At 43.4% G+C, this 57,671-nt stretch carries 57 protein-coding genes and 5 tRNA genes (2 of these 62 running past the window's edge); 48 read left to right on the top strand and 14 right to left on the bottom strand.

Annotation, left to right across the window (positions count from 1 at the left end; translation table 11 throughout):
* From U2P91_RS09110 to dusB, 12 genes are all read left to right on the top strand, one after another.
* A protein-coding gene (locus tag U2P91_RS09110; RefSeq protein WP_242988461.1) for a Ppx/GppA phosphatase family protein crosses the window boundary here: on the top strand, positions 1–181 show its 3' portion. Its footprint begins 818 nt before the window's first position; 181 of the gene's 999 nt are visible here — the last part of the coding sequence; the start codon falls outside the window, past its left edge; the stop codon is at positions 179–181.
* Positions 182–270: 89 nt separating this feature from the next.
* Positions 271–358, top strand: a tRNA-Leu gene (locus U2P91_RS09115).
* A gap of 57 nt (positions 359–415) precedes the next feature.
* A tRNA-Met gene (locus tag U2P91_RS09120) sits at positions 416–492 on the top strand.
* Positions 493–513: 21 nt separating this feature from the next.
* Positions 514–590 (top strand) — tRNA-Met (locus U2P91_RS09125).
* Positions 591–611: 21 nt separating this feature from the next.
* Positions 612–686: transfer RNA gene (locus tag U2P91_RS09130), tRNA-Glu, on the top strand.
* Between the two features lie 34 nt (positions 687–720).
* Positions 721–796: transfer RNA gene (locus U2P91_RS09135), tRNA-Val, on the top strand.
* A 50-nt stretch (positions 797–846) separates the two neighbouring features.
* A complete protein-coding gene (gene tilS, locus U2P91_RS09140; RefSeq protein ID WP_322519483.1) occupies positions 847–2,292 on the top strand; it encodes a tRNA lysidine(34) synthetase TilS in 1,446 nt (481 codons plus the stop codon).
* Positions 2,261–2,797: a hypoxanthine phosphoribosyltransferase gene (hpt, locus tag U2P91_RS09145; protein ID WP_204355384.1), complete on the top strand. Its 537-nt coding sequence runs from the start codon at positions 2,261–2,263 to the stop codon at positions 2,795–2,797. Before tilS ends, hpt begins: the two co-directional genes overlap by 32 nt.
* A gap of 65 nt (positions 2,798–2,862) precedes the next feature.
* Entirely contained in the window at positions 2,863–4,704 is a 1,842-nt protein-coding gene (gene ftsH / locus U2P91_RS09150; RefSeq protein ID WP_322519501.1) for an ATP-dependent zinc metalloprotease FtsH, read from the top strand.
* A gap of 95 nt (positions 4,705–4,799) precedes the next feature.
* Positions 4,800–5,195 carry a thioesterase family protein gene (locus U2P91_RS09155; RefSeq protein ID WP_322519484.1) on the top strand — a complete coding sequence of 132 codons (396 nt, stop codon included), beginning with the start codon at positions 4,800–4,802 and terminating at the stop codon, positions 5,193–5,195.
* An 8-nt stretch (positions 5,196–5,203) separates the two neighbouring features.
* A complete protein-coding gene (locus U2P91_RS09160) occupies positions 5,204–5,974 on the top strand; it encodes a type III pantothenate kinase (RefSeq protein WP_111888034.1) in 771 nt (256 codons plus the stop codon).
* Between the two features lie 5 nt (positions 5,975–5,979).
* Complete coding sequence (gene dusB / locus U2P91_RS09165) at positions 5,980–6,981, top strand: tRNA dihydrouridine synthase DusB (RefSeq protein WP_322519485.1); 1,002 nt, start codon at positions 5,980–5,982, stop codon at positions 6,979–6,981.
* Positions 6,982–7,050: 69 nt separating this feature from the next.
* Here the strand turns inward: dusB and U2P91_RS09170 are convergent, their stop codons facing one another.
* Together U2P91_RS09170 and U2P91_RS09175 are read right to left on the bottom strand one after the other, a co-directional pair.
* Positions 7,051–8,349: a bifunctional folylpolyglutamate synthase/dihydrofolate synthase gene (locus U2P91_RS09170; protein WP_111888032.1), complete on the bottom strand. Its 1,299-nt coding sequence runs from the start codon at positions 8,347–8,349 to the stop codon at positions 7,051–7,053.
* A gap of 6 nt (positions 8,350–8,355) precedes the next feature.
* Positions 8,356–8,931 (bottom strand): 5-formyltetrahydrofolate cyclo-ligase, encoded by a 576-nt coding sequence (locus tag U2P91_RS09175; protein ID WP_111888031.1) that lies wholly within the window; start codon positions 8,929–8,931, stop codon positions 8,356–8,358.
* 201 nt (positions 8,932–9,132) lie between these two features.
* Between U2P91_RS09175 and U2P91_RS09180 the strand changes: the two genes are divergently transcribed.
* The 4 genes from U2P91_RS09180 to U2P91_RS09195 all read left to right on the top strand — a co-directional run bounded on the left by U2P91_RS09180 (position 9,133) and on the right by U2P91_RS09195 (position 14,716).
* A complete protein-coding gene (locus U2P91_RS09180) occupies positions 9,133–9,804 on the top strand; it encodes a DUF1638 domain-containing protein (RefSeq protein ID WP_111888030.1) in 672 nt (223 codons plus the stop codon).
* Between the two features lie 159 nt (positions 9,805–9,963).
* Positions 9,964–10,608, top strand: a complete 645-nt coding sequence (trhA, locus tag U2P91_RS09185; protein WP_111888029.1) for a PAQR family membrane homeostasis protein TrhA — start codon at positions 9,964–9,966, stop codon at positions 10,606–10,608.
* Positions 10,609–10,793: 185 nt separating this feature from the next.
* On the top strand, positions 10,794–12,398 hold the full coding sequence (locus U2P91_RS09190; protein ID WP_111888028.1) for a CTP synthase: 1,605 nt from the start codon (positions 10,794–10,796) through the stop codon (positions 12,396–12,398).
* 344 nt (positions 12,399–12,742) lie between these two features.
* Positions 12,743–14,716, top strand: coding sequence for an NAD(+) synthase (locus tag U2P91_RS09195; protein WP_322519486.1), 1,974 nt, complete (start codon positions 12,743–12,745; stop codon positions 14,714–14,716).
* A gap of 140 nt (positions 14,717–14,856) precedes the next feature.
* On the opposite strand, the gene U2P91_RS09200 is transcribed toward U2P91_RS09195, so the two are convergent.
* On the bottom strand, positions 14,857–15,261 hold the full coding sequence (locus tag U2P91_RS09200) for a helix-turn-helix domain-containing protein (RefSeq protein WP_111888026.1): 405 nt from the start codon (positions 15,259–15,261) through the stop codon (positions 14,857–14,859).
* A gap of 249 nt (positions 15,262–15,510) precedes the next feature.
* Between U2P91_RS09200 and U2P91_RS09205 the strand changes: the two genes are divergently transcribed.
* Together U2P91_RS09205 and U2P91_RS09210 are read left to right on the top strand one after the other, a co-directional pair.
* Positions 15,511–17,166, top strand: coding sequence for a DEAD/DEAH box helicase (locus U2P91_RS09205; protein ID WP_111888025.1), 1,656 nt, complete (start codon positions 15,511–15,513; stop codon positions 17,164–17,166).
* Between the two features lie 106 nt (positions 17,167–17,272).
* Positions 17,273–18,664, top strand: a complete 1,392-nt coding sequence (locus U2P91_RS09210) for an MATE family efflux transporter (RefSeq protein ID WP_111888024.1) — start codon at positions 17,273–17,275, stop codon at positions 18,662–18,664.
* Positions 18,665–18,728: 64 nt separating this feature from the next.
* Here the strand turns inward: U2P91_RS09210 and U2P91_RS09215 are convergent, their stop codons facing one another.
* Together U2P91_RS09215 and cysS are read right to left on the bottom strand one after the other, a co-directional pair.
* On the bottom strand, positions 18,729–19,193 hold the full coding sequence (locus U2P91_RS09215) for a Mini-ribonuclease 3 (protein ID WP_322519487.1): 465 nt from the start codon (positions 19,191–19,193) through the stop codon (positions 18,729–18,731).
* Positions 19,178–20,575 carry a cysteine--tRNA ligase gene (cysS, locus tag U2P91_RS09220; RefSeq protein WP_322519488.1) on the bottom strand — a complete coding sequence of 466 codons (1,398 nt, stop codon included), beginning with the start codon at positions 20,573–20,575 and terminating at the stop codon, positions 19,178–19,180. Before cysS ends, U2P91_RS09215 begins: the two co-directional genes overlap by 16 nt.
* A gap of 155 nt (positions 20,576–20,730) precedes the next feature.
* Here cysS and U2P91_RS09225 point away from each other — a divergent pair, with 155 nt between their 5' ends.
* From U2P91_RS09225 to U2P91_RS09330, 22 genes are all read left to right on the top strand, one after another.
* Complete coding sequence (locus U2P91_RS09225) at positions 20,731–21,021, top strand: YerC/YecD family TrpR-related protein (protein WP_111888021.1); 291 nt, start codon at positions 20,731–20,733, stop codon at positions 21,019–21,021.
* Positions 21,022–21,209: 188 nt separating this feature from the next.
* Positions 21,210–22,448: a pyridoxal phosphate-dependent aminotransferase gene (locus U2P91_RS09230; RefSeq protein WP_111888020.1), complete on the top strand. Its 1,239-nt coding sequence runs from the start codon at positions 21,210–21,212 to the stop codon at positions 22,446–22,448.
* Entirely contained in the window at positions 22,448–22,753 is a 306-nt protein-coding gene (locus tag U2P91_RS09235) for a PspC domain-containing protein (protein ID WP_111888019.1), read from the top strand. The genes U2P91_RS09230 and U2P91_RS09235 overlap by 1 nt, the downstream gene beginning before the upstream one ends.
* Complete coding sequence (gene tsaE / locus U2P91_RS09240) at positions 22,754–23,215, top strand: tRNA (adenosine(37)-N6)-threonylcarbamoyltransferase complex ATPase subunit type 1 TsaE (RefSeq protein WP_111888018.1); 462 nt, start codon at positions 22,754–22,756, stop codon at positions 23,213–23,215.
* 102 nt (positions 23,216–23,317) lie between these two features.
* Complete coding sequence (gene ispD / locus U2P91_RS09245; RefSeq protein ID WP_242988655.1) at positions 23,318–24,040, top strand: 2-C-methyl-D-erythritol 4-phosphate cytidylyltransferase; 723 nt, start codon at positions 23,318–23,320, stop codon at positions 24,038–24,040.
* 171 nt (positions 24,041–24,211) lie between these two features.
* Positions 24,212–25,174, top strand: a complete 963-nt coding sequence (locus U2P91_RS09250) for a thiamine pyrophosphate-dependent dehydrogenase E1 component subunit alpha (RefSeq protein WP_111888017.1) — start codon at positions 24,212–24,214, stop codon at positions 25,172–25,174.
* Positions 25,175–25,202: 28 nt separating this feature from the next.
* Positions 25,203–26,189 carry an alpha-ketoacid dehydrogenase subunit beta gene (locus U2P91_RS09255; protein ID WP_414733992.1) on the top strand — a complete coding sequence of 329 codons (987 nt, stop codon included), beginning with the start codon at positions 25,203–25,205 and terminating at the stop codon, positions 26,187–26,189.
* 12 nt (positions 26,190–26,201) lie between these two features.
* Positions 26,202–28,109: a 2-oxo acid dehydrogenase subunit E2 gene (locus tag U2P91_RS09260; RefSeq protein WP_322519490.1), complete on the top strand. Its 1,908-nt coding sequence runs from the start codon at positions 26,202–26,204 to the stop codon at positions 28,107–28,109.
* Between the two features lie 192 nt (positions 28,110–28,301).
* A complete protein-coding gene (gene guaB, locus U2P91_RS09265) occupies positions 28,302–29,759 on the top strand; it encodes an IMP dehydrogenase (protein WP_111888014.1) in 1,458 nt (485 codons plus the stop codon).
* Positions 29,760–29,767: 8 nt separating this feature from the next.
* Complete coding sequence (guaA, locus tag U2P91_RS09270) at positions 29,768–31,315, top strand: glutamine-hydrolyzing GMP synthase (RefSeq protein ID WP_111888013.1); 1,548 nt, start codon at positions 29,768–29,770, stop codon at positions 31,313–31,315.
* A 482-nt stretch (positions 31,316–31,797) separates the two neighbouring features.
* Complete coding sequence (locus tag U2P91_RS09275; protein ID WP_322519491.1) at positions 31,798–32,766, top strand: sugar-binding transcriptional regulator; 969 nt, start codon at positions 31,798–31,800, stop codon at positions 32,764–32,766.
* Complete coding sequence (locus tag U2P91_RS09280) at positions 32,763–33,251, top strand: transcriptional regulator GutM (RefSeq protein WP_111887997.1); 489 nt, start codon at positions 32,763–32,765, stop codon at positions 33,249–33,251. Before U2P91_RS09275 ends, U2P91_RS09280 begins: the two co-directional genes overlap by 4 nt.
* A gap of 178 nt (positions 33,252–33,429) precedes the next feature.
* The gene (locus U2P91_RS09285) at positions 33,430–33,963 is read left to right on the top strand and encodes a PTS glucitol/sorbitol transporter subunit IIC (protein ID WP_111887996.1); all 534 of its coding nucleotides are present in this window, start codon (positions 33,430–33,432) and stop codon (positions 33,961–33,963) included.
* Positions 33,963–34,949, top strand: a complete 987-nt coding sequence (locus U2P91_RS09290; protein WP_111887995.1) for a PTS glucitol/sorbitol transporter subunit IIB — start codon at positions 33,963–33,965, stop codon at positions 34,947–34,949. The genes U2P91_RS09285 and U2P91_RS09290 overlap by 1 nt, the downstream gene beginning before the upstream one ends.
* A 32-nt stretch (positions 34,950–34,981) precedes the next feature.
* Entirely contained in the window at positions 34,982–35,341 is a 360-nt protein-coding gene (locus U2P91_RS09295) for a PTS glucitol/sorbitol transporter subunit IIA (RefSeq protein ID WP_111887994.1), read from the top strand.
* Between the two features lie 24 nt (positions 35,342–35,365).
* Complete coding sequence (locus U2P91_RS09300; RefSeq protein ID WP_111887993.1) at positions 35,366–36,658, top strand: NAD(P)H-dependent oxidoreductase; 1,293 nt, start codon at positions 35,366–35,368, stop codon at positions 36,656–36,658.
* A 305-nt stretch (positions 36,659–36,963) separates the two neighbouring features.
* Positions 36,964–37,926 (top strand): thiamine pyrophosphate-dependent dehydrogenase E1 component subunit alpha, encoded by a 963-nt coding sequence (locus tag U2P91_RS09305; protein ID WP_111887992.1) that lies wholly within the window; start codon positions 36,964–36,966, stop codon positions 37,924–37,926.
* 15 nt (positions 37,927–37,941) lie between these two features.
* Positions 37,942–38,925 (top strand): alpha-ketoacid dehydrogenase subunit beta, encoded by a 984-nt coding sequence (locus tag U2P91_RS09310; protein ID WP_111887991.1) that lies wholly within the window; start codon positions 37,942–37,944, stop codon positions 38,923–38,925.
* Between the two features lie 30 nt (positions 38,926–38,955).
* Positions 38,956–40,251 (top strand): dihydrolipoamide acetyltransferase family protein, encoded by a 1,296-nt coding sequence (locus U2P91_RS09315; protein WP_111887990.1) that lies wholly within the window; start codon positions 38,956–38,958, stop codon positions 40,249–40,251.
* A gap of 13 nt (positions 40,252–40,264) precedes the next feature.
* Positions 40,265–41,647 carry a dihydrolipoyl dehydrogenase gene (gene lpdA / locus U2P91_RS09320; protein WP_111887989.1) on the top strand — a complete coding sequence of 461 codons (1,383 nt, stop codon included), beginning with the start codon at positions 40,265–40,267 and terminating at the stop codon, positions 41,645–41,647.
* A 219-nt stretch (positions 41,648–41,866) separates the two neighbouring features.
* Positions 41,867–43,600: a phosphoenolpyruvate--protein phosphotransferase gene (ptsP, locus tag U2P91_RS09325; RefSeq protein WP_322519492.1), complete on the top strand. Its 1,734-nt coding sequence runs from the start codon at positions 41,867–41,869 to the stop codon at positions 43,598–43,600.
* Between the two features lie 29 nt (positions 43,601–43,629).
* Positions 43,630–43,893: an HPr family phosphocarrier protein gene (locus U2P91_RS09330; RefSeq protein ID WP_322519493.1), complete on the top strand. Its 264-nt coding sequence runs from the start codon at positions 43,630–43,632 to the stop codon at positions 43,891–43,893.
* A gap of 143 nt (positions 43,894–44,036) precedes the next feature.
* On the opposite strand, the gene U2P91_RS09335 is transcribed toward U2P91_RS09330, so the two are convergent.
* The 3 genes from U2P91_RS09335 to U2P91_RS09345 form a co-directional block, all read right to left on the bottom strand.
* A complete protein-coding gene (locus U2P91_RS09335; protein WP_111887987.1) occupies positions 44,037–44,342 on the bottom strand; it encodes a bh protein in 306 nt (101 codons plus the stop codon).
* 73 nt (positions 44,343–44,415) lie between these two features.
* Positions 44,416–45,069 (bottom strand): hypothetical protein, encoded by a 654-nt coding sequence (locus U2P91_RS09340; protein ID WP_322519494.1) that lies wholly within the window; start codon positions 45,067–45,069, stop codon positions 44,416–44,418.
* A gap of 178 nt (positions 45,070–45,247) precedes the next feature.
* A complete protein-coding gene (locus U2P91_RS09345; RefSeq protein ID WP_322519495.1) occupies positions 45,248–46,822 on the bottom strand; it encodes a flotillin family protein in 1,575 nt (524 codons plus the stop codon).
* Between the two features lie 373 nt (positions 46,823–47,195).
* On the opposite strand from U2P91_RS09345, the gene U2P91_RS09350 reads away from it, so the two are divergent.
* Together U2P91_RS09350 and U2P91_RS09355 are read left to right on the top strand one after the other, a co-directional pair.
* Positions 47,196–48,371 (top strand): NAD(P)-dependent malic enzyme, encoded by a 1,176-nt coding sequence (locus U2P91_RS09350; protein WP_322519496.1) that lies wholly within the window; start codon positions 47,196–47,198, stop codon positions 48,369–48,371.
* A gap of 94 nt (positions 48,372–48,465) precedes the next feature.
* On the top strand, positions 48,466–48,615 hold the full coding sequence (locus tag U2P91_RS09355; RefSeq protein ID WP_162624486.1) for a hypothetical protein: 150 nt from the start codon (positions 48,466–48,468) through the stop codon (positions 48,613–48,615).
* A gap of 56 nt (positions 48,616–48,671) precedes the next feature.
* Here the strand turns inward: U2P91_RS09355 and U2P91_RS09360 are convergent, their stop codons facing one another.
* A complete protein-coding gene (locus U2P91_RS09360; protein WP_111889722.1) occupies positions 48,672–49,547 on the bottom strand; it encodes a LysR family transcriptional regulator in 876 nt (291 codons plus the stop codon).
* Positions 49,548–49,710: 163 nt separating this feature from the next.
* Here U2P91_RS09360 and U2P91_RS09365 point away from each other — a divergent pair, with 163 nt between their 5' ends.
* Positions 49,711–50,580 carry a DMT family transporter gene (locus tag U2P91_RS09365; protein WP_111889721.1) on the top strand — a complete coding sequence of 290 codons (870 nt, stop codon included), beginning with the start codon at positions 49,711–49,713 and terminating at the stop codon, positions 50,578–50,580.
* Between the two features lie 193 nt (positions 50,581–50,773).
* Here U2P91_RS09365 and U2P91_RS09370 read toward each other — a convergent pair whose 3' ends face one another.
* Positions 50,774–51,721, bottom strand: coding sequence for a GIY-YIG nuclease family protein (locus U2P91_RS09370; protein ID WP_322519497.1), 948 nt, complete (start codon positions 51,719–51,721; stop codon positions 50,774–50,776).
* A gap of 206 nt (positions 51,722–51,927) precedes the next feature.
* Between U2P91_RS09370 and U2P91_RS09375 the strand changes: the two genes are divergently transcribed.
* Genes U2P91_RS09375 through U2P91_RS09385 form a run of 3 tightly spaced genes read left to right on the top strand, consistent with a single transcriptional unit; the run spans position 51,928 to position 53,155 of the window.
* Entirely contained in the window at positions 51,928–52,506 is a 579-nt protein-coding gene (locus U2P91_RS09375; RefSeq protein ID WP_322519498.1) for a TetR/AcrR family transcriptional regulator, read from the top strand.
* 14 nt (positions 52,507–52,520) lie between these two features.
* Positions 52,521–52,868 carry a VOC family protein gene (locus U2P91_RS09380; RefSeq protein ID WP_322519499.1) on the top strand — a complete coding sequence of 116 codons (348 nt, stop codon included), beginning with the start codon at positions 52,521–52,523 and terminating at the stop codon, positions 52,866–52,868.
* Positions 52,869–52,912: 44 nt separating this feature from the next.
* Entirely contained in the window at positions 52,913–53,155 is a 243-nt protein-coding gene (locus U2P91_RS09385; RefSeq protein WP_322519500.1) for a zinc ribbon domain-containing protein, read from the top strand.
* An 82-nt stretch (positions 53,156–53,237) separates the two neighbouring features.
* Here U2P91_RS09385 and U2P91_RS09390 read toward each other — a convergent pair whose 3' ends face one another.
* Genes U2P91_RS09390 through U2P91_RS09400 form a run of 3 tightly spaced genes read right to left on the bottom strand, consistent with a single transcriptional unit; the run spans position 53,238 to position 55,226 of the window.
* Positions 53,238–54,002 (bottom strand): hypothetical protein, encoded by a 765-nt coding sequence (locus U2P91_RS09390; protein ID WP_111887981.1) that lies wholly within the window; start codon positions 54,000–54,002, stop codon positions 53,238–53,240.
* On the bottom strand, positions 53,980–54,861 hold the full coding sequence (locus tag U2P91_RS09395) for an ATP-binding cassette domain-containing protein (protein WP_111887980.1): 882 nt from the start codon (positions 54,859–54,861) through the stop codon (positions 53,980–53,982). Before U2P91_RS09395 ends, U2P91_RS09390 begins: the two co-directional genes overlap by 23 nt.
* The gene (locus U2P91_RS09400; protein ID WP_111887979.1) at positions 54,858–55,226 is read right to left on the bottom strand and encodes a GntR family transcriptional regulator; all 369 of its coding nucleotides are present in this window, start codon (positions 55,224–55,226) and stop codon (positions 54,858–54,860) included. The genes U2P91_RS09395 and U2P91_RS09400 overlap by 4 nt, the downstream gene beginning before the upstream one ends.
* A gap of 270 nt (positions 55,227–55,496) precedes the next feature.
* Here U2P91_RS09400 and U2P91_RS09405 point away from each other — a divergent pair, with 270 nt between their 5' ends.
* On the top strand, positions 55,497–55,997 hold the full coding sequence (locus U2P91_RS09405) for a leucine-rich repeat domain-containing protein (protein ID WP_111887978.1): 501 nt from the start codon (positions 55,497–55,499) through the stop codon (positions 55,995–55,997).
* A gap of 277 nt (positions 55,998–56,274) precedes the next feature.
* Positions 56,275–56,685: a GlcG/HbpS family heme-binding protein gene (locus U2P91_RS09410; protein WP_111887977.1), complete on the top strand. Its 411-nt coding sequence runs from the start codon at positions 56,275–56,277 to the stop codon at positions 56,683–56,685.
* A gap of 193 nt (positions 56,686–56,878) precedes the next feature.
* Here the strand turns inward: U2P91_RS09410 and U2P91_RS09415 are convergent, their stop codons facing one another.
* A protein-coding gene (locus tag U2P91_RS09415; protein ID WP_111887976.1) for a permease prefix domain 1-containing protein crosses the window boundary here: on the bottom strand, positions 56,879–57,671 show its 3' portion. It continues 563 nt past the right edge of the window; the window shows 793 of its 1,356 coding nt (coding positions 564–1,356); the start codon falls outside the window, past its right edge; the stop codon is at positions 56,879–56,881.

The raw sequence follows: 57,671 nt of genomic DNA on the forward strand, positions 1-57,671 counted from the left end.
AACCATCAAAGAACGGCAAAATATGGTAGGTCTGGAAGCGAAACGGGCCGACATAATTCTGGCCGGGGCCTTTTTACTGTTAAATATTTTTAAAATTACCGGTGAAACTATTTTTACCGTCTGTGATTATGATAACCTCGAAGGCGCAGCCTATCGCCGTTTTATTATGGAAAATAAATAAAAACATTCTTTTTTAAAAAAGCTTGACATTAGGTTTGAATGGGCGTATAATAACACTTGTCCCTTGAGCAAGGGGACGGACGAAAAAGTGCCGGGGTGGCGGAACTGGCAGACGCACAGGACTTAAAATCCTGCGGTCCTTTCGACCGTACCGGTTCGATTCCGGTCCTCGGCACCACTTTTTAAAATGATTGCATTTTAAAATCGCCACTTTTACTTGCTCAATTAATTACATCGCGGGATGGAGCAGCTTGGTAGCTCGTCGGGCTCATAACCCGGAGGTCGTAGGTTCAAATCCTGCTCCCGCAACCAAATTTAAAAATTCTTTTTCATGGCGGCGTAGCTCAGTTGGCTAGAGCATACGGTTCATACCCGTAGTGTCAGCGGTTCGACTCCGTTCGCCGCTACCATAAAAATTTGTACTTATCTATGGCCCCTTGGTCAAGCGGTTAAGACACCGCCCTTTCACGGCGGTAACAGGGGTTCAAGTCCCCTAGGGGTCACCACTTAATTTGTATCAATCATAAACCAGTTTTTTGTGGTCGCATAGCTCAGCTGGGAGAGCACCTGCCTTACAAGCAGGGGGTCACAGGTTCGAGCCCTGTTGCGACCACCATTTTTTTTACTTAAAAAGTTAGCAAGAGAATTTATTGAAGTGGTGAAACCATGGAGAAAAAAGTAATTCAGTATATTGAAGAACAGGGAATTTTAGAGGCTGGCGATCATGTTCTCATCGGCGTATCCGGGGGAGCAGATTCGCTGGCTTTATTGTATTTTTTGGATAAATTTGCCAATTGGTTTCATATCTTTATTGGTGTCGCCCATCTTCACCATGGACTCCGGGGACCCGACGCCGATGAGGATGAAGCTTTTGTAAAGAAATTCTGTCAGGATCGAAAGATCCCTTTTTTTTCACGCCAGCGTAATATTGGAGTAATTTCTCAGGACGAGCAGATTTCTGTTGAAGAGGCGGGTCGTAAAGAGCGTTACGCTTTTTTTATGGCCATTGCCGCGACACATGGATATAATCGGATTGCCATGGGCCATCATATCAACGATCAGGCCGAAACGATGCTGATGCGTCTGATCCGGGGTACCGGTGTTAAGGGTGTGTCCGGCATTAAGGCCAGCCGCGATAATTTATATATTCGTCCCTTTCTCTGTCTGCAAAAAAAGGAAATTCTGAATTATTGTGAAATCAACAAACTGGCATTTCGTACCGATGCCACTAACTTGCAAAGAGATTATACCCGCAATAAAATTCGCCTGGATATTATGCCGATGATTTTAGAGATTAATCCCAGGGCTGAAGTTCATTTTAATGAATTTTGCAAAATTGCCAATGAATATGAGGCGTTTTTTGAGAAATATGTGGATCAGATTGAAGATCATATTCTGACCAAGAAAGAAAACCAGGTGTTACTTAACCGCGAGCGTTGGTTAAATGAAGAACCGGTGGTTCAGAAAGAAATCCTGCGGCGGTCGATTTTTAAATTTAAGGGTAGTTTAAAGGAAATTGAGTACAATCATATCACTGCTTTTTATAGTTTACTAAAAAGCGACAAAACTACATGGGAAATCCACTTCCCTCATGAGATCCAAATAATCCGCCGTTATGACCGGGTGTTGGTGACAGAAAAACAAAAAAGCGAAGGTTTTTTCATATCACCTAAGCGGATTATTCCCAATAAAACCTATCTTTTTTCGAAAGAACACCTGATTGTGGAGACAAAGTTTGTTAGCCAGGATGAATTTCGAAAAAAAAGGTGTATTTTTTCGAAAGAAATCAAAAATCATAGTGAAAAATATTTTGATTATGATAAAATAAAGGACATATTGGTTTTACGCAGCCGGCGATCCGGCGATTATTTTTATCCTTCGGGTATGACTGGGAAGAAAACCATTAAAAAGTATTACATTGATAAAAAAATTGACCGAGACCGAAGAAATGAAATTCCGTTGCTGGTGATCGATCACGAGGTGGTGTGGATTTTAGGTCATGCTATCAATCAGCGATTTTTGGCCGATGATGATACAAAAAATATAATTAGGGTAACATACCTTATGTTAGGAGAAAAGTGTGATAGCCGATATTCAGGAAATTTTGATTGATGAAAAGGCATTGGAGAAACGTGTCTCAGAACTTGGCGAAAAGATAACGAAAGACTACCGCGGAAAATATCCGATTTTAATAGGTATTCTAAAAGGGTCGTCGGTTTTTATGGCTGATCTGATCAGAAAAATCCCGATTCCCGTGGAGATTGATTTTTTAAAAGCATCCAGTTATGGTGCGAAAGCGCGCAGTTCTGGAGTCGTAGAACTGGAAACTGATTTATCGATGGATGTCAACGGGCGGAGTATTTTGCTGGTTGAAGATATCGTTGATACCGGAAACACCCTGAACTATTTATTGAACCGCTTTGAAAGTCTGGGGGCAGAAGAGGTCAAGGTCTGTTCGCTGCTGGATAAGCCAGAACGTCGAGAACAGCGCGTTATTGCTGATTATATCGGCTTTGAAATTCCCAATGAGTTCGTCGTTGGGTACGGCCTGGATTATGATCAAAAGTACCGAAACCTTCCTTTTATCGGGATTTTAAAACGAGAAATATATGAATAAAAATAGCAGTAAAAAAAAGAATACAAACTTGAGAGGAGTGATGTCTTTTGAATAAATACCTTAAAATGATTGGATTTTATTTAGTAATCCTACTAATCATTATTGTTGCGGTAACCTTTTTAAACCCCATGAAGGAAGAGGTTAAAACCATCGTTTATAGCGAGTTGCTCACCGAACTGAAAAACAATCAAGTCGCTGAGATTGAAATAAACAACTCAACGGTCAAAGGCCAGTTACGAAATGGAGAAGCGTTTGAGGCGGTAGTCCCTCAATATGTAATTGATGAACAGGTTACGCCATATATTTATGAAAATGGTTTGGAGGTTGCAATTACCAAACAGCAGGATTCCTGGTGGATTTCATTAATTCCGTCGGTCGTACTGATTGTATTGATGGTGGTATTTTTCCTGGTCTTCAGCCAACAGGCTGGCGGCGGTGGCGGTAAAGTGATGTCCTTTGGAAAAAGTCGGGCAAAACTTCACGTTGAGGGAGAAACCAAGGTGACGTTTAAAAACGTTGCTGGTGCGGATGAGGAAAAAGAAGAACTTGAAGAGGTTGTTGACTTCCTAAAGGCGCCCGATCGTTACCGAAAACTGGGGGCCCGTATTCCCAAAGGGATTCTTTTAGTAGGCCCTCCGGGAACCGGGAAAACCCTGTTAGCCAGAGCAGTGGCTGGGGAAGCGGCGGTACCCTTTTTTACCATCAGTGGTTCAGACTTTGTCGAGATGTTTGTCGGGGTCGGCGCTTCTCGTGTGCGCGACCTTTTCGAAAATGCCAAGAAAAACGCCCCCTGTATTATTTTTATTGATGAAATTGATGCAGTCGGTCGTCATCGTGGTGCCGGCCTCGGCGGTGGACATGATGAACGGGAACAAACCCTGAATCAATTGCTGGTTGAAATGGATGGCTTTGGCGTCAATGAAGGCATTATTATTATTGCCGCGACCAACCGTCCGGATATCCTGGATCCGGCTTTACTGCGACCGGGACGATTTGACCGACAAGTTACGGTTGGTATACCCGATGTAAAAGGCCGGGAAGAAATTCTCAATGTTCATAAAAAAGATAAACCACTGGATGCTACAGTCGATCTGGGCACCATTGCCAAAGGAACACCGGGCTTTACCGGAGCTGATCTGGAAAACCTGATGAATGAAGCAGCACTTTTGACAGCCAGACATAATGGTAAATCGATCACTATGATTGAACTGGAAGAAGCGATTAAACGGGTCATTGCCGGTCCTGAAAAGAAAAGCAAGGTTATTAACGAGGATGATTTGCATATCACCGCTTATCACGAAGCCGGACATGCGATTGTTATGCACCTGCTGCCTAATTGTGACTCGGTTCATGAGATTTCGATTATTCCTCGGGGAATGGCTGCAGGGTACACCTTGTCGCTGCCGGATGATGATCGTCAGCATATGAGTAAAAGCAAGTTGCTTGAGAACATCTGTGGTCTGCTGGGCGGACGGGCGGCTGAAAAAATTGCCCTCGACGATATTTGTACAGGCGCCAGTAATGACATTGAACGCGCCACTCACATTGCCAGAAGCATGGTAACCGAATGGGGCATGAGCGAACATCTCGGACCCATGACCTTCGGGCATCCGGAGAGTGGCGAAGTGTTTTTGGGGCGGGATCTGGGAAGATCGCGTAACTACAGTGAAGAAGTGGCAGCTGTTATTGATAAGGAAATTCGCACCATTGTGGAAAATGCTTTTGATCGGGCCTGTTCCATTCTCGAAACCCATCAGGAAAAGCTGGAAGAAATTGCTACCCGTTTACTAAGAGATAAAACCGTAACCGGTGAAGAATTCAGAGCCTTGTTTGAAGAACATCATGAAGAAGGACAGCCAGAAGAAGAAAAAATGGTTGAAGTTGAGATCGAAGCTGAAATTGAATAATTAGAATAAATAAAAGCCGTTTTTATAACGGCTTTTTTTAAGATATTAATTGATTCGATCGGTTAAAATAAAAAAAACAGGACGAGGAGGATGAAATGGAAGAACTGAAAGTTGGAACCAGTTATGAAAAGAAATTTTTTGTCAATAAAGAAGATACCGCTCTGGCTATGGGCAGCGGTGGCGAAGCCGTGCTGGCTACGCCCCGGCTGGTGGCCTGGATGGAAAATGTTGCCTATGAAGGGGTGGAAGCAACCCAGTCTGAAACGAATACCACGGTGGGAACCTGTATTGAGCTAAAACATCTAGGGGCCTCACCGGTGGGAATGGAAATCCATATCAAAGCGACGCTGGTATCGATTGAAAAACGAGCCTTGACTTTTGATATTGACGCCTGGGATACAGTCGAAAAAATTGGCGAAGCCATTCACCACCGATTTATTGTCGATAAAGCCCGATTCAACGAGAAGGTTTTAAAAAAGCGGAGTCTTTAGGAGGAAACATGATTTTAGGGATTGATGTCGGAAATACAAATACAGAGTTGGCGGTGATGGTCGGGGATGAACTTCCATACTCCTGGCGTTTTGTTACCAAAACACCGCGTACCTCAGATGAATATGGGGTATTAATTAAATCTTTTTTCAGAAACTCAGAGATATCGGTGGATCAAGTCAGCAGTGTGATCATTGCGTCAGTGGTGCCAAACATTATGTATTCACTGACCAATGGCATCAAGAAATATATTGGTCTGGAACCGATGGTAGTGGGGCCGGGAATCAAAACTGGGATGCCCATTAACACCTCAGATCCATCAGAAGTGGGTGCAGATCGAATTGTGGATGCTGTGGCCGCCTATAGCATTTATGGTGGGCCGGTGATTGTGACCGATTTTGGTACCGCAACCACCTTTGATTACGTCACTAAGGAAGGTGCTTTTGCGGCGGCAGTAACGACGCCCGGGATTCAGATTGCCGTTGATGCGCTCTGGAAGAATGCCGCCAAGCTGCCCAATATCGAGATTAAGAAGCCCCCATCAATACTGGCCCGAGATACGGTCACCAGCATGCAGGCGGGTTTGGTCTATGGTTATATCGGTCAGGTGGAGTATATCATCGAACAGATCAAAAAAGAAACCGGTGTTAAGGATATGAAGGTGGTGGCAACCGGTGGTTATGGCCGGCTTTTTTATCAGGAGACAAAATCCATTAACGTCTATGATCCCCAACTGTCACTTAAAGGGCTTAAGATTATTCATGACAAAAATTATCGGTAAACAGGATGAACAGGGAAGAAATAAAAACACAAAAAAATAAACGACTTAAAATTGGGGATGTTTCAATTGAAACCCCTCTTTTTTTAGGACCGATGGCAGGCTATACTAATCTGCCGTATCGGTTGATTGCTAAAGAATTTGGAGCAGGGGTGGTCTTTTCAGAAATGATCAGCGGCAAGGGTTTATATTATAAAGATCATAAGACGGCCGATTTAATGCTGACTTGTGAAAAAGAAGCGCCAGCAGGGATTCAATTGTTCGGATCCGACCCGGAAATTCTAGCCCAAGTCGTTCGTGATGATATCAATATTACCGACTACGCATTTTTAGATTTTAATGCCGGCTGTCCGGCGCCCAAGATTACTAAAAACGGCGAAGGATCAGCCTTGTTAAAAACGCCGGCGCTGTTTTTGAAGATCGTCAGAGCACTGGCACAAGCTTCAGAAAAGCCGCTGATTGTTAAAACCAGAATCGGCTGGGATGATCAGAGTATCAACATCCGCGCTATCGCTGCCGGGGTGGAGGAAGCAGGGGCGGCGGCCTTAACCATCCATGGCCGCACCCGGGAAGCTTATTATTCGGGTCAGGCCGACTGGGGAATGATTGCCGAGGTCAAGAAAAATGCCGGGATTCCGATTATTTTAAACGGCGATATCAATAGCGGTGAAGCGGCGCAAAGGGCTTTGGAAGAAACCGGGGTCGATGGTCTGATGGTCGGTCGGGCAGCTATTGGCAATCCCTTTATTTTTCGCGAAATCAACCATTATTTAAAGACCGGCACAGTCCTCGCAAAACCGACACCGGAAGAACGGGTTCAAGTTGCCATTCGGCATATCGATTTGCTGGCGCTTCTTAAAAATGAAGACGCCGGGCTCCGGGAAATGCGCAAGCATCTGGCAGCCTATACCAAAGGTCTTCATCATGCCACGGTGATCCGGAACGAACTCTTTCATGCACCGGATAAAGAAGCGGTGATCCGACTGCTGACCAGCGCCCTGGCGCAATAAAAAAGCCAATGATTAGTCTTATCTGTCTAAAGACGGACAATTGATTAATCATTGGCTTTATTTTTATGCTTACAGCAAATTTTCCCGGATCAGGGTTCGGGCTTCCCCAATCATATAAAGCGAGCCGACAAAAACATTAACCTCGTCTTTTCTGGTTAGGTCGATGCTTTTAACAGCGGCTTCCATGGTGTCGTAGAAATCGACACTTTTTCCGTAGTTCGTGTGAATCAGTGCGGCCATTTTTTCTGCCGGCATGGCCCGGTCACTGTTGGGAGTCAGGGTATGAATGGTGCTGGCGATGGGCACCAGATAAGACAAAGATTCCTCAATGTCCTTATCTTCTAACATCCCAAAAAATAAGTTGATGGTGCGGTTGGCAAAATATTGGTTGATATTGCTCACAAAAGCTTGAATCCCATTGCTGTTGTGGGCGCCGTCAATAAGGACCACCGGATTTTTCAAAAAGATTTCAAAACGTCCGGGAAAGACGACGGTGGCCAATGCTTTTTTAATATCAGACGCACTGATTGTATATCCCTTACGGTTAAGCAGGGCCATAACTTCCAGAGCAGTCAGGCAGTTAAGCGCTTGATGATCGCCCAGAAGTTTTAAACAAAAACCATCCAGATAAAGATGATCACCCCGGTATTTAAGGGTTTGATTGTCGGTGGTATGGCTTAAAATGGAAATGTCATCCGGATTAACCAGAACCATCTTGGCATTTTTGGCGGCACCGAAATCAAGAATTACCGTTAAGGCTTCGGGGTCCTGGGGGTAAACAATAACATCGGAGCCCTCTTTAATAATCGCGGCTTTTTCAAAGGCGATTTCAGCCAGGGTGTTCCCCAGGTAATCAGTGTGATCATAGCTGACACCCATGATCACAACCGCCAGCGGATCGTTGATGATATTGGTGGCGTCAAGTCGTCCGCCCAAACCCACTTCAAGAACCACAACATCAACCTGTTGTTGATAAAAATACTGGAGCCCGACGGCGGTAACCATTTCAAATTCAGTGGGATGGGGTTCGCCCTGTTCGAGCAGGATTTCAATCCGCTGTTTAACAAAAAGGGTGGCAGAGACCAGACTGTCATCATCAATAGGCGCGTTGTTTAACTGTATCCGTTCGTTAAAAGCCTCCAGAAAGGGAGAGGTAAACAAACCGGTTTTGTATCCGGCGGTCTTTAAGATGGTGGCGATCATGGTGGCGGTGGACCCTTTTCCATTGGTGCCGGCAATGTGGATAAACTTGAGTTTATCCTGGGGGTTGTCCATGACACCCAGTAACAGACGCATGCTTTCTAGTCCTAATCGGGTGCCAAACTTATGGGTTGCTTCAATGTAGCTGATGGCTTCGGTAACGTTCATTTTAAATTAATCCTCCTGAATGGGACAACAATTGATGCATTTTTCGGTAACCATGAATTGAACACTTTTGTCATGTTCTTCCATCGGGATGGTCTCAAAAATGAAGTCTTCCCGAATCAGCGCAACGGTGACGCAGTCGTCACTGATGGTTTCCAGAAAACGATCATAATAACCGCCACCAAAACCCATCCGGTGTCCAGAGGGTGAGAACGCGCAGCCGGGAACCATAACCAGATCGAGCTTTTTAGGATCGACAATCCGCAGGCAATCTTCACGTACTTCTAAGATCCCATAATGACCTTCTTCCAGATCATCCGGAAAATTGATCAGCTCTGAGAGGGTAATCGTATGATCGGAAATGTTGCAGATCGGAACGACAATGTGTTTGCCATCAGCTAAGGCTTTTTTGATGAAATCATGGGTGTAGATTTCAGTCCCAAAGCTTATATAGGTCATAATCCAGTTGGCTTTTTTATAAAGATCGCTATTTAGAAATTGCTCGATAATTTTAGCATCGGTGTCAGCACTATAAATTTCTTTACGACGCGCCAGGGTTTCTTTTCGGAATAAACTTTTATCCATTTTTTTCTCCTAAAATTAAGATTAATTCACGATGACATTATAACATAAAGTGAGTTAACAACAAAAAAATATCGAGGGGAAATTTTATCAGAAATTTATCTTGAAAACAAAGGATTCTTGGTTATACTGGATATAGGACAGAAAAATAGTACATAAATAATACTCTTGGAAGAGTAAACAGAAAAAAGGTGTAAAAAATAAATGAAAAGACTATTAATCGCCTGTGAAACCATTCGGGATGAAGTTGAAATGGCATTGCAACACACTGGTGTAAAACTGGAAACCATCTGGATGTCCAATTTACTCCACGACTCTCCGGAACGGTTAAAAACGGCCCTTCAGGAAGAAATTGATAAAGCAGAAGATAACTATAATGAGCTTTTGTTTGCTTATGGTAATTGCGGAAACGGACTATTGGGGCTAAAAAGCGAAACGGCGACGATGATCATTCCCCGCTATGGGGATTGCATCGATATTCTTCTTTCAGAGAAAAAAAATCTGGAGCGGATTCGCACATCCACCTATTTCTTGACACAGGGATGGTTAAGGGGGGAAAAGTCACTTGACAAGGAGTTCCAACACAATCTGGAAAAATACGGTGAAAGTCGGGCCAGGCGGGTTATGGACATCATGTTTAAACATTATAAAAAGCTGATGCTCATCGATACCGGGGCTTATGCAGTGGATTTGCACCTGCCCCGCGTTACGGATATCGGGAAGCTCATCGGTCTGGAGGTGGTGGTGGATCAGGGCAGTATTTCCCCGCTGGAAAAATTGGTAACCGGTCAGTGGCAAGAGGGATTTTGTATTATTCCACCGGGTCAGGTGACCACCCATAATGATTTTGACGGGGTAGCGGTTCGCCCAGTGTAAGCGATAAAGCACTCTTTGAGCAAACACCCGCTTGAGTCAGTAATTGATTTCTCGGGTGTTTTTTACGCAATGGAGTGAAGTGGAATCATGGTTGCATGAACTCGGGAAAGTGTGGTATAGTGAAAGAAAAGAACTATTCAGTAACAGAAAGGACAAAATATGAATCAGTTTAGAGAACCAATAAATGCGTTAACCCATTTAATTGGTGCTATTCTATCTGTGTTTGGTATCATTGCCATGTTGATTTTAATTATTGTGAATGATAATGTGACCCCATTAACCCTGATTTCGGTCCTGGCCTTTGGGGTGGGGCTGATTTGTCTCTATGCCACCAGCTTTACCTATCATGCCGCCCAGGGGGATCAGCAAAAAATTCTACATCTTAAAAAATTGGATCATGCGATGATCTTCATTTTGATTGCGGGTACTTATACCCCTTTTTGTCTCCTTTGTCTAACCGGAACCATGCGGGTGACGATGATGGTGGCGATCTGGGGAGTCGCGTTGATTGGGATTATTCTTAAAGTAGCCTGGATCAATATGCCCAGGTGGCTGGGAACCGGACTCTATATTTTTCTGGGCTGGTTTGCCCTTTTTGTTTTGGGTCCCCTCTATCAGGCTTTGCCGCGGCCGGGATTTATGCTTCTGGTTGGGGGTGGCGTGATGTATACCATTGGCGGTGTCATCTATGCCATTAAAAAACCAAACTTTGGTAAAAACTTTGGATTCCACGAACTGTTTCACATTTTTGTTATTTTAGGATCACTGTGTCATTTTATTTGTGTTTTTTTCTTTATTCTTTAAGAAAAAAATGGTATTATAAAAAAATTGATATTAAAAAACAAAATTTTTATTGTATTTTTTTTAAAAACCGTTAAAATAGAATAGTATTGTTAATTGCATCACTGCAAAAAAAAAACTCATTTTTTGCAGTGATTTTTTATTGGAATAATCAAGAAAATGTAAAAGAAAAAGGAGCCTGAAAATTAATGCAAACTAAGTATATTTTTGTCACTGGTGGAGTAGTATCTTCTTTAGGAAAGGGGATTACAAGTGCATCGTTGGGTCGATTACTTAAGTCCAGAGGCTTAAAGGTCTCGATCCAGAAATTTGATCCTTATTTGAACTTTGATCCCGGAACCATGAGTCCTTATCAGCATGGGGAAGTTTTTGTGACCGATGACGGGGCAGAAACCGATTTGGACCTGGGTCACTATGAACGATTCACCGACGAAAACCTGTCCCAGTTTAGCAATGTTACCACCGGAAGAGTATATTGGAATGTGATTTCAAAAGAACGTCGGGGTGACTATTTAGGGGGAACTGTTCAGGTTATTCCCCATATTACCGATGAAATAAAAGAAGGGATTCTTCGCGTCACCGACTACAGCCATCCAGATGTGGTGATTACCGAAATAGGCGGAACAGTCGGGGATATTGAAAGTCTGCCCTATCTGGAAGCGATTCGTCAATTTAAGGGCGATCTGGGCGCTGAAAATGTCTTGTACATTCATGTTACTCTACTTCCTTATCTTGGAAAGGCGGGCGAACTGAAAACCAAACCAACCCAGCATTCGGTAAAAGAATTGCGGAGCATCGGAATTCAGCCGGATATTATTGTGCTCCGTTCCGAAAAGGAAGTGGAAGAAGGTTTAAAGGCGAAAATATCCCTCTTCTGCAATGTCGATAAAAAAGCTGTGGTTGTTAATATGGATGCCGCAGAGCTTTATGAAGTACCCCTGATGCTTGAAAAAGAAGGTCTGGCCGAATTGGTTTGTGAAAAACTTCATATCGATTGTAAAGAACCGGACCTGACCGAATGGAAAGACCTGGTTAAAAAGGCGAAAAGTCTGGAAAACAAGGTTACCATTGGCTTAGTTGGTAAATATGTCGAACTCCATGACGCCTATCTTTCCGTGGCAGAAGCCCTGCGTCACGGCGGTATTGGTAACAACTCTGAGGTTGTTATTAAATGGATTCATTCTGAAGACATCAATGAAGAAAATGTTGATCGGGTGCTTAAAGATCTGGATGGCATCCTAGTGCCCGGCGGCTTTGGCCACCGGGGTGTGGAAGGCAAGATCCATGCCATTGAGTATGCCAGAGAACATAAGGTGCCTTTTTTAGGTCTGTGTCTGGGTTTGCAGTTGGCAGTCATTGAGTTTGCCCGAAATGTAGTCGGTCTGGCCGGTGCTCATAGTATAGAGCTGGATCCGGAAACCCCTTATCCAGTTATCAATCTGATGGAAGAACAGAAAAAAATTATTGATATGGGGGGGACCATGCGTTTGGGATTATATCCCTGCGAGTTGTTGGAAGGTTCAAAAGCGAAAGAAGCCTATGGTGAGAAAAACATCAGCGAACGGCATCGACACCGCTATGAAGTCAATGATGATTATCTTGCGCAACTTGAAGAAAAGGGGATGATATTCTCGGGAATGTCACCTGACCGGGTTCTTGTTGAAATGATTGAAATAAAAGATCACCCCTGGTTTGTTGCGACTCAAGCGCATCCGGAGTTTAAATCCCGCCCCAATAAACCCCATCCGTTGTTCCAGAGCTTTGTAAAAGCTGCTTTGAACACTAAAGAATAGCGGATAAAAAAATCGAGATCCTAGATCTTGATTTTTTTTATGGGATGAGACACAAGATACGCCAACAGAAAAACTGTGGATAACTTTATATTTGTTGATAATAATTGTATAAAACTGTGGAGAACATAGGTTTTCCCTGTGGACAATGTGGATAACCTTGTTGATTAGCTGAGAAAACCCCAAACAACGCCAATGTAATGGTAAAACAATAAACAGGTCAATTGTGCATAAAAAATTGCCGATTGAACACAGCCTGTGGAAAATAAAATATGATTGTTACAAATCACAAATGGAGCTATAATAAAGATAGGCACAATAACTAAAGAGAAGTAAGAAAGAATTAAATGAAAGTTAAAGGAGTTAAGGGAACCATGCATAAATACGGATTTTTCAGAACAGCCTGTGCTGTTCCTAAACTAAAACTGGCAGACTGCCAGTATAATGTCAATGAAATGATGACCTTAGCGACGAAGGCCTGGGATCAGGGGGTCGAGGTGCTATTGTTTCCGGAGTTGGGAATCACCGGGTACACCTGTGGCGATTTGTTTTTTCAGCGGGAACTGCAGAAAAACGCGGTAAAGGCACTGGATTGTTTGTGTCAATGGTCTGATGGGAAGAAGATGCTTCTGGCAGTTGGCCTGCCCCTGGCTATAAAGGGGAGTTTATACAATTGTTCAGTGCTGCTAAACGATGGTCAGATATTGGGGATAGTGCCCAAAACCTATATTCCCAATTATCAGGAATTTTATGAAAAACGATGGTTTGCTTCGTCAAAATCGCTGTATCAAACTGAGATTACCCTTTGTTCGCAACGGGTTCCGATTGGAACCGATTTACTGTTTCAACATGTTCATCGGGAAGAATTTGTGATCGGTGTCGAAATTTGTGAAGACCTGTGGGTACCCATTTCACCCGGTAGTTTTCATGCCCTGGCCGGGGCTACCGTGATCCTTAATCCGTCTGCCAGCAATGAGGTGGTGGGAAAAAGTGATTACCGCAGAGAGTTGATTCGCTCTCAATCTGGCCGCTGCAATGCTGCTTATCTCTATGCCTCGTCAGGCTTTGGTGAGTCAACCAGTGATTTGGTGTTTGGTGGCAATGCGATCATCTGTGAACGGGGGATATTGCTCAAAGAACTGCCTAAGTTTAACCTGGGGAACGAACTGCTGATTACTGATATTGACGTCGAATCACTCACGCATGACCGGCAAATGCAGCATGGCTTTGGGGATTCAGCTGATCTTCTTAAGGATCATTCTTACCGGACCATTTTATTTGAAACTCCGGGAACCGATGATTTTGATCGGGAGGTATATCCTCAGCCCTTTGTTCCCGCTGATCCCAATCGGCGCAGTGAGCGGTGCGAAGAGATCTTTAATATCCAAACCATCGGTTTGGCTACCCGACTGGCTCACCTCGGCAATGCCCCAATGGTAGTGGGGATATCGGGAGGACTGGATTCAACGATGGCACTGCTTGTTTGTGTCAGTGTTTGTGATCGATTTGATATCCCCCGGGAAAAAATACATGCTGTGACGATGCCGGGCTTTGGCACTACTGATCGCACCTATGATAACGCGGTTGCTCTAATCAAGGGTCTAGGTGCGAGCTTCCATGAGATTTCCATTGTTGCCGCTTGTACGGCTCACTTTAACGACATCGGCCACCCTCTGGATCTCCACAATGTTACCTACGAGAATTCTCAGGCCCGGGAACGAACCCAGATTCTCATGGATCTTTCCAACAAGCTGGGGGGGATTGTCGTTGGAACGGGGGACCTATCGGAACTGGCCCTTGGTTGGGCTACCTATAATGGCGATCATATGTCAATGTATAGTGTCAATGCCAGTGTTCCAAAAACCTTAATCCGTTATCTGGTCAAGTGGGTAGCAGACCATTCGACCAAAGGAGAGATTAAAAAAATTCTTTATGATGTTTTGGATACCCCGGTTTCACCAGAACTGCTGCCCCCGGATGAGGACGGAAAAATCGCCCAAAAAACAGAAGAAACCGTGGGTCCCTATGAACTCCACGATTTCTTTATGTATCAAATGGTGCGCCACGGCTTCTCACCGGAAAAAGTATATTTCCTGGCCTGCAAAGCCTTTGAGGGTGTCTATCAAAAAGCGGTGATTTTTAAATGGCTAAAGCGCTTTTACCACCGTTTTTTCAGCCAGCAGTTTAAACGCAACTGCCTGCCCGACGGGCCAAAGGTAGGCTCAGTATCTTTTTCGCCGCGGGGTGACTGGCGCATGCCCGCCGACGCCCGCGCAACGCAATGGCTTAAGAGCCTGGAGAAAATGGAACCGATTGAGTAAGCGGTTATAAAAAAAGTAATTAGCTTGTGTCAAACACAAACCCAATACCGACAAGTGTAACAACAAATTAACCATTGATCGGTACGGTCGTTTATTGACAACCAAAAAGAAGCTGTTTGCAAACAGCTTCTTTTTAATAACTATTCTTTTTTAGAGTAGTGTTGGACGAGGACTTCATGTTTGAAGTTAATAAAATCCAAAATTTCCTTTTTACCCTCTTCATTGGCCATGGCGTAACCGAACAGTCCCAGCAGGTCTTTCATTTCCAACGGTTTAACCAGCTGTTCAGCCGAGTTTAAGGAGCCTTCTGATTTGAGCTTCGCATCATTAAGCGAGGTGGAATTGTCTGTTCGGCAGAGCAAATAGTCAACCGATACATCAAAATAATCCGCGATTTCAACAAGCAACTGGTTTTCGGGAAGGTTTTTATCCTTCTCGTACTTGGAAATCGAGCTTTTGTTTAAATCAAAATGCTCAGCAAAATCCTGCTGGGTCATATCCTTATTAATTCGCAGTCGTTTTAATCGTGTTCCAAAAGTAGACATGGTGTTTCCTCCATAAATTATTCATAATCTCAGTATGAATGAGTAAAATAAACACAGATGTGTTTAATCAGATTATACACCAAGTGACCATAAACTGACTATTAAATTTGCGAAAAGGTGCCAAATCGGAAATTATTAAGATCTTACGTGAATCATAGGCACTATTTCTTAATACATATTAAATAAAGCTTGCATTATTTAATATGTTGGTTTAAAATAAGGTGTTATATATTCGAGAAAGGATACTAAATGAAATTTACAGAATTAGAAATTAATGAACAATTGCTACAAGCCATTGAAGAAATGGGCTTTGTAGAAATGACCGAAATCCAGGAGCAAGCGATACCACAATTAATGATGGGAGGAGACCTCATTGGAAAGTCACAGACAGGAACAGGAAAAACTGTTGCGTTTGCCATTCCAGCCATTACGAAGCTTGACCCTTCTATAAAGAAAGTACAAGTTTTAGTTCTATGCCCAACCCGAGAGTTGGCAGTACAGGTCTCAGATGAATTTAAAAAAGTACTAAAATACCAAAAGAACATTAAAGTATTACCAATTTTCGGTGGCGCATCCATTGAAAACCAGATCAGAGACCTTAAATCAGGGGTTCAGATTGTGGTTGGTACCCCTGGCCGGGTAATGGATCACATGCGACGTAAAACCTTGAAACTTAGTGAGGTGTCAATGGTGGTACTGGATGAAGCGGATGAAATGCTAAACATGGGATTCCGGGAAGATATTGAATTGATTCTGGACGAAATCGCCCATGAGATTCAAACGGTGTTATTCTCGGCAACGATGCCAAAACCAATTTTAAAAATTGCGGAAACCTATCAGAAGAATCCGGTCCTGGTGGAAATTTCACCTAAAAACATGGTGGCGACCAGTATCGAACAAAAATACTTTAATATCAGTGATCACCATAAGTTTGAAGCCTTAACCCGATTACTGGATGTTTACAAACCACAACGATCCCTGATCTTTTGCAACACCAAGAAATATGTGGATGAAATTACCGATGATCTTAAAAAACTGGGTTATTCAGTGGATAAAATTCATGGCGACATGCGTCAGATTTCCCGGATGGCTGTTTTAAAAGACTTTAGCCGTGGGAAGTTAAATATCCTGGTAGCAACCGATGTGGCAGCCCGGGGAATTGACGTCGATGACGTCGATATTGTCTTTAATTACGATGTTCCTGATAATGAAGAATATTATGTCCATCGGATTGGTCGAACCGGGCGGGCAGGAAAAAGCGGTATCTCGCTGACCCTGGCGCGATCCAGAGATCAGTTTAGACTCAAAAAAATCACGGACTACACTAAAAAAAGCATCGAACGGGGTTTAATCCCAACGAGTGCTGTTATCAATGATATCAAGATAGCCCATTTCCACGAACGCTTCAAAATTCGTGCCGACAAGGGCGCTGAGACAGGTACCTTAGAGACCTATGTGAAAATTATTGATGAGCTGGTCGAAAAAGGCTACGCCGCTGAAACCATTGCGGCTGTTTTGCTGCAGGCTCAATTGCCACTTTCAGAAGCCGAAGATCTCAATACGGTTGAACGACGTCCACGACGCAATGACTCAGCTCCACGTCGCGATGGTCGAGACAATCGCGGTCGTCGCGAGGGTGGATCCCGTCGTGCTGGTCCGGAAAAAACAAAACGTCTTTTTATTAGCGTTGGTGAAAAAGATCATGCCCAAAAACGGGATATCCTGGGAGCCATTTGCGGTGAATGCGGGATTCCGTCTACTGCTGTAGGTAATATTGACATGTATGATAAATTTACCTTCGTGGATGTGGATGAAGAGCAGGCTAAAAAAGTAGAAAAGAAATTAAACGGAAAAATAATTAAAGAACGCAAAGTTAAAGTCGAAATATCAAAAAAGAAAAAATAGCAAAAGACTAATTAAAGTATCAATAGAACCTGGGTGTGAGGCTGACTTTGTCCTTGGATTCAGGTTTTTCATTTACTTTAATGTATGAATAACAAGGAGGTGCCTCATGAAAGACACTCAAACCGAAAAAAAGAATAAACTGGGCGTCGTTCCAATACCAAAGCTTCTCTTTTCAATGTCAATACCGGCGATCATTTCGATGATGATTCAAGCAATGTATAATATTGTGGACAGTATCTTTGTGGCGCAAATTGGGGAAGAGGCCTTAACAGCCGTTTCCCTGGCATTTCCCATTCAGATGATTATTATCTCCTCTTTTGTGGGTCTGGGAGTCGGAATTAACTCAGCTATTTCGAGGCGCCTGGGGCAGAATAAAAAGAGCGAAGCAGCTAATGTGGCGGAACATGGTTTTTTACTGGCGATGCTGATTGCAGCAGTGCTGGGCATCTTGGGCTTTTTCACGGCGGAAGCATTTATCAGTTTGTTTACCGACAATGCCAGCATCATTGCCCAGGGCCGGGCGTATTTAATGATTGTCACCACGCTTTGTTTTGGCAGTTTCATCACCCAGGCGGCTTATGCCACCTTACAAGGTAGTGGCGAAATGATCCAGCCGATGGTTGGACAAATTATCGGAGCAGTGGTCAATATTATTCTGGACCCCATTATGATCTTTGGATGGCTTGGCTTTCCGGCATTGGGAGTGGCAGGTGCGGCGATTGCCACGGTGATTGGTCAGATCTTTGGGATGGCCTATATGTTACTGGTCGTTTTTAAAAGCAGCAAAAATTATTTAAAACTCGATTATAAGGTGTTTCATTATGAATCGGCAATCATCAAAGATATTTTTAAAGTCGGATTACCAGCGGCGATTATGCAGGGGTTGGCGTCGCTGATGATTACCGGATACAATCTGATTCTGGCTGGATTTGGGATGTCGGCAGTGGCTGTTTTTGGGGTTTACTTTAAAATTCAGTCGATTATCTTTATGCCCATCTTTGGATTGGGTCAGGGGGCCATGCCGATCTTTGGTTTCAATTACGGAGCCAAAAATCGGGAACGGTTTAACGAAACCCTGAAGGTTGCAATGACCGCTGCCCTCAGCATTATGGCCTTGGGAACGCTGCTGTTCTGGATTTTCCCGGCTCAGATTATGATGGCTTTTAACCCTTCTGCTGAAATGATGGAAATCGGAATCAAGTGTCTAAGGAGCATCAGTCTGGCATTTCCACTGGCCGGGATTTCGATTATGCTCAGTGTCAGTTTCCAGGCCATCGGCAAGGCTTATGTCAGTATGATTGCATCTTTTATCCGGCAGATGATTGTGCTCTTGCCGGTTACCTATTTGTTGGCGCAGGCCGGTGGTTTGGATTGGATCTGGTACGGGTTTATCATTTCAGAAATGTTCTGTCTGGCTTATGAGTTGTTCATGTACCGATGGTATCAGCGAAATATTTTTGATAACTGGGAAGCCTCTCCAGTCGTGATGCAAAACTAACAGTCAGCTGTAAACAGTAAAAAAAAGATCTTCAAAAGACAATGTGCTTTTGAAGATCTTTTTTTTATATTTCGCTATTTTTGTTGATGACATCAATGCTCTGACAAATTAGGCTGTTCATCCGTTTGACCTCGCCGCAGAGAAACAGGTAGCCAATCAGGGTTTCAAAACCGGTGGCATAACGGTAGTCGGAAGGGTTCGCGTTTTTGGGAACCTGGGAGGCGGTGTTCCGGCCTCGTTTAACCATCCGCTCCTCCGTTTCAGAAAGTTCTGGTAGCAGCGTCCGGACGATTTGGGCCTGGGCACTGGCACGGACATAACAAATCGAGGTTTTGGTCATGACATTAACATTCTGGTGACCACAGCCGAGCAGATATTTGCGAATCAGATCCGAGAATATCCCATCACCAATGTAGGCCAGTGCCAGCGGATTCATGGCGGCGGCCTGTTCCCGGGTGTAGTGTGTGTCGATCGTGGCCTGGATGGCTTTTAGACGGTCTGACGTTTCTGGGGTTAGGCTTTTTTCCATTTAACACCTTCCCGGGTATCCTCCAGAACAATACCTTTAGCCAGCAGTTCATCCCGGATCTCATCGGCCCGTTTGAAATCTTTGGCTTTGCGGGCCGCCTGTCGCTGCGCGATCAGGTCTTCCACAGCCGCATCCAGATCGGTTTCTTTTTCTTTTTCCGCCAATCCTAAAACGGCAGTGAGTTCGGCAAAAATGTTTTGACCAGCAATGATCGCCGGTTTAGAAGAAGCGGCATTAAGCGTCGAGTTAAGATCCCGGACCAGCTCAAAAATAACGGCAATGGCATCGGCGGTATTGATGTCATCATCCATGGCTGCGACAAAATCGTGTTTGTACTTAACCAGCGAACCAATCCAGCCTTGTTCTGTTTCGGTGGACATCTCAGCGGTGGCGTTTGCAAGCAGGAATGCCATCTGGAATTTAGCGGTATATAACCGTTCCAGAGCATTGGCGGCCTGCTTTAGCAGCGGCTCACTGAAGTTAACCGGGCTGCGGTAATGAGCCATTAATAAAAACATCCGCACCGCTTCGAGATCAAAGGTTTTGGCAATATCCCGGACGGTAAAAAAGTTACCCTTGGATTTGGACATTTTTTCGTTGTCGATATTAATATAGCCGTTGTGCACCCAATAGTTAGCAAAGGGTTTGCCGCAGCAGCCTTCGGATTGAGCGATTTCATTCTCGTGGTGGGGAAAGATCAGATCCTGGCCGCCGCCGTGAATATCGATGGTATCGCCCAGGTGTTTTTTTGACATCGCCGAACATTCAATGTGCCAGCCCGGTCGCCCCTGGCCCCAGGGACTGTCCCAATAGGGCTCGCCTTCTTTTTTCTTTTTCCAGAGGGCAAAATCCAGAGGACTATGTTTTTCATCATTGACATCAATCCGGGCCCCGGATTTTAAATCATCGATGGATTGTTTGGATAATTTACCATAATCTTTAAAGGCATCAACATGATAGTAGACATTGCCATCGACATTATAGGCCAGTTCTTTTTCTTCCAGGGTTTTGATCATGGCGATGATTTCCGGCATGTGCTCACTGACCTTGGGATGGACCGTAGCGCGTCTGATTCCCAAGGCATCGGCATCGGTAAAATATTCAGCGATGTATTTTTTAGAAACATCGCCAGGCGAAATTCCCTCTTCGTGACTCCGGTTGATGATTTTATCATCAACGTCGGTAAAGTTCTGGATAAAGGTTACCTCGTAACCGGTATATTCCAAAAACCGGCGCAGCACGTCAAATACGATAAAGGGACGGGCGTTGCCGATATGAAAATAGTTGTAAACTGTGGGTCCGCAGGAATACATCCGGACCTTGCCCGCTTCAATCGGGATAAATGTTTCTTTCTTCTGGGTCAGGGTATTATATAATTTCATAAAGTTCACCTTTCAATTTATTTATTTACAGCAATGTGTTATGATAACATATTATACACTAAAGATAAGATTAAGTGTCAATGGATAAAATTTTTTAGGAAGAAAATTTCTTTATCAACCCAAAAGAATAAAAAAGAAATGAATGAGGATTCTCCATGGAAGCAAATACAAAACGAAAAGTTCTGGCCCAGGCGATTTTAGCCCTTGAAACCGAAGAGGATTGTAATTTATTACTCGAGGACCTGTGTACCATCAAAGAAATTGAAGACATGGCCCACCGTTTTGAAATTGCCTATCTACTATCCCAGGGAAAAACCTTCATCGATGTGGAAAAACTGACCGGAGCCAGCTCGGCCACCATCAGCCGCGTCAACCGCTGCCTCAAACACGGCAAAGGCTATCGCAACAGCATCGAAAAAATGAAAAAGGACCATACATTGGAGTAGTCTTGCGACGATAAACAAACTCAAAAGCAGTACCGACAATTGTTACATCATGTTGTAGGCATCAAGGCGGACATGGCAGCGCCTGTCTGAGCTTGCAGCATACAACAGATTAACAATTGATTGGTACGGTAGTTTGCAGGATCCTGAATCTTATCTAAAATTTAATATTAAAGGAGTTGAGTGTAGTGATGAAGGCTGTGAAAAAGTCGAAGAAGTTGGACAACGTTTGTTATGATATTAGAGGACCGGTGGTTGAAGAGGCGGATCGCATGGAACGGGAAGGCATTGACATTATTATGCTCAACACCGGGAATACAGCCCCCTTTAATTTAAATGCCCCGGATGAGATTATTCAGGATATCAAATATAATATGCGGCCGGCCGAAGGCTACTGCAATTCTCAGGGGATTTTCTCAGCCCGAAAGGCTGTGGTTCAGCATTATCAGACCAAGGGTCTGATGGATCTGAAGGTGGATGATGTTTTTCTTGGCAATGGGGTCAGTGAACTGATTCTATTTTGTATGCAGGCGCTGTTAGATAATGGGGACGAAATTCTGGTTCCGTCACCAGACTACCCGCTGTGGTCAGCTGCGGTTAACCTCTCGGGCGGAACCGCTGTCTATTATACCTGTGATGAAGAAGATGAGTGGAACCCCAATCTTTTGGATATTGCCAGTAAGATTACGCCTAATACCAAGGGAATCGTGGTCATCAATCCCAATAATCCCACTGGTGCCCTTTATCCCAAAGATATTCTTGAGGGGATCGTCGATCTGGCCATTGCCAACAATTTGATTATTTTTGCCGATGAAATTTATGATCGGGTTCTCTATGATGATGCGGTTCATATCCCGATGTCAACGCTGACCGAGGAGGTGCTGGTGGTAACGCTCAATGGTTTGTCAAAATCTCATCGGATTCCCGGTTATCGGGTCGGTTGGATGATTTTGACGGGTAACAAGGAAGGGGCCAGGGATTATATTGAAGGGATTAAAATGCTTTCCAATATGCGGATGTGCTCCAATGTTCCCGGACAACATGCGATCCAAACCTCTTTAGGCGGCTACCAAAGTATCAACGATCTGCTTAAACCTGGAGGTCGGCTCTATGAACAGCGGGAGATTGTCTGTAAGCGAATCAATGCGATACCGGGTCTGTCCTGCGTTAGACCCAAGGCCGGGTTTTACGTCTTTCCCAAGATTGATACAGAACTTTTTAATATCACCAGCGACGTCCAGTTTGCGCTGGATTTTCTCAAAGAAGAGCATGTTCTGATGGTTCAGGGAACCGGTTTTAATTGGCCTCATCCGGATCATTTCAGAATTGTCTTTTTACCCCATCCGGAAGATCTGTTGGAAACCATGGATCGACTGGAACGGTTTATGGCAAACTATCAACAAGAACAAGTTTTAAGAACGGAAGAATAATGAAAAAACAATTAATGAAAAGCAAAAAACGAGCAATTCTGGCCGGCGTCTGTGCCGGTCTGGGGGAATACTGCAACACTTCGCCCTGGATTTTCAGAGGGTTGTTCCTGTTGCCCTTTTTCCTTAGACTGATGCCGGGGATCCTCAGCATCATTGTCTATATTCTGCTGGCGGTGGTACTCCCGGGTAATCAGCGGATTGAGGATGTGGTTGAAGTGGATTATGAGATTATTGATGATGAAAATGATGAAGAAATCATTGACTTCAGCGACGAAAAGTCAGGCACCAAAGAAAAGGTAAAGTAAATGCTGGAAAAAAGAATCATTACAAAATCAAGTCAGGAAACCTTTGATTTTGGAAAATCTCTGGGGGAAGCCATCGACTTCCCCCTGATTGTCTTTTTACAAGGGGATATGGGGGCTGGGAAAACTCTGTTTTGTAAAGGCTTTGTGGCCGGAATGGGAATTGATGATGAGGTCACCAGTCCCACCTACACCATTGTTAATGAATATGGTAATCCGCCTGGAATTTTTCATTTTGATTTGTACCGGCTTAAGGATTCACAGGAGCTTTATGAGATGGGCTTTGAAGATTACCTCAACCAGGGCTGTACGCTGCTACTGGAGTGGCCGGATCTGATAGGGGAAAATAACTTTGAGCCCCGGCTGGAAATTGAGTTAAAATCGCAAATCGATACACCAGATGAGCGGGAAATAGTTTTAAAGACGGACAATGAAAAAGTGGCACAACGACTAAATTCACTTTAGCCCAAAAACGGCAAGCATTATTTCATAGAGGGCGGGTGTACCGATTGGTCATGACGGATGGCCTGCTTCTCGATCGATAATAATTATAATAAGGTGGCAAACATGGAAAAACCTCTAACCAGCGTAATCATTCCTGCCGCAGGAATGGGACGAAGGATGAATGCACCAATCAACAAGCAGTATCTGACAATAAATGGGAAACCAATCTTAGCCCATACCCTGGATGTTTTTGAAAAGTGCCCTCTGATTAATGAAATTGTATTGGTGATTAATCAGGACGAGTTTAGCATCTGCCAATTGCAGGTTTTAAAGCCCTATCGCTTTAAAAAGATAAAACTGGTGCGCGGTGGTAATACCCGGCAGGAGTCAGTTTATCGGGGGCTCAAAGCAATTAATCCCAGGACGGATCTGGTGATGGTTCACGATGGCGCCAGACCAATTATCCAGGAGTCGGTCATTGTCCGAAGTATTTTAGAAACCATTGAACATCGGGCCACTACCGTGGGCGTGGCAGCTAAAAACACCATAAAAGTGATCAGCAAGGATGGCTTTGTTGATCATACCCCAAATCGGGATGACCTGGTTGAAATTCAAACTCCCCAAACCTTTGAGTATGGTCTTTTAAAAGAAGCCCATGAACAGGCGATTTTGTTGGGGATTGAGGGAACGGATGATGCCTTTCTGGTAGAACGTCAGAATGTACCAGTGAAAATTGTAACTGGCCACTACACCAATATCAAGATTACAACCCCGGAAGATCTGATTATTGCCGAGTCGATTATTAAACGGTTGTTGAAAAATGATAAAAAAGCACGGAAAAATTAAAAGATTATTAATAGAAATAAAGAATGAAGTGAAAATAGCTGATATTTTATGCAGTTTTTCGCTTCATTCTTTATTTATTGGGGAATAAAAGATATAATGGAAAGACACGAAACAAAATACTAAGGGTTATTCACCTTTTTAAAATAAATTTAAGAAAATGTGGAGGAAGCCATGATTGAATTATCGGAAGAACTTCTCTTAAGAATGTATTATAAAATGAATCAGGCTCGCTATTTTGAAGAAAAATTGGAGGAACTCGCCGCAAAGGGCCAGGTCCATGGTACGATCCATCTGGCCATCGGTCAGGAAGCTTCGGGGGTGATGCCTTGTCTGGCTCTCGAAGAAGGGGATCTGGCGTCGCTGAGCCATCGGGGTCATGCCCAGGCGATTGGCTTTGGACTGGATGTCAATCTGATGATGGCAGAATGTCTGGGGAAATATACCGGCTACAGCAAGGGCAAAGGAGGTTCTATGCATATTGCCGATGTGGAAAACGGAAATCTGGGCGGCAATGGCGTTGTCGGCGGTGGTTTTAATCTGTCCTGCGGAGCAGCATTGACTCAAAAATATAAAAAAACCGGTAAGGTTGTTTTGTGCTTTGCCGGGGATGGTGCTACCAATGAAGGAAGCTTTCATGAATCCTTGAATCTGGCCTCAATCTGGAAATTGCCGGTCGTTTTTTTCATTGAAAACAACCAGTATGGGATGTCAAATCCGGTCGAGAATCACATCAATATTGAAAATATCTCAGACCGCAGCGAAGCCTATAACATGCCGGGTCTTACCATTGACGGCAACGATTTTCTTGATGTTTACAATACCGCGACCAAAGCCCTGCGTTATGCCAGAGCAGGGAAGGGTCCCGTGCTGATTGAAGCAAAAACCTATCGCTACAGTGGGCATAGCAAGAGTGATAAACAAGTTTATCGGGATAAACGGGAGGTTCTGGAATGGCAAAAAAAAGATCCGCTTTTGAAGATTAAAGAATATCTTCGGGAAAACCGGGTTTTTACTGAAAAACAGATCCTCAAAATGGAAGACGAGGCCCGGGTTTCGATTGAGCAGGCGGTAGCGTTTGCAAAAAAAAGCCCGCAACCCCAGCTAAACACTGTTTTAGAAGATGTATATGCGTGAGAGGTATAATTAAATGAAAACAAGTGATATGACAAGAATGACCTACCGCGATGCCATCCGTCTGGGAATCACCGAAGAAATGCGACTGGATCAGGATGTCATTTTTTTAGGTGAAGATATTGGTCTTTACGGCGGTGCCTTTGGGGTGTCAAAGGGCTTGCTGGAAGAGTTTGGCGAAGCACGAATCCTGGATACTCCGATTTCGGAAGGAGCCATTGTTGGGACCGCTGTCGGCGCAGCAACGACCGGGTTGCGACCAATTTGCGAAATGATGTTTATGGACTTTATTACTCTGGGGTTGGATGCCCTGGTTAATCAGGGTGCTAAAATGCGCTATATGTTTGGCGGTCAGGCCCAGGTACCGATGGTCCTGCGGCTTCCGGCTGGATCCGGTACCGGGGCGGCAGCGCAGCACAGCCAGAGTCTGGAAGCCTGGTTATGCCATGTGCCGGGATTAAAGGTGGTGACCCCATCGACCCCAGCCCAGGCAAAAGGGCTTATTAAAGCGGCAATTCGGGACAATAACCCGGTCTGTTTTATCGAGCATAAAATGCTCTATGATGCGGTGGGGCTAGTTCCTCTGGATGAAGATTACACCCTGGAAATTGGAAAAACCGTTGTCGAGCGAGTTGGCAAGGACGTGACCATTGTTGCATATGGTACCATCTTGGGCAAAGCCATTGAAGCCGCCGAATTTTTAGAGGAAGAAGGGATTTTGGTGGAAATTCTAAATCCCCTGACCCTGTATCCGATGGATATGAAACCCATTATTGAATCGGTTATTAAAACCGGTTGTCTGATTGTCGCCCATGAGGCCGTTAAAACCGGCGGGGTTGGTGGCGAAATCGTCGCCCGGGTGGTCGAAAGCGAAGCCTTTGACTACCTTACCGCACCGATTATCCGTTTGGGCGGTCTGGATGTCCCGATTCCTTTTAATCAGGAATTAGAGGCAGCAGTGGTACCCCAGCGAAACGATTTTGTTCATGGAGTCTATCGTCTCCTTAACCGGGAATAGGGAGTTGGCAGAATGATGGAAAATGAAATAATCTTACCGAAAGAGAATTTAGATATGGCAGCAGCAGATCGTGAACAAGCAACCAAAGAGATGACAAATAAAGATCAAGGGGAAGTAAACCGGGAAGAAAATCTGGAAGAAAAACTCACTACGGTGCTTGAGGCGCTGGAAAAGAATCTGGAAGAGGCCATTAAAGAAGGTATCAAAACAGAAGAGATCAAAGAACAACCTGCGGAAGTTATTCCGGGAATCATCAAGGATGAAGAAATAAAAGAGTCACAGGAAATCTCTGATGCGCCAGATCCCCGAGCAGGAAAGCTCAGAGCAACCCCAGCGGCAAGACGAATTGCCCGGGAATTTAAGGTGGAACTTCAAAAGGTCACCGGCAGTGGACCAAATGGAAGGATTGAAACCGATGATGTTAAGAAGCTGGTCGTGATTCAGCCGGGAACCTTTGAGTACAAATCAAAAGAACCGGTGGTAATCAAAACGAACCTGGACAATATCGTTGGGAACCCCAAAAACCTCTTTTCTACACCGGTGAAGCTGGAAGCGATTCCTGAAAAAGCGCCTCGCCCGCGCAAAAAATTAAAAGAAATGAATCATAAAATAGAAAAAGTGCCAAATCCAGCGCTGGACTTTGTTCCCTTTGTGGATGAAGACGATGAGCGGTTAAAAGCAGAAGAAGCGGAGGTGGTGACAAAAATTTCAGAATTGGATTTTGTACCGTTTGTCGATTTAAAAGCGGAGCCGCTACGGGAAGAAATTATTGTTAAACCAACGCCGATGCATCTGCTTTATGAAAGTGAGCAGGAAGATCTGAAGCGCAAATCCCGGGGCCAGCAAAAAAGAAAGCCGGTTCAGGACGAAAGCAAGGCGACAGAAACCAGCGAGCAAGTTGTTGCTGAACCGACGCCGGAAGAAAAAAATACCGAATGCCAATCCAGCAACATCCAGGCACCGGAACTAAAAGAAAATCAGCCAGCGCATGTTTTGCTTGAAACGGACGAAAAAGAAGTTCTTGAGCCCAAAGTTACTGAGCCCGAAGTTACTGAGCCCGAAAAGGTCAAGCAGATGGTCGAGCAAAAAATAGAACCTGAGGCAGCGGTTGCCATTGTTGAAAAAACTGATGAAATCATAGAATCGCCAGCTGAGATAAGCGGTGCGACTGTTCAAGAACTTACTGAGGAACCGGAGATCACTAAAGATCATCACAAAAAAAACGCGCAAGAAAGTACAGCAAAAAATAGGGTCAGGACGGTTCGATCTAAAGCGATTAACAGGTATAGGATAAAAAACAACGAGGAAACACCAGTCATCAGCCTAACCACAGAAATTGATATGACCGAAATTAAGGAGCTTAGAAAGAAGATCACTAAAAAAATTGAGGAACAGGCCAGATATCGTTGCACGTATACGGATTTTCTACTCCTGGCAACCTCTCGGGCACTGGTTACACATCCGCTGATCAATGCCAGACGGGAAGACGATGCAGTGGTTGCCCACGCCCATGTCAATATGGGTTTAACCGTCGAAGCCGAACATGGATTTATTGTACCGGTGATCCCAAACACTCAGTCAATGAGTTTTGTGGAAATTGTCAAAAGCCGGGGTGATCTCTTAAAAGCCGTTAAAAACAATCACTTGCCCGAAGATCAGAACAGCACCTTTACGATTACCAACCTGGGGATGTATGGGATCCGGGAATTTACGGCAATCATCAATCAGAGCAACAGTGCCATCCTCAGCGTTGGAGAAGTGGTTCAACGGATCCGCATTCATCAGGGTGAACCGGTGGTGCGATCGGTGATGAAAATCAGCTTAAATCTGGATCAACGGGTTGCCAATGGGGTGGACGGAGCAAAATTCCTTCGCGATATCAAGGCGGACATGGAGAATCCGTCACTTTTATTGTTTTAGTGTGTAAATTTATCAAAATAGCGAAAAGATAACGTTACCAAAAAAATAAGTATTGTCACATTTAAGCAAATTGTGTTAGACTAAACAGCATAATAAAGATTACAGAACTTACATGAAGCAGATGAAAAGCAATGGCCAATTGTCTGCTTTTTTTGTATCTAAGCGAGAGTTGAATTCGAAAGGAGTACAAGGTTGGAGAAGATATTAAAGGAAGGCATTACCTTTGATGATGTATTGTTAATCCCGGGGAAATCAGAAGTGTTACCAGGCGACGTCAACACCGGCACCCATCTGACAAAAAAAATTGCGCTGAATATTCCGATTATGAGCGCCGGTATGGATACGGTTACCGAGGGACGACTGGCGATTGCCATGGCGAGAGAAGGCGGCATCGGGATTATTCACAAGAATATGACCATTGAAGAGCAGGCTTTTGAAATTGATAAGGTTAAACGTTCAGAAAACGGGGTTATCGTGGATCCGTTTTTCCTGTCACCAGAACATAATATCGGTGATGCGCTGGAGCTGATGTCCCGTTATCGGATTTCCGGCGTTCCGATTACGATTGAAGGAAAATTGGTCGGAATCATCACCAACCGGGACCTGCGTTTTGAAAGTGATCCTAAAAAGAAAATCAAAGACGCGATGACGAAAGATAATCTGGTAACGGCGGAAGAGGGGACTACTCTGGAAAAAGCCGAGGCCATTTTAAAACAATACAAGATCGAAAAGCTGCCAATTGTGGACTCTGAAAATAATTTAAAAGGTTTGATCACCATTAAAGACATTGAAAAGAGTATTAAGTATCCAAACGCCGCTAAAGACTATCGGGGGCGGCTGATCGTTGGTGGTGCTGTCGGAATTAGCAGTAACACCTTTGAACGGGTAGCAGCACTGGTAAAAGCTCAGGCTGATGTCATCGTGGTGGATACTGCTCATGGTCACTCTATCGGTGTTATTAAAACGGTCGCAGCAATCAAGGAAAAATATCCTGATGTTCAGCTCATCGTGGGAAACATTGCGACTGGAGCCGCCGCTAAAGACTTAATTAAAGCAGGTGTCGATGCCCTTAAGGTTGGGATTGGCCCCGGTTCCATTTGTACGACTCGGGTTGTGGCCGGGATTGGCGTGCCCCAAATCACCGCGATCTTAGATGTGGTTGAAGTCGCCAAAGAACATGGTATCCCTGTCATTGCCGATGGTGGGATTAAGTATTCAGGGGATGTGGTTAAAGCCATTGGTGCTGGTGCTGATGTGGTTATGATCGGGAGTCTTTTTGCCGGCACCGATGAAAGCCCGGGAGAAACCATAATTTACCAGGGCCGCAGCTTTAAAACCTATCGGGGGATGGGATCTTTAGGCGCCATGAAAGATGGCAGCTCGGATCGCTATTTCCAGGAAGGCCAGAAAAAACTGGTTCCCGAAGGCGTTGAAGGTAAGGTTCCCTACAAAGGACCGCTAGCCGATACCGTCTACCAATTGGTGGGTGGTCTTCGTTCGGGAATGGGTTATTGTGGATCGGCGACGATTAAAGATTTAAGAGAAAAATCGCAGTTTATAAAAATAACCAGTGCGGGTTTGATTGAAAGTCACCCCCACGATATTTCCATCACCAAAGAATCACCTAACTACAATAGCGCTCAATTTTAGGAGAATTTATGATAACAAAGCATTACCAAGATGAAATCATCCTCATTGTGGATTTTGGAGCACAATACAATCAACTCATCGCCCGACGAGTTCGTGAAGCCAGAGTATATTCTGAGGTTGTTCCTTATGATATTACCCCCGCTGAGATTCGCAAGAAAAATCCCAAGGGGATTATCTTCACTGGTGGACCGTCTAGTGTCCATGAAGCAGGAGCACCTCTTTGTGATCCGGAAATTTATAACATGGGGATTCCTATTTTAGGGATCTGCTATGGCGCGCAGTTAATGGCTGAGCAATTAAAAGGCATCACTGATTCGGCCGATATTCGGGAGTATGGTAAAAAAGCCCTGAAATTTGAAACAGACTCCGTGCTGTTTAAAGATATTCCTGATGGATCGACCTGTTGGATGAGTCACACGAACTATATCCAGACGATCCCGGAAGGATTCTGCATCACTGCGACGACTGATTCCTGTCCGACTGGAGCCATGGAATGCCAGGAACGCAAGCTCTATGCAGTACAATTCCATCCCGAAGTGGAACATACCAAATATGGTAAAGAAGTTTTAAATAACTTTATCTATCATGTCTGCGGATGTGAAGGTTTATGGACTATGCATAACTTTGCTCAGGAACAGATTGAAGCCATCAAGAAGCAGGTTGGCGATCGTCGGGTGTTATGCGCCCTTAGTGGCGGGGTGGATTCTTCCGTTGCGGCAACCCTAGTTCATAAGGCTATTGGGGACAAGTTGACCTGTATTTTTGTGGATCATGGTCTACTTCGCAAAGATGAAGGCGATCAGGTTGAAGCGATCTTTAAGAAGCGCTTTCATATGAACTTTATCCGGGTGAACTGCGAAGAACGTTTCCTTGGTAAACTGGCAGGTGTCAGTGATCCGGAGCAAAAACGAAAAATTATTGGCACGGAGTTTATCCGTGTCTTTGAAGAAGAATCAAGTAAATTAAACGATATCGATTTTCTGCTACAGGGAACCATCTATCCTGATGTCATCGAAAGCGGTACCAAAAATGCAGCGGTCATCAAAAGTCACCACAACGTTGGTGGACTGCCGGATGATGTCGATTTTGAACTAATTGAACCCCTGAGAAACCTGTTTAAAGATGAGGTTCGGGCTGTCGGGGAAGAAATTGGTCTGGATCACGATCTGGTCTGGCGACAACCCTTCCCGGGGCCAGGTCTGGCCATTCGAGTCATGGGCGATATCACCAAAGAAAAACTGGAGATTTTAAAAGAAGCCGATTTTGTCTTCCGGGACGAAATTGCTAAAGCCGGTCTGGATGAAGAAATCTGGCAATACTTTGCGGTATTGCCGGGAAACCGCAGTGTTGGGGTTATGGGTGATGAACGAACCTATGACTACACCATTGGCCTGCGCGCCGTGACCTCAGTTGATGGGATGACCTCCGACTGGGCCCGCATTCCCTATGATGTTTTAGAAAACATCTCCACCCGTATTGTCAATGAAGTGAAGCACGTCAGCCGGATTGTTTATGACATCACGAGCAAACCGCCTTCGACGATCGAGTGGGAGTAGGCTTAGGAAATTAAATAATCGCTTTAATAAGCAAAGCAGGAAGAATTTTTAAAAACTGAATAGATAAATATAACATCAGCGGCTATGTTGAAACCCAATTTTGGGCAACGTAGCCGCTTTTTGTTTTTCGAAATTTTCATAAATAAAGCCATGTTTTTGGGGCGCTAAAAAGGAAGTGAGATTACAATTGTAAATTGACAAAATAATATCAATTTACAATTGTAAAAATAGATTGTTAAAAAATAAACTTGTATTTTGAAAAAAAGTTTAAAACATTACTTAAACAAATGTATAAAATGAGCAAAAAATGACGAAAAAATACCTAAAAAACGACAATAAACTGTTGACTTAATGAAAAAACACGCTATAATTACAATAAATTAAACAACAACAGCAAAATAAATCAGCCAAACATATGAAAACGAAACGCACTCATTAAATTTACAATTGTAAAACAAAATCAAGACCTTAAGGTGATTAGTATGAAAAAAGTAATTGATAATAAACGATTGATGCTCAAAGTATGTGATCTGTTCTACAATCACGACGAAACACAGCAAACGATTGCAAAACAGTTGTCCATATCAAGGCCCACCGTGGCAAAAATACTAGAACAAGCACGCGCGACACAGATGGTACGAATCATTATTCCAGACTTGGCCGAAGATAGTTATTTTGAAATGGAAAGAAAACTGGAGCTGATGTATGGACTTAAAGAGGCGATTATTGTTGAAGAGAAAAAAGATCTATACGCTCAAAAAGATGAAGTTGGAAAAGCTGCCGCAGAGTATTTAGAGCGATTAGTCAAAGACGGAAAAAATATTGGTGTCTCAATGGGGACGACATTAGGGCATATTGCTAAATATATACAGCCTAAAGTCGTAAAAAACGCGATGTTTATCCCTTTGGTTGGCGGTATTGGCCAGGTAGGGATGGAGCTCCATTCAAATTATTTAGTGGAAGAGCTGGCAAATGCCTTTAAAGCTCAATATATCTTACTTTATGCACCAGCTAAGGTTTCAAAAAAATCCATCAAAGAAGGGCTAATTGGAGAAGCGTACATTGAAAAGATTATTAAACTCACTAACAAATTGGATGTTGCTTTGGTCGGTTTAGGTGTTCCAACCAGAAATTCTACAACCATGGCGACGGGCTATTACGATGAACGGGAGATGGAACTGATGCGCAAAAAGAATGTCGCTGGTGAAATCTGTATGAATTTCTTTGATAGTGCAGGTCGTACTGAACAGTTTGAAATGAATGAAACGGTTATCGGCATTGACATCAAAAAACTAAAGTCAGTTAAGGATTCAATCGGTGTAACCTGTGGTGCCGAGAAAGTTAGTGCCATTCGAGGTGCTATTGCTGGTCAATACATTAATGTTTTAATTACCGATGCAGGGTGTGCCAGAAAGTTGATTGAAGAAAGGGAAGTGGAGGAAAAATCATGACTTATATTATTGCTTTGATTTTTATTGGGATGTGTTTGCAGGGACTTCTGACTTTTTATCAGGTCAAAAGCTATCAAAATGCCATGGGGTCTCTTAAAGGCAAGGGCTTACTGGGAGTTGGGTATCGAAGAGGGGTGCTAAAAGGTGGACAAATTCTGATTTTGTCCTATGACAGAAATTCCGGAACAATCAATAATTGCAAAACCATGAGAGGAATCACTTCATTTGAGCGATTTAAAACAGCCGATGACTATATTGGTTTAAGTTTGAATGAAATAAAAAAACTGGCAATACTCGAAGATCAGAAATTGAATAAACCCCAGAAAACAAGAAAAGACGGATCAAAAAAAGTGGCGCCTCAAAAGCGAGGAGCATTGCTTCAGGCAGTGGAAGCCATTGAGACACATATGAAAAAAGAGCAGCGACAAAAACTTCATGAGAAAAGAAGAGAACAACAAGCATTAGCAGGCATGGTGGTGGAGTAAAAAATCAGTGTTGACAGTCAGGACTGTCAAGCCTGACAGTTCTGGAAAATAAAGTGACGTAATGTAGTTAGCAGAGTATTACAAATTATTGGAGGTGAAAAGGGGAACGTTTTAGGGGTGATTATTAGAGCGGTCACATTATTGGGTATTGATTTTAAAATAAGGAGAAGGTGAAAAAATGGATTTTTTAGCACAATTGGCAACTAATTTTATAGGTCTCTTTCAAGCTGGAGGAGAAACATTCGTTGGTTTGGTAACGGGTATTTTACCACTATTAATCGTCTTAATGACGGCAGTCAATTCATTGATTAAGATTATTGGTGAAGAACGGGTGGAACGTGCGGCTAAGTTTAGCAGCAAGAACTTTATTTTGCGCTACACCGTATTACCGGTTCTGGCCATGTTCTTTCTCACAAATCCGATGGCGTATACTTTTGGACGATTTGTTGAAGAAAAACATAAGGCCGCATTTTATGACTCAGCAGTTTCATTTTGCCATCCGATTACCGGTTTATTTCCTCATGCTAATCCTGGTGAACTCTTTGTCTACCTGGGAATCGCAGCAGGGCTGACAACCTTGGGGTTGCCGCTTGGTGATTTAGCGGTGCGGTATTTTATCGCAGGTGTTTTGGTTATTCTTTTAAGAGGAATCGTTACTGAAAGAATCTACGCAATCATGGCATCTAAAAAAGCTACTACGGAGGTGGAATAATGTATAAAGCAGTTCTTATCGAAAAAGGTCAAGGCGGATGGGGTGGTCCATTGGTAATCAAACCCACTGAAGAAAAGGCTTATATTATGTCGGTTACCGGCGGTGGCATTCATCCGGTGGCCCAGAAAATTGCTGATTTGACTGGCGGAATCGCTCTGGATGGATTTCTAAGCAGTGCGCCAGATAGTGAGGTGGCTTGTGTGGTTGTAGACTGTGGTGGTACCGCACGGTGTGGGGTTTATCCTAAAAAGGGAATCCTAACCATTAACCTGACCCCGGTTGGCCAGGCGGGACCGTTAGCCCAGTATATTAAAGAAGATATTTATGTGTCGGGGGTAAAAGAAAATAATATATCGTTGTATGACGGCGAAGCACCCGTAAGTGAACCATCAAAGAAAAAAGACTATCAGGAAGTAAAAGCCGAAGCAAAAGCAGCAGCAGAAAAGCAAAAGGGCTTTGTTGGCTTTATCTCACGGCTTGGAAAAGCTGTTGGGGGTGTCGTTGGTAAGTTCTATCAGGCGGGCCGGGAATCGATCGACATGGTTATTAAAAACGTGCTTCCTTTTATGGCCTTCATCGCGATGCTCATTGGGATCATTACCGTCACCGGGCTGGGAGATATTATTGCGAATACCATCTCGCCATTTGCGGGAAGCTTACCAGGACTTGTGCTTATTTCAATTGTATGTACCCTTCCATTTTTATCGCCGATTCTTGGACCAGGGGCAGTTATCGCCCAGGTTGTTGGGACGTTGGTAGGGGTTCAGATTGGCGCTGGCGCGATTGCTCCGGCATTGGCTTTACCGGCACTCTTTGCTATTGATGGACAGGTTGGGTGTGATTTCATTCCGGTTGGTTTGTCTTTGGGAGAAGCTGAAACAGAAACAGTCGAAATTGGTGTCCCGGCAGTGCTCTTTAGTCGATTAATTACCGGCCCAGCTGCTGTACTGATCGGTTTTGTATTGAGTATCGGAATGTACAGCTAAGTAGAAAGTTAAGCAAAAGGCAAGGAGATAAAATGGATTTCACAACAGAAATAACCCAAATTGGAGAAATGGTAGAGGAATTTTTAAAAGAAAAGTTGCTCATCGTTTTTGATGAAAATGCCCCGCCAGAATTGGCAGAAATAGCAGTTTTACACACCAAAAAAGAATTTATCAGGGAGGTGAAAGAAGGAGACGCGGTACGATTTGGGGATGTCGTTTATGAAGTGACAGCCGTCGGACATGAAGCAAACATAACATTAGAGAGCATGGGGCATTGTTCATTTTGTTTTACCGGGGAAGATCAGGTAAAACTACCGGGACAAATTGAGTTAAAAGGTCAGGGGATTCCGGCAGTTAAGATTGGTGATCCCTTCCAAATTATTTACAAATAAAAAATAAAATTAAGCGAGGAAAAAATGTTAGGACTAAACTACAAACTAGCACAATTAGAAGAAAACGGAAAACACATCATGACCAGTATTGTTGGTGCAGGACAAATGGGACGGGGCATGGTTGGACAGATTATGTCGATGAAAGGGATGCGTCCCGCAGTGGTGGTTGACATTAACATTGAAAATGCAATTAATGCCTACCAACATGCCGGTTTAAAAGAAGGCGATTATATGATTGCCAATACCATCTCAGAAGCCAATGAACTGCTTGCCAAAGGTAAATTCATTGTCACCGACAATCCGGAAATTGCAACAAAGACAGATTTAATCGATTGTGCCGTGGATGCTACCGGCGTTCCTGAGGTAGGTGCAAAAGTTGCGATCGACAGTATTAATGCCGGCAAACACATTGTCATGTTAAATGTGGAAGCAGATGTTTGTATTGGACCAATGCTTTACAAAATGGCTCAGAGTGCCGGTGTGGTTTATACCGGATCGGCAGGAGACGAACCGGGCTCCGTGCTTGAATTATATGATTTTGCCGATGCGCTGGGATTTGATGTGCGGGTCATTGGTAAGGGAAAAAATAACAAGGTTGATAAGACGTCCAATCCGGACTCGGTATTAGAAGAAGCAACCTTAAAAGGCGTCAGCCCGAAAATGCTTACCTCATTTAAAGATGGGACAAAAACCATGGTTGAAATGACAGCAATGTCCAATGCCACCGGCTACTTGCCGGATATAATGGGTGGTCATGGCGCAAAAGGCATTGTTTCGGAGTTACCAGATCTGTTCAGACTAAAGAGTGAAGGCGGAATTTTAAATAATTATGGGATCGTTGATTATATTGATGGTGTTGCTCCAGGTGTATTCATTATTGTATCAACCGAACAACCCGACATTATTCATGAACTGAACTACCTCAGTATGGGAAAAGGTCCCAATTATGTGTTGTACAGACCGTATCATTTATGCAGTCTGGAAACACCATTATCGGTTGCAAAAGCGGTAATTGATGGGGTGCCGACCATCGCTCCAAGAAAAGGGCTTGTTTCGGAAACCATTACAGTGGCAAAACGGGACTTAGTAGCAGGTGAATACCTGGATGGTATTGGCGGATTCTCAATTTATGGCAGTTTTGAAAAAGCATCAGTGGCCAATGAAAAAGGGGCGCTGCCGATGGGCATTGTCAATAAAAAGACTAAAATGATTAATGCCGTTAAAAAAGGTGAAATCGTCACTTACGCTGATGTTGCCTTGGATAACGATTCGCTGATGGTTCAACTGCGTAAGATTCAAGATACACTGTATTTATAAGATCATTAAGAAAATTATAAGATAGGGAACTGATTTACCAATCTGTTTGTGCTAGCAACACTTAAACGCTACATTGAGAGTGGTTGTTACAACGGTAAATATTGGCATATTCATAGGATTTGATTAAAAACGCACACCAACAATTAAATCCTATGAATCAGCTTTCCGGTAAAAAAATTTCGAAAGAAAGTTAAAACACCTGAAAAAATCGGATTCTTGCTAAAATAAATCTAAACGTGAACACCATTTACTAAATAGCCATTAAGCAAGAATTCGAATAAGCAAACAATATGGGAGGAACACCATTGAAAAACGAGAATAAGGAATTGGGACTAAAGTTACTAAAAGATATGTACCTGTGCAGAAAATTTGAAGAAAAGGTTCAGCATTATTTTTCGCTGGGGATGATCCATGGCACGACCCACTTAAGTATAGGTGAAGAAGGGGCCGCAGCCGGAACCTGTGAAGGTTTAGAGCCCCAGGATCTGATGTATGCCACTCATCGCGGGCATAGCCAGGCCATTTGCAAGGGGATTGATATTAATCTGATGATGGCTGAGATATTTGGCAAGGCAACCGGGGTTTGCAAAGGAAAAGGCGGCTCCATGCACATTGCCGATAAGGACAAGGGTGTGCTGGGAGCCAACGGGATTGTCGCTGCGGCCCTGCCACTGGCCTGTGGCAGTGCTTTTGCCGCCAAAAGAAGAAAGCAGGATGTCGTCACGGTAGCTTTTTTCGGCGATGGAGCGGCTAATGAAGGAGCCTTCCACGAAGCGATGAACCTGGCCTCGGCCTGGGATCTGCCGGTTCTCTTTGTCTGCACCAACAACACCTATGCCATGTCGACCCATATTTCCAAGGTAATGAAAGATACCGATATTGCCAAGCGGGCGATCCCTTATGGCATGCCGGCAGAAACAGTCGACGGAAATGATTCGTTGGCCGTTTATGAATGCATTAAAAGCGCCCGCGACTATGTGGCAAAAAATGGTCCGATGCTGATTGTTGAAAACACTTATCGGATTTCAGGACACTCGAAAAGTGACGGTAATCTATACCGAACCAAAGATGAAATCAATGCCTGGAAGGCCCGAAATCCCATTGATAAAATGAGAAATGACCTGCTGGAGGCAAAGACCTGCATGGTTGAGGAACTCGATGCCGTGGATAAAGAGACCACTGAACTGATTGACAAGGCCGTTAAGTTTGCCCTGGATAGTCCCTATCCTGAGCTTGATGATGTGTATCATGATGTTTATGCGTTATAAGAGGGGGGACAGAAAATGCCTAAAAAAGAAATAACCTACGCAAATGCGATAAAAGAAGCCATCAGTGAAGAAATGATCCGGGACGAAGACGTGTTTATGATGGGCGAAGACATTGGTGTCTACCGGGGCGCCTTTGGCGTTTCGGGAGATCTGGTCGAAACCTTTGGCGAAGACCGGATTATTGACACCCCGATTTCAGAACAGGGGTTTGTTGGCTGCGCGATTGGTGCGGCAGTGGCGGGGATGCGCCCGATTGTGGAAATTATGTTTTCGGATTTCATGACTGTCTGTTGGGATATGATTGTCAATCAGGCACCAAAGATGCGCTATATGTTTGGGGGCAAGGTGAGTGTGCCGATGGTACTGCGAACGGCATCCGGCGGCGGAACCGGAGCGGCCGCCCAGCATTCCCAATCCCTGGAAGCGATGCTGTGTCATGTGCCGGGGCTAAAAGTGATTGTGCCGTCAACGCCAAGAGACGCTAAAGGATTATTAAAGTCAGCGATTCGGGATAACAATCCAGTCATCTTTTTGGAACAAAAACTTTTGTATCGGACCAAAGGGATGGTGGAGGAAGAAGAATTTACGATTCCCATTGGCGAAGCGGATGTGAAGCGCGAAGGCCAGGACTGTACCATCATCACCTATGGCCGGATGGTGCAAATGTGTCTGGCCGCGGCAGAAAGCCTGGAAAAAGAAGGGATCGATGTGGAAGTCATTGATCTGCGAACCTTACTGCCGATGGATACCGAAGCGATTATCAAGTCGGTGATCAAGACCCGTCATGCTCTGGTGGTTCATGAAGCCGTAAAAACAGGCGGTATTGCCGGTGAAATCATTGCCCGAATTGCTGATAGTGAAGCGTTTTACTATCTGGATGCCCCGCTTAAGCGGCTGGCCTCGGAAGATGTGCCGGTACCATTCTGCCCGGTGCTGGAAAAGGGAATTCTCCCGGACGAAGCCAAAATTATTGCAACCGTCAAAGAAATGTTGGCTTAAGATGTTGTTAAAAAACAGGAGGGAGAAAAAATGGCAGTAGAAGTATTTATGCCCAAAGCCGGGATGGATATGCAGGAAGGCACCATTATTGCGTGGCTTAAACATGTCGGTGAACAGGTTGAAGAAGGTGAAGGCCTGTTAGAGATTGAAACCGATAAGGTCACGATGGAAGTTGAAGCACCGGCGACCGGGGTGCTGTTGTGTCGCTATTTTGAAGACGGAGCGGTAGTACCCGTGGTCACCACGATTGGTTATGTGGGTAAACCGGGAGAAGTGGTTCCGGATCAGCCACAGACAGCTGGCGGTGCAACCGCCGCGGTTCCGGAAAAAACAGTAGAAAGTGTCAAAACCCCAATAGCGGCGATTACCGACGAAATAAACGGGGTAAAAACGACGCCCTATGCAAAACAAATGGCAGCAGCTAACGCCATCAATCTGAGTGCGGTGCGGCCAACCGGTCCGGCCGGGGAAATCAAAGGCCGGGATGTTGAGCGAGAAATTGCTAAATCACCGTTGGCAAAACGTATTGCCGAAGACAAGGGCCTTGATTTAAGTACTGTTACGGGTTCGGGTCACCAGAACAAGGTGATGAAAAGCGATGTGCTGGCAAAAATAGCCAATCAGCAAACTTCCGGGGCAGTTGCGGCGGTGCTTGATACTACGCCACTATCGGGAATGCAGAAGGTGGTCGGTGAACGGATGGCAAAAGCCCACAGTGAAATCCCCTGCGTCACCCAGAATACCAAGGTCGATATGACGAGTCTGCTGGCATTCAGAACACAGGTTAATGAAAACCGGGATAATAAGCTGACCATCAACGATTTTATTGTTAAGGCGGTTGCCAAAGTGCTGCACTATGATAAAAACGTGCTAGTCAGTCTGGGTGATAAAGAGATCATTCATCATCAGGATGTGAATATCGGTATTGCGGTGGCATTGGACGAGGGTTTGATTGTTCCGGTGGTGAAAAATGCTGATCAGAAAAGTCTGGAAGAAATTTCGGCGGCGGTTAAGTTATTAAGTGCCAAAGCCAAATCCGGCGGACTGATGGTGGATGACTATCAGGGGTCGACCATCTCTATTTCCAATCTGGGGATGTTCGGGGTCCATTCATTTACTCCCATTGTGAATCAGCCCAATGCCGTGATTATCGGTATCTGTTCAATTGAAGATGAGTTGGCATTGGTTGACAACCAGGTGGAAAACCGCAAAAAAATGATGATTTCACTGACCTATGACCATCGGTTAGTAAATGGGGACGTGGCAGCCAAATTTTCTCTGAAAGTACGCGATCTATTGGAGAATCCAATGGACATTCTGATCTGATGGAGGTGGCAGAATGAAAAATGGATTTGATGTCGCCGTTATCGGCGGTGGTCCGGGAGGCTATGTTGCCGCCATTAAAGCATCTCAATTGGGCGGGTCCGTGATTATTTTTGAAAAAGATGCCATTGGCGGAACCTGTTTAAACAGAGGGTGTATTCCCACCAAAACATATATTAAAACAGCGGAGTATATCAAGCATATCAAAAATGCCCGGTCCCGGGGGATTCAGATTGATGTGAGTCAGCCTGGTGTTAACATGGTGGAGGTGGTTGCCAATAAAAATGAGGTCGTAAAAAAACTGACAACCGGTGTGGCCGGTCTGCTTGACAGTAACCGGGTGAAAGTCATTAAAGGCACGGCGGAGCTGACAAAAGACGGGAAAATTCGTTGTGATGGACAATACTTTGAGGCAAAAACCATTATTCTGGCGGGCGGCTCAAAACCGCGGCTTCTTGATATCCCCGGAATCAAAAGTCAGGGGGTGTTAACCTCTGATACGCTGCTGGATTTAGAGACGGTCCCGAAAAGTCTGGTGATTATCGGTGGCGGTGTAATTGGTTGCGAGTTTGCCACCGCATTTGCAGCCTTTGGCAGTGCGGTAACGCTGGTCGAATTTACCGATCAATTGGTCAAACCGATGGGTAAAGATATTTATAAGGTTCTTAGAAAAGCCATTAAAGCCCAGGGCATTAAAACTGTTTTAAATGCCGCCGTCGCATCCATTGAGCGAAATGAAGCGGGCATGCTTGTGGTGACGACTTCGGATCAAAAAACAATAACAGCGGAAAAGGTGCTGGTGGCAACCGGACGCTGTGCTGATCTGGAATGTTTGGGTGAATTGCACGGCGCGATCGAAATGAACGGTGGATTTGTTGCGGTTGATCACGAAATGCGAACCAGTATTCCGGGTGTATTTTGTATCGGGGATATGAACGGACAGCTGCAACTTGCCCATGCCGCATCTAAAATGGGAGAGACCGCAGCAGTTAATGCCATGGGTGGGAACGAAAAGGTTGATTTGCGCTATGTTGCCAATTGTCTGTATACCCTGCCGGAAGCGGCCACGGTCGGCTTAACCGAGGAAGCGGCAAAAAAAGAGTATGATATTTCGATCGGGACTTTTTCGCTTTACGCCAACGGCCGGGCCTTGGCTTCGGGTGAAACGGACGGCTTTGTTAAGGTGATCATCGATAAAAAATATGGAGAAATTTTAGGTGTTCAGATGGTGGGTCCGGTGGCAGCAGAAATGATTTGTGAAGCGGCGCTATGCATGAGCATGGAAATAACCGCTCATGAGGTTGCCGCCACCGTTCATCCCCACCCCACCTACTGCGAAGCCTTTATGGAAGCGTGTGCCGATGCGTTGGGGAAATGCATTCATCTGCCCAGAAAATAAAGCGTTTAAAAGGTCAAACAAAGGAGTTATGATTGATCAGATCGTCAGTAATCTAAACGCATGAACCAATTTTCAGGATTCAGTACACCTCCAAACTGTGGATGTAGAACAAATCAGTTTGGAGGTGTTTTAGTAGAAAAAAACGGTTTAAAGGGTAGGGTTTATGATTTGGCCAATTGGTTCGATCGGAAATAAAGACAAAAAACAAGGAGGCCAGGCATGTTTATTAAAGAGGGCATTATAGCGGCACCAGGTATTGCCATCGCCAGAGCACTGATTTATGAAAAAGCAGATGTTAAAGTAAGTGCGGATCATTATGAAGACAGCGATGCAGAAATAAAAAAGTTTAAACAGGCGTTAGATAAAAGTCAAAGTCAATTAGAAGAAATTCGATTAAAAACAGTAAGTGAGCTGGGCAAAGAAGAAGCCGCTATTTTTGAAGCCCATGAGATGATCCTTCAGGATCCTGAGTTTGTGGAGAGTGTTAGAGCTGAAATTGCTGACAATAAGGTGGGTGCCGCTTATGCGGTTCAAATCGTGACGGATCGTCTGGTGATACTGTTTGAACAAATGAATGATCCCTATTTCAGTGCCCGAGCGGCGGATGTCAAAGATGTGGGGAACCGGGTCCGAAATAATATCTTAGGTATTGTCAGGGCCGACCTGTCAAAACTCAAGGAGGACGTCATCATCATCGCTGATGATCTGGCGCCTTCAGATACGGCCCTGATGGATAAAAGAAAGGTAAGGGGTTTTGCAACCAATATTGGGAGCAGAACATCACATACGGCGATTATGGCCCGGAGTCTGGAGATTCCGGCGGTACTTGGTTTGAGCGATATTGATCAAAAAGTGAATACTGGTGAGATGATTATTCTGGATGGGCTTAATGGCCGGGTTACCGTAAATCCGGATCGCTATCAGATTAAAGAAGCGGAAGAAGATCAGCGGAAGTATCAGGCACACTTAAAAGAACTGGAGCGTATAAAAGATCTTGAGGCCATCACGCTGGATGGACGTAAGGTCGAGTTAGTCGGAAACATCGGCGAACCGGCTGATATCCAGGGGGTTCTTAAAAACGGCGGCACCGGGATTGGTCTCTATCGAACAGAGTTTTTATACATGAACAGTGACACCATGCCAGGGGAAGATAAGCAAATGGCTGCTTATCGATCTGTTCTGGAAGCGTTCCCGGATGGACCGGTGATTATTCGCACCATGGATATTGGCGGTGATAAAAAATTGCCCTATCTCCCGTTGGATGATGAATTAAATCCATTTTTAGGACTTAGGGCGATCCGCCTGTGTTTTAAAGAAATTAAACTGCTTAAGACCCAGCTTCGCGCCATTTTAAGAGCAAGCGTCTATGGAAATGCTTATATTATGTTTCCAATGATCTCAAATGTGGATGAAGTGAGACAGGCAAAGAAAATCCTCACAGCGTGTATGGCGGAACTGGATGCGTTGCAGATTGCCTATCGTAAAGATGTAAAAGTAGGGGTGATGATTGAGATCCCATCAGCCGCAATCACTGCCGATATTATAGCCAAAGAAGTTGATTTTTTCAGCATTGGCACCAACGATCTTTGTCAGTATACGATTGCGGTGGATCGTATGAACCAGGCGGTCTCCTACCTTTATGATCCGTTTAATCCGGCGATACTGCGTCTGGTAAAGCAAGTGATTCAGGCATCGGAGAATCAGCCCGGACTTTTTACCGGGATGTGTGGAGAAATGGCTGGCGATCCCCTGGCAACCCTACTGCTCTTGGGATTGGGGCTGCATGAGTTTAGCATGAGTGCCCTGTCGATTCCCCAGGTTAAAAAAATTATTCGCAATGTCCGCTATCAGGATGCGAAAAAAATTGCCGCAGAAGCGTTGACACTTGAAACGGGCGTTGCAGTTATGGCTCATGTTCTTGAATCGATGAAGAAACTAAAAATTGAGATTTGAATTTTTATAGCGATAAGGAGATTAGAATTATGCAAATACAAGAAGTAACGGTATTAAATGAAACAGGTATCCATGCCCGGCCGGCATCCCTATTTGTCAAGGCGGTCGGAAAATTTAAATCCGATGTGTTTGTGATCAAAGCAGACAAAGAGATTAACGCCAAAAGTATCGTCGGGGTTATGGCGGGGGGAATTACCCAGGGAACGACAGTTAAGATAAAAGCAGAAGGCGAAGACGAAGTAAAAGCAGTGGCGGAACTGGTGCAAATGATTAAGGATCGTTTTGATGAGTAGTGGTTAGTAAATAAAATTTATGCAGTAAAAAAACCAGTCTGATGGTGTTACTAAACATCAGGCTGGTTCTGTTTTTTTAATTGAAGTGTGATAATAGCTGCTTAATTATGGTAGATAAGACCAGTTAAAAAAGCTTTTGAGTGCTATTTCTCCTTATATTCTTTGTACACTCGAAAAGGTTTTGAAATTACCCGGGAGGGTAAGGATTTTAAGAAAATGCTTAAATCAGCTTCCATCTCTGCCGTCATTCGGGTTGGTTTTGATAAAACGCGTTTGACAAAGTCTTCTTTAAAATGATTATTGACAAACTCCTGGTTAATCGAAATTTCGATATAACACTCTTTGCAGGTAATCTGGGAAATTTGGTCGTTTTTATACTCTATTTCATGAGGGGTATCTTTCTCACAGATTACACAAAACAAATCAGCTTCGATATGATTTGTTGGCATGTTTCTTCCTCCTTACTTCTTGATTTATTGCTTAATAGTATAACATAATTAAGCCGGTCTTAGCTATAAAATTCTAAAGTAATGTTTTATTTTTATCCCCTGAAATCGACTTGACCACATCAACATCACTGGCGACATCAAAATACTGAGTATCATACAAGCGATTTAAATAATCCTGATAATAGTCAAGCAGTGGGGGGAATGATGCGATAATTTCAAGTCTGATCTTGTTGATGTTTTCTACCGATTCATCGTGAGTTCGATCTAAATCAAGGTAGGTATTAAGGAGTGTAATGGCCGTTTCAGCATGATAACTGGCGTACTGCGGAAAAACCCGAAGTTCCTGATCTTTACAGATTTTGTCCCGAACCTTTGAAACAACCGCTTCCAGATCTTCGAGGATGGCTTCCTGGGGATAGAGTGACTCCCGCCGTTTGGCAGTTTTTAATAAACCGATTAGTTTTTGCAACCGGGCCTGTTCTTTAATCGCACGATCCTGAAGCGGTGCTGAATCGGGGCTTGCTGTAAGCGTCGATAGATCCTGGTAAGATCCGTCTGAGGGTTGCTTAATTTTTTCGGGTGATTCTTGTTTCACCCGAAAAACAACATAATAAATCAGAAAAACAAACAGGATCGTTAAAAATGCGCCTCCGATAAAGAGGGACAATTGAGCAACTGGTGAATTTTCTAAGCCAAACAACTGACTAAAAAAGGTTAAAGCGTTCACGATAGCGATACCCCCTTGTTATAAATATGGATTAATTTAATGATAAGCCAAATTACCCTTTTAAGCAAGAAAAGCACCAAAATTCGATGCTTTTCTTTTAAATTCCCGCGACCTGAAAGGGAAGAACCAAACAGCGACAGTGATAAAATACTGGAAAATTAGGATTCGTTTTTAAAAATTAGACTTCTTCAGGGTCTTCAGTGTCTTCGGTGTCTTCGGTGTTGGTTTTGGAATGATCGGATTGAATCTGAGCGGTAAACTCGGTTATTAAATCCAGGTCATGCGGTTCGCTGGTTGCAGTCGTGGGTGGTGTGCTTACTGGTGTTGCGGAAGAATCGGCAGGTGTTGACATTTTACCGCCTAAGAACCCGGAAATTAACGACTGCAGATTAATACCGGTGCTTTCTGAGATGCCTTCGGTCACTTGTGACATAGAATTGATGATGTCTTTGACCATTTTGGCGGAATTGCCATCACCATACATAGTGATACGATCGACGTTGTTAAGTGGCGCGGCAACATTACGGGCGACTTCGGGAAGAGCATCGAAGTACATTTCCATGATGGCGGCATCACTGTATTTCTTCATCGCTTCGGCTTTGGCATCAATTCCGGCGGCTTCGGCCAGACCTTTGGCCTTGATTGCCGCAGCTTCGGCAAAACCTCTCGCTTCGATTGCGGCAGCTTCCTGTTCTTTGGCATAGCGATCGGCTTCAGCAGCCAATCGATTGGCTTCAGCATCTTTGGCGGCAATAAACAGTTTCGCTTCAGCATCTTTTTGCTTTTCAAACAAATCAGCTTCAGCCTTTTGGTTACGTTGGTAGCGTTCGGCATCGGCAGTTTTGTTGATCTCAGCTTTTAATCGTTGTTCACGCACTTCAACTTCTTTGGTGGCTAATTCAATCTCTTTGACCTGCTTAACAATGTTGGCTTCCTGAGTTTTAGTCTCAATTGTTTTTCGCTGTTCTTCCTGCTCGATTTGGTAAGCGGCATCGGCCTGAGCCTGAGTTAGATCAGACTGCCGTTTCAATTCAGCTTTGCGGATATCCAAATCGGTATTTTTCTGGGCAATTTCCAAGTCAGCTATAATTCGGGCATCATTGGCAATTTTTGCGGCTTCCGATTCGGCAATGGCGACTTCTTTTTCCGCATTGGCACGAGCAATGGCAGCGCCTTTTTTGATTTGAGATTTGTTTTCGGTCCCCAGATCCTCAATTACCCCAGCCTGATCGCGGATCGATTGAATGTTGAAGGAGATTATTTCAAGCCCCATCCGTTTAAGATCCGGAACAGCATTTTCCTGAACCTTTTCGGAAAAGGATTTTCGGTCGGTTAACATGTCTTTTAGGTCCAGTGAGCCGATGATTTCACGGACATTTCCTTCAAGGACATCCTTTACCTGGGGAATAATGGCATCAGTTGATTGGTTTAGAAAGTTTTCGGAAGCCAGTAAAATGGCGTCCGGTGATGAACCGATCTTGATCTTTACAGCGCCATCAACCATCACATCAATGAAATTGTTGGTTGGTACGGATTCACCAGTTTTGACATCAACAGACATCATTTTTAAGTCCAGTTTGTCAACGCGTTCAAGAAACGGAATCTTGACTCCCGCTTTTCCGATGATGACACGCCGTTTAATACCAGATATGACATAGGCTGTATCTGGGGGAGCTTTAACGTAGCTCATCATTAAGATGGCAATAACTAACAATACGACAATAATGGGGATAATCAGTGTAAAAATTGACATTTGCACCTCCTGCAATATTTAATGTTAAGATCAAAAGGATATTCGCTTTGGTGGGAATATGGCAACCGCACAGATTCTTGGAAGTGGATAATCTTTGTATGAACTCAACAAACGTATTATATAAGAGGTTGGATTCAAAGTCAAAGATTAAAAATCGTTATAGTTGTCTTGGGGGATAAATGTTATAATTTTACCAGTGCTTAATGTTAGTCGAAAGCGATCGATTGTTAGAGGTAAACATGAATTATCTAGGCAAATAAAAGAAGTTAGAGAGTCCTGGAATTATCAGATTACGTTGGCGAGTTGATTAAGAGAACAGAATAGAGTATAGAAAAAAAGAAGAAAACAAAATTGTTGGATTAAAGGAGACATGATGGGAATTCAGGAAGAAGCATTAAAATTACACGAAGAATGGCAAGGGAAGCTCAGCATTGACAGCAAGGTTCCAGTAAAAAGCAAATACGATTTGTCCATGGCCTACACCCCAGGGGTGGCAGCGCCCTGCCGAATGATCCATAAGAACAAAGACGATGTATATAAGTATACTGGAAAGGGAAATATGGTGGCAGTGGTTACCGACGGGTCGGCAGTGTTGGGGCTGGGCGATATTGGTCCCGAAGCCGCCCTTCCAGTGATGGAAGGAAAAGCCGCTTTATTTAAAGAATTTGGTGGTGTGGATGCGTTTCCGATCTGTATTCCATCCCAGGATGTGGAGGTCATCATCAAGACGGTCAAGATGATTGAACCGGGATTTGGCGGGATTAATCTGGAAGATATTGCTTCGCCCAGATGCGCCGAAATCGAAAGACGCTTAAAAAAAGAACTGGACATTCCGGTTTTTCATGATGATCAACATGGCACGGCAGTGGTGGTGACAGCAGCGCTGATGAATGCCCTGAAGGTCGTCGGCAAACAATGGCAGCAGGTGACGGTAGCCATGAGCGGCGCTGGAGCAGCCGGATCGGCAATCGTCAAGATGCTATTAAATGTCGGCGTCAAGGATATTATCGCCTGCAGCAGCAAGGGCATTCTCTCAAAAGACGAAGAGTACAGCAACTGGGTTCATCAGGAAATAGCCCAGATGACCAATAAGCATCACAAAAAAGGGAGTCTTGCCGACGCCATCAACGGGGCTGATATTTTTATCGGTGTTTCGGCACCGGGTATCGTCACACCCGAAATGGTAGAGACCATGGCACAAGATGCCATAGTTCTGCCAATGGCCAATCCGGATCCGGAAATTGATCCGGAGCTGGCAATAAAAGCCGGCGCGAGGGTTGTCGGAACGGGACGGTCGGACTATCCCAACCAGATTAACAACGTCCTGGCTTTCCCCGGTATTTTCAGAGGCGCACTGGATGCCCGAGCCAGTGACATCAACGAAGCGATGAAGGTTGCTGCAGCAAAAGCCATTGCCGAGCTAATCAGTGATGACAAACGGAGTGCCGACTATATTATTGTGCCAGCCTTTGATCCCCGGGTTGGAAAGGTTGTGGCAAAAGCCGTCTATCAGGCGGCAAAGGATTCAGGTGTAGCCAGACGGAAATAATCTTAAGAAACAAAATTCAGCAATTTTGATTGTGCTGACAATGGCTAAATGTTTATAATGGGTGTTGAATCAATAAAAAATAAGGAGGGAAAAAATGAAAATGAGCAAAGATGATAAAATCCGAATCATTATTGATGCCCTGGATGAGGTGATCACCATTCCGAACCATAAAGAGGAACAGATCAAAGATGTTTTGAGAAAAGCGCTGGGGACTATTGACGAAAAGGAAAGTGAAGATTACTAAACAAATTAAAAAGAAGCAGCCAGATTTGAGACTTTCATTTCCGGGGCTTCTTTTTTTTACAGTTTATTTCGATCAGGAAGGTAATCTAAAAATCGCTTAACCGCTAGTGATGCGTTTTTTTGATTTTTCATAGCTATTCCGATTCTGCGATAGGCAGGAACTTCCAGCTCTTTGATAATGATCCGATAAGGCAGACGCTGCAAAATAAGTTCTGGCAGAATGCTGATTCCCAGTCCGCTTTCCACCATTGACATAATGGCATAGTCGTCCCAGGTGGTGAAATGAGTCATTGGCTCCAAATGGTGAAGTTCAAATATTTCTGAAATTTCGGCTTTTGCTCCCTTTTCCAGAAGCATAAATGGGTCATTACATAAGGCTTCAACAGGAAAACGGTCGCAATTTGCCAGAGGATGGTTCTCAGGTAAAATAACGAGCAGACGATCCTGTTCCAAAAAAATAGTTTCCAGGCTAGGGTTTGTGGGAAGTCGAAGAAAACCGCAATCGACGCGCCCTTCCAAAATCCAACTTTCGATTTCGGTATAGTCACCGAGTAACAACTCGTAAGCGATGTTGGGATATTTTTTCTGAAAAGCTTTAATAATATTTGGAAGCCAATGGGTAGCCACGCTGGAAAAGGTTCCAATCCGAATCAAGCCAGATTCAAGACCGTGCAACTCGTTAATCTGTGTTTGTAATTTTTCGTACTCCAAACAGATACTTTTGGCGTAAGGAAGAAGTTGGAGTCCATCGGAAGTGAGTCGCAGACCGGTATGACCGCGTTCAAGGAGTGAGATCTGCCATTCTCTTTCTAAATCGTTAATCATTCGACTAATGCCGGATTGGGAATAGTTTAATAATGTGGCAGCTTTTGTGAAGCTGCCACATTCAACGGTTTTAACGAAGGCCAGGTATTTTTGAATATTCATGATCAGGTTCACCTTCAATCATCTGGTTTTGTCATAAGTAACATGACAAGAATTCGTTTATGTAATGCTTGTGTTAATGATATACTATTATACACTGTGTTTCAAGTATTAAAAAAATGAAGTTTGAAACAAAAAGAGGAAGGGCAAGAGGCGATTATTATTGATGAAAATAAAAAGAGATTATACGAAATACATATCGGCGTTATTGCTTTTTGGCACAAATGGAATTGTGGCCAGTGCGATTTTACTGAATAGTTATGAAATAGTTTTTTTGAGAACATTGATCGCCAGTTTATTTCTGGGTGCGATGTTTTTAATCACTAGGGGAAAGTTTAAGGGACTGGAACACAAAAAGCATCTGGTCTGGCTGTTGATCTCCGGTGGAGCGATGGGTGCAAGCTGGATGTTTTTATATGAAGGTTATGCACAAATCGGGGTTAGTATGGCAACCTTGGCCTATTATTGCGGACCGGTAATTGTGATGGTGCTGGCACCCTTGATTTTTAAAGAAAAAATGGTCGCCACCAGAATAATCGGTTTTTTGAGTGTGTTGCTGGGGATGTTTCTGGTCAATCGCGATACGCTGATACAAAGCGGATTGACCTGGGGATTATTTTGTGGAATAATGGCGGCATTTATGTACGCTGTCATGGTGATCTTCAATAAAAAAGCAGTCAGTATAAACGGGCTTGAAAATGCGGTATGGCAGCTCTTGGCAAGTTTGGTCACCGTTGGCATATTTACGGTGATCAAACAGGGGCTGGTGATTCCTGTTACGCTTGTGGACGTTGTTCCTATTTTATTATTGGGAATCGTCAATACAGGAATCGGATGTTATCTTTATTTTTCATCAATTCAGCAGCTTCCGGCTCAATCTGTAGCCATTTTGGGATATTTGGAACCGCTTTCGGCCTTGTTTTTTTCAGCGATTTTTCTCCAGGAACGATTAACATCCATTCAGGTTGTAGGAGCGGTGTTAATTCTAGGGGGAGCAGCATTCGGCGAGTTTTGGGGCCGAAAGAAGCAAGCGGATGGCTAGTTCACGCTGAACTGAGATTGAAGATAGACGAATTTGTTCATGAAAAAGGAGGAACCAAAGTTTTTTGCTGTATGCGTTTGGTTAAAGAGTTTTGCAAAATGAACTGGCAATTGTGCAGTGTGGGGGCGATCATTGATCGCCCCCACATTAAATATTTAATTCTACTTATATAATTGAAGTATTGCAAATTGGTTTATTTCAAAATCCACTCATCCGGCAGGGCTTGGATTTCAGAGAAGAGGATATTTTGAAAATCGACTGCTGCTTTTTCATCCGGGAAGGGGACAATGGCAGCTTTGCTTCGACAGCCTTCAGCTAAAAAAGTATCAATCGCTGCTTGGGTCAGAAGGGGAAAATATTTTTTTAACACGATTCTGCCTTTTGAGATAAAGAAAAGCTTTTCGCCATCCTCAACCGGTATTTTTAAAAGCACATCTCTGGTGGTCAGGTGCTTATAATCATGAAGTATATGGCTGATATAGGTCAGACTTTTAATCAGATCCCGGTAGGTGGTGGCTCGTTCATAATGATATTGGGCAGACTCTTTGTTCATGCAGATCTGAAATTGATTAAGTAAGCAGTTAAGCGTAGTGGCTTCTGAAAAAATCTGAAGCAGGGTCTGTCTGTTTTTCGAAAAATCATCCGGGTTCATGATCTCAGGCAGCGTATGATAGTGAAAATTGAAACGGTGGTTATCTTGAACAATGGGAAAGAGGTGGGTGAACATATCGATCAATGATTGGATTGCTTGTTTTCTCCGAAACGGTCCAAAGCTATGGTCTTCTCGTTCCGGAACAATCGACAATCCCTTGGAATGGGCTGAATTAGTAACTTTCAGATAGAAATACCGTCTGTCGTTTTTCATTTGCGAATTAAAGTATGGCTGGATCTCTTTAATCAGCTGACATTCCAGCAGTCGGGCTTCTAAGTGGGTATCGGTGACAGTATAATTGATATCATCAATGAAAAAAACCATTCTTTCAATCTTTGGTTGCTTAGGGGATTTAGTGAAATAAGATTTCACTCTTTTTTTCAGACATTTACTTTTTCCGATATAGATAATTTGACCGGCGGAATCCAACATCTTATAAACACCGGGAAGTGGTGGTATCTGGTTTAGTTTTTGCTCTAAATGGCTCATCGTTTTGGTTCCATATCATTTTTATTTTGGTTTGGCTAAAAAATATTTCGTTCTTTCACCTGCTTATACAATAACATAACAGTAGCACGTTTAACCTTGATTGGCTTAGACTATTTGATAAATTACGCACAAAAAAATGACTTCTTGACACCTGGAACATAATTAATTATAATAAGTACAAAGTCAATGAGTTTGGAGTCAGTGAAATGAAAACGAAACGTCAGATCCAAAAAGAAGCAACCAGAAAACTGATTTTAGATGCCGCTTATCAAGTGTATGCAGATGAAGGGTTTAGTGCTACAACCAATCAAATAGCCAAGGCAGCTAATGTTTCTCATGGCACTATCTTCGTTCATTTTCCAACGGTAGATAATCTCATTAGTTGTTTACTTGAACGTTTTGGATCTGAAATTAATGAGCATTTGCATCTCCTCTCGGAAAAAGATGAAAGTCTGGAGACTTTTTTGGCGGCCCATATTAATGTTCTGATCAGTTATGAAGATTTTTATAAAAGGCTTATTTCCGAAATAAATATTTTGCCCCAAGAAGCAAAGTATGTATTCATTAATATCCAATCAGTGGTTTCGTTTCATCTTAATCAGGTGATTGAACGTGATAAGGAAAAAAAGGCAATCAAAGAAATACCGATGCATATAATTTTTAACAGTTGGTTAGGTTTGATACACTATTATCTTACCAATAACTATCTTTTTGCAGCAGGGTCAGTACTAACGGATCATAAGGATGAATTGATTTTGAACTATATAAAATTAATTAGAAAATGAAAGGAATCAATGATATGAAAGCTTATGATAATTTTTTTCTGCCTGTCGATGATTTGGAAGAAGCAAAAAACTATTTTTCTAATGTGTTAGGTTTGAAATTAAAGTTTGATTTTTCAGACAAGGGCATGGCGGCATTTAATGTTGGTGATGAAGAACCGGCGATTATTTTAAAGGAAAAGAATAAATTCCCGGATGCAAAACCGACGATCTGGTTTGTTGTGGATAATGTCAATGATGAGTACGAACGGCTTCACAATAATGGGGTTAGTTTTATAAGTAAGCCGTTTCAAATTGGAACGGGTAATGCGGTTGAATTTGAAGATTTATTCGGCAATCGATTGGGAATGACTGATTATTGTTAATGGCAGGTAATTATCGATATTAAATGATTCAAGGAGGTAAAAAGATGAAAACATGTACAGCATGCGGAATGCCAATGAAGAAAGAAAGCGACTTTGCCATGGGCGACACCAGTAAGGCGTACTGTGTCTATTGTGCAAAGGAAGATGGTTCGATGCAATCTTTTGAAGAAAAGAAGCAGAGCCTAATTAATTTCACCATCAAAACCCAGGGACTTGACGAAGCTGTCGCAGAAAAGGCGGTGGAGAATATGATGCGTCAACTGCCAGCGTGGAAAGCGTGTTTTTAGAAATAAGAACCAAACGAAAAAGATAAAAAAAGTAGCCGTGATGGTCCCAGACAAAAAGGTCAGTCACGGCTATATTCTTAGATTAATTTTTTACCCCGGCGTTTTTTAAAAGTACCCAGGTAAATCCACTTACGATAATACTTAAGATGATCAACGAGAACATTCCGATAAAGGGGTTATGGGCAGAAATACCCATAGACACGTCTAAAAAACTTAGTAGGATGGTTGAAATCCGACCGGATAAGAACATATCAATGATGGGTAAAACCACAAAGATAACAATATAAAAACCAACGATGGAACTAATTTTTAGTTTTTTATTCATGCGATAGAGTGTTACGGTAATGAAATAACCAAGTGCTTGAGCGGCAATAAATAGAACCGTCAGAAAAAGAAAACTGACAAGATATTCCAATAGACCACTAAATGAAGCGGTACCAGTGGATTGATAGATCATGCTCAACAAGCCAGAATACGCGATGCCACTTGCTGGCGATTCGATTAATTTTCCGAGCGCCAATAATAGCAGTGAAAACAGTGCCATCACAACCGCTAATGTTACTGCGACGTAATTCCGATTTACAAATAAAGATTTTCGGGAGACACCGTTTTGCAGGGCAAACAGAAAGTTCTCCTTAAAAGCGCTCAGCCCGCAAATGAAAAGAAATACGGCGGGAGCCATATCGATGCCCGTTATTCGGGTGGATTCATAAGAGGTCGATAAAGTGTTGGAAAAGGTGACTTGAATGGGAACAAGCGCCATCACGGCAAGGATGACCGCACAGAAGATTAAGACAGCATTTCGGTGATCTAAAAGCTGATATTTATAAATTGTATGTAGTTTCATTGCTTTGCTCCTCGTTGGTTAATTTAATGAATAATTTTTGCAAATCCAGACTGGTAATTTCAATGCCATCAGGCAACGTGCTCTTATTGATTGAACCGATAATAGTGGCGGTTTTTAATCCGCCCAGAACATCTTCGCCAATAACTTCCTTGTCGGCAATGAAGGTATCGACTTGCTTGATTGTGCCGGCTACGGAATATCCTTTGCTTAGTAAGGTTTCGCAGGATTCGTTCACCAATATTTCACCGTTTTTGATAATCATGACATACTCAAGCAGATTAGCAATTTCTTCGATTAAATGGGTGGAAATGATAGCAGTGAACGCATTATCGCTATACTTTTTTATTAACAATCGATAAAATAGTTCCCGATGATTGGCGTCGAGTCCTAATACCGGTTCGTCAAACAAGACATAGGGGGTATTGACAGAAAGGGCGATGATGATTTTAAAAATAGACGTGTAACCAGTCGACAATGACCGGATTTTTTTCTTGGTATTTAGTTTAAATTGCGTGGCTAAGTTGTGCGCATAGTCCAAATCAAAATCCTTGAAAAATTGTTTCGTCCACTTGAATGCTTCGTTACAGGTCATGCTCTCGGGATACAGATTTTTTTCGGACATCAAATAAATCAGGCCTTGGATCTGATCATTTTCGGAGCCAGCTAGACCATCAATGGTAATAGTGCCGCTGTCGGCAAAGAGACGATTGGTGATAATATTGAGTAGTGTCGATTTTCCGGCACCGTTTCGACCCAATAATCCATATATTTTGTGGGGCTCAAAAGTCAGGTTTACCTGATTTAAAGCTAACGTATCCCCAAATGTTTTTGTCACATCATTTATTTCTATTCCGTTCATTCCTGATAACCTCTTTCTACCATTCCCAATATTTCTTCATTGGTGATACCTAATTTTTTTGCTTCCTCGATGAGTTTTTTAATATAATGATCGAAAAATAATTCTTTGCGTTTGTCCCGCAGTTTTGAAACCGCACCGGGAGCGACAAACATGCCAACACCCCGCTTCTTAAAAATAATGCCCTCGTCAACCAGAATTGAGATGCCCTTAAGGGCCGTGGCTGGATTGATTTTATAACTGACCGATAATTCAGTTATGGATGGAATCTGACCGCTTTCCGCAAATGCTCCAGTTAAGATGGCGTCTTCAATGCCATCGGCAATTTGAACAAAAATCGGTCGTTCATCGTCGAAATTTATTTGCAAAGGGTTACCCCCTTTCGTGAATGTTAGTTAGTTGGTCGACTAACTAACTATGTTACTATTGTAAGGCCGGGTTGCTTTTTTGTCAATACCAATTTTATCAACAGTGAAATTTAGGCATGTGCGAATCCGATTAAGGGTGTTTTTTTAAAACCTTTTTATGCTATACTCACAAATGAAAGCCAATGTGCGTTATCCGCTAGCTGATTAATGGTTTATTTTGATTTTGGGCGGAGAACGACAATTTAAAGCAAATGAAGAGGGGAAAAGTTAATGTACGAATATTATTATAAAACACAGGATTTTGGGATGTGCCTGATGGAAGGAAAAGGATCTGGGGAAGAAGCCATCATTCCTACTGATCGAGATATTCTAATTGTTGGTGATGACATCTTTAAAGGGCACAAAGAATTGGTACGGGTAGAATTTCCCGATACCGTCATTGAGATTGGCGGTTTCGTTTTTGACGGGTGCGAAAATCTGAAATTTGTCAAGCTTCCTGCCAAGCTCAAAGATTTCTGGCAATATGCCATGACCCGATGCGGTATTGAAGAAATTGATATACCGGGAACAGTGGAGCGGATCGCGGCTTTTACATTTAACGAGTGTATGCAATTAAAAACGGTAAAAATTAATGAAGGAACAAAAAAGATACTGGCCTGGGCATTCAAAGATTGTGTTAATTTAACGGACGTCTATTTACCCGCTACCATTGAAGAAATCAGTGAGAAAGCGTTTGAAGGCTGTCCAAAAGTCGTGCTGCATCGGAAATGAATATCATAAAGTGATGTTTAAAATATGATCATATGTTAGAAAAAAGAACACGAAAATGCTTAAAAATTAAGCATCGCAGGACGAAAAGCATCGAAAATAGGATAAAAAATTGTCTTTTGAATTGGCATAAAAATTGCGATACATTTAGGTTAAGCATTCATTTAGAAATAAACTGCTGATTAAAAACTGTTGATATGGGTATAAATAAATATACTTGAATTGAATCAGAAAAGCGAAATGTAAAAATGGATGTTTAACTAAGAAAGTGGAGGAAAAAATGACTAAAACAGGGAAATTATTAGAAATGGCCAAAAAAATGGCAGAAGCGGCTGCTGAGAAAGCTATCCAAATTGATGTGCCGATGGTGATCGTGATTTGTGATGCGGGTGGAAATATGGTGTTATTTAACCGGATGGAAGATTCATTGTTAGCCAGCATGGATATTGCTACCAATAAAGCTTATACAGCAGTAGCCCTTAAAATGAGCACTGATACAGCGGCAGATCTTGCCAAAGAATCGGGTCAGCTTTTTGGGATTGCATCTTGTGACAAAGGTAGAATGGTGGTATTTGGGGGTGGTTTCCCAATTGTTGAAGATGGAAAAATCATTGGCGGGATCGGAGTCAGCGGCGGAAGCGTGGCTGAAGACATGACCGTCGCTCAAGCAGGACTGGATGTCCTAAAATAAATCTTAAAAAGGCTTAGCTGATCCAGTTCAGCAGAAATCTAAATTGGTATCTCGTCTGCAATTGCGGGTTTGATCCGGTTGATTAAGAAAAATTAAAAAACAAATTTGAAGTTAAAATGACCAGTTACCCATTCGGGCAGACTGGTCATTTTTGATTGAGAAATAAATCCAACGATTTGGTTTGCTGGTATTATTAATTAAAACCAAAAATAATCGGGAAAATAAAGGCAACGACAGCTAACCAGATCGCAAAAATGTAAAGATAGGTGGTCTGCCAGTTTTCGATTTTAATAAAATCTATTTTTTTTAGAAAAAAGCGGCCATACAACCAGGCCAGTCCTCCCAGATTAACGAGTAGAATTAAATTTTCTCCCAGTGCAGCTAGTTTATTCGGTGTTATCCCAAAGGTGGATAATCGAATCAGGATGGCTGATAAGGCTATCGCATCGATAATCATTGCCGCAACAATCAGAGCCATATTCAGATAATCAAAAAGCCTGTTTTTAGCATAGGGATTTCGGGCCGAAATGGTGTAAAGAACCAGGCCGAGAACCAATGCCAGCATAAAGTCAAAGGCGATCAGATAATCTCTTTCCATAAAAGGGCTGCTCCCGGATACGACCAGGACCAGCAGGAAAACAATCATAATGATCAGGAAAAGCGGACTGAATATTTTGGCCAGAATCGGAGCAAAATTCTCGACCACGCTTTTCTTGGTCTCGACCAGATAGACAGTAATCATGGCCACTGCTGCGGCGCCATAAACAATTAAATAATTTTGTATAAACCAACTGGCATCAATTTGAATAGCGAAAAAAATCGCCTGGGTAAACATCGCTAAAACGATGAGACCACAGAAAATAAGGGTGCCGTAAATCACGGATTCACCGGTAAACCGAATGAAATTCATCCGTCCCTGGCTACTGCGCCAATCCGAACCGATATAGGCAACTCCGGTGATTAGCCACAAAAATAGTGGCAGATGT

The organism is Acetobacterium sp. K1/6 (genome assembly GCF_034438075.1).
Taxonomy (GTDB): Bacteria; Bacillota; Clostridia; order Eubacteriales; family Eubacteriaceae; genus Acetobacterium; species Acetobacterium carbinolicum.

Coding starts and splice junctions, on each gene's coding strand:
- U2P91_RS09310 (WP_111887991.1), top strand. CDS start 37,942: ATGCCTAAAAAAGAAATAACCTACGCAAATGCGATAAAAGAAGCCATC.
- U2P91_RS09200 (WP_111888026.1), bottom strand. CDS start 15,261: ATGTCTACTTTTGGAACACGATTAAAACGACTGCGAATTAATAAGGAT.
- U2P91_RS09350 (WP_322519496.1), top strand. CDS start 47,196: ATGGGAATTCAGGAAGAAGCATTAAAATTACACGAAGAATGGCAAGGG.
- U2P91_RS09380 (WP_322519499.1), top strand. CDS start 52,521: ATGAAAGCTTATGATAATTTTTTTCTGCCTGTCGATGATTTGGAAGAA.
- U2P91_RS09300 (WP_111887993.1), top strand. CDS start 35,366: ATGTTAGGACTAAACTACAAACTAGCACAATTAGAAGAAAACGGAAAA.
- U2P91_RS09155 (WP_322519484.1), top strand. CDS start 4,800: ATGGAAGAACTGAAAGTTGGAACCAGTTATGAAAAGAAATTTTTTGTC.
- U2P91_RS09275 (WP_322519491.1), top strand. CDS start 31,798: ATGAAAAAAGTAATTGATAATAAACGATTGATGCTCAAAGTATGTGAT.
- U2P91_RS09315 (WP_111887990.1), top strand. CDS start 38,956: ATGGCAGTAGAAGTATTTATGCCCAAAGCCGGGATGGATATGCAGGAA.
- U2P91_RS09395 (WP_111887980.1), bottom strand. CDS start 54,861: ATGAACGGAATAGAAATAAATGATGTGACAAAAACATTTGGGGATACG.
- U2P91_RS09390 (WP_111887981.1), bottom strand. CDS start 54,002: ATGAAACTACATACAATTTATAAATATCAGCTTTTAGATCACCGAAAT.
- U2P91_RS09295 (WP_111887994.1), top strand. CDS start 34,982: ATGGATTTCACAACAGAAATAACCCAAATTGGAGAAATGGTAGAGGAA.
- U2P91_RS09255 (WP_414733992.1), top strand. CDS start 25,203: ATGACAAGAATGACCTACCGCGATGCCATCCGTCTGGGAATCACCGAA.
- U2P91_RS09195 (WP_322519486.1), top strand. CDS start 12,743: ATGAAAGTTAAAGGAGTTAAGGGAACCATGCATAAATACGGATTTTTC.
- U2P91_RS09225 (WP_111888021.1), top strand. CDS start 20,731: ATGGAAGCAAATACAAAACGAAAAGTTCTGGCCCAGGCGATTTTAGCC.
- U2P91_RS09175 (WP_111888031.1), bottom strand. CDS start 8,931: ATGGATAAAAGTTTATTCCGAAAAGAAACCCTGGCGCGTCGTAAAGAA.
- U2P91_RS09285 (WP_111887996.1), top strand. CDS start 33,430: ATGGATTTTTTAGCACAATTGGCAACTAATTTTATAGGTCTCTTTCAA.
- tsaE (WP_111888018.1), top strand. CDS start 22,754: ATGCTGGAAAAAAGAATCATTACAAAATCAAGTCAGGAAACCTTTGAT.
- ispD (WP_242988655.1), top strand. CDS start 23,318: ATGGAAAAACCTCTAACCAGCGTAATCATTCCTGCCGCAGGAATGGGA.
- trhA (WP_111888029.1), top strand. CDS start 9,964: ATGAATCAGTTTAGAGAACCAATAAATGCGTTAACCCATTTAATTGGT.
- U2P91_RS09290 (WP_111887995.1), top strand. CDS start 33,963: ATGTATAAAGCAGTTCTTATCGAAAAAGGTCAAGGCGGATGGGGTGGT.
- ptsP (WP_322519492.1), top strand. CDS start 41,867: ATGTTTATTAAAGAGGGCATTATAGCGGCACCAGGTATTGCCATCGCC.
- lpdA (WP_111887989.1), top strand. CDS start 40,265: ATGAAAAATGGATTTGATGTCGCCGTTATCGGCGGTGGTCCGGGAGGC.
- U2P91_RS09210 (WP_111888024.1), top strand. CDS start 17,273: ATGAAAGACACTCAAACCGAAAAAAAGAATAAACTGGGCGTCGTTCCA.
- U2P91_RS09170 (WP_111888032.1), bottom strand. CDS start 8,349: ATGAACGTTACCGAAGCCATCAGCTACATTGAAGCAACCCATAAGTTT.
- U2P91_RS09330 (WP_322519493.1), top strand. CDS start 43,630: ATGCAAATACAAGAAGTAACGGTATTAAATGAAACAGGTATCCATGCC.
- guaA (WP_111888013.1), top strand. CDS start 29,768: ATGATAACAAAGCATTACCAAGATGAAATCATCCTCATTGTGGATTTT.
- ftsH (WP_322519501.1), top strand. CDS start 2,863: ATGATTGGATTTTATTTAGTAATCCTACTAATCATTATTGTTGCGGTA.
- U2P91_RS09190 (WP_111888028.1), top strand. CDS start 10,794: ATGCAAACTAAGTATATTTTTGTCACTGGTGGAGTAGTATCTTCTTTA.
- dusB (WP_322519485.1), top strand. CDS start 5,980: ATGAACAGGGAAGAAATAAAAACACAAAAAAATAAACGACTTAAAATT.
- U2P91_RS09355 (WP_162624486.1), top strand. CDS start 48,466: ATGAAAATGAGCAAAGATGATAAAATCCGAATCATTATTGATGCCCTG.
- U2P91_RS09385 (WP_322519500.1), top strand. CDS start 52,913: ATGAAAACATGTACAGCATGCGGAATGCCAATGAAGAAAGAAAGCGAC.
- U2P91_RS09160 (WP_111888034.1), top strand. CDS start 5,204: ATGATTTTAGGGATTGATGTCGGAAATACAAATACAGAGTTGGCGGTG.
- U2P91_RS09410 (WP_111887977.1), top strand. CDS start 56,275: ATGACTAAAACAGGGAAATTATTAGAAATGGCCAAAAAAATGGCAGAA.
- U2P91_RS09375 (WP_322519498.1), top strand. CDS start 51,928: ATGAAAACGAAACGTCAGATCCAAAAAGAAGCAACCAGAAAACTGATT.
- U2P91_RS09205 (WP_111888025.1), top strand. CDS start 15,511: ATGAAATTTACAGAATTAGAAATTAATGAACAATTGCTACAAGCCATT.
- U2P91_RS09345 (WP_322519495.1), bottom strand. CDS start 46,822: ATGTCAATTTTTACACTGATTATCCCCATTATTGTCGTATTGTTAGTT.
- U2P91_RS09235 (WP_111888019.1), top strand. CDS start 22,448: ATGAAAAAACAATTAATGAAAAGCAAAAAACGAGCAATTCTGGCCGGC.
- cysS (WP_322519488.1), bottom strand. CDS start 20,575: ATGAAATTATATAATACCCTGACCCAGAAGAAAGAAACATTTATCCCG.
- tilS (WP_322519483.1), top strand. CDS start 847: ATGGAGAAAAAAGTAATTCAGTATATTGAAGAACAGGGAATTTTAGAG.
- U2P91_RS09260 (WP_322519490.1), top strand. CDS start 26,202: ATGATGGAAAATGAAATAATCTTACCGAAAGAGAATTTAGATATGGCA.
- U2P91_RS09405 (WP_111887978.1), top strand. CDS start 55,497: ATGTACGAATATTATTATAAAACACAGGATTTTGGGATGTGCCTGATG.
- U2P91_RS09215 (WP_322519487.1), bottom strand. CDS start 19,193: ATGGAAAAAAGCCTAACCCCAGAAACGTCAGACCGTCTAAAAGCCATC.
- U2P91_RS09180 (WP_111888030.1), top strand. CDS start 9,133: ATGAAAAGACTATTAATCGCCTGTGAAACCATTCGGGATGAAGTTGAA.
- U2P91_RS09250 (WP_111888017.1), top strand. CDS start 24,212: ATGATTGAATTATCGGAAGAACTTCTCTTAAGAATGTATTATAAAATG.
- U2P91_RS09335 (WP_111887987.1), bottom strand. CDS start 44,342: ATGCCAACAAATCATATCGAAGCTGATTTGTTTTGTGTAATCTGTGAG.
- U2P91_RS09280 (WP_111887997.1), top strand. CDS start 32,763: ATGACTTATATTATTGCTTTGATTTTTATTGGGATGTGTTTGCAGGGA.
- U2P91_RS09370 (WP_322519497.1), bottom strand. CDS start 51,721: ATGAGCCATTTAGAGCAAAAACTAAACCAGATACCACCACTTCCCGGT.
- U2P91_RS09230 (WP_111888020.1), top strand. CDS start 21,210: ATGAAGGCTGTGAAAAAGTCGAAGAAGTTGGACAACGTTTGTTATGAT.